The sequence below is a fragment of the Mycetocola sp. genome (assembly GCF_046716805.1).
Classification (GTDB): Bacteria; Actinomycetota; Actinomycetes; order Actinomycetales; family Microbacteriaceae; genus Mycetocola_A.
Map to the genome: position 1 here is coordinate 57120 of NZ_JBKJWH010000149.1, position 48368 is coordinate 105487.

At 67.3% G+C, this 48368-nt stretch carries 39 protein-coding genes and 1 pseudogene (1 of these 40 only partly in view); 27 read left to right on the forward strand and 13 right to left on the reverse strand.

Translation table 11 applies throughout. The features are described 5' to 3' along the window. From ACLQ62_RS11995 to ptsP, 7 genes are all read left to right on the forward strand, one after another. A protein-coding gene (locus tag ACLQ62_RS11995) for an FHA domain-containing protein (protein ID WP_411721865.1) crosses the window boundary here: on the forward strand, positions 1-706 show its 3' portion. It extends 398 nt beyond the left edge of the window; only the last 706 of its 1104 coding nucleotides appear in the window; its start codon lies off the left edge, out of view; the stop codon is at positions 704-706. 100 nt (positions 707-806) lie between these two features. Further along, a complete protein-coding gene (locus ACLQ62_RS12000; protein WP_411721866.1) occupies positions 807-2231 on the forward strand; it encodes a serine/threonine-protein kinase in 1425 nt (474 codons plus the stop codon). Then, positions 2228-7960 (forward strand): Ig-like domain-containing protein, encoded by a 5733-nt coding sequence (locus ACLQ62_RS12005; protein WP_411721867.1) that lies wholly within the window; start codon positions 2228-2230, stop codon positions 7958-7960. The genes ACLQ62_RS12000 and ACLQ62_RS12005 overlap by 4 nt, the downstream gene beginning before the upstream one ends. A 50-nt stretch (positions 7961-8010) precedes the next feature. Then, complete coding sequence (locus ACLQ62_RS12010) at positions 8011-8979, forward strand: AAA family ATPase (RefSeq protein ID WP_411721905.1); 969 nt, start codon at positions 8011-8013, stop codon at positions 8977-8979. A 6-nt stretch (positions 8980-8985) separates the two neighbouring features. Further along, entirely contained in the window at positions 8986-10380 is a 1395-nt protein-coding gene (locus ACLQ62_RS12015) for a DUF58 domain-containing protein (RefSeq protein WP_411721868.1), read from the forward strand. After that, positions 10377-12650, forward strand: coding sequence for a transglutaminaseTgpA domain-containing protein (locus ACLQ62_RS12020; protein WP_411721869.1), 2274 nt, complete (start codon positions 10377-10379; stop codon positions 12648-12650). Before ACLQ62_RS12015 ends, ACLQ62_RS12020 begins: the two co-directional genes overlap by 4 nt. Positions 12651-12704: 54 nt before the next feature. After that, positions 12705-14339, forward strand: coding sequence for a phosphoenolpyruvate--protein phosphotransferase (gene ptsP / locus ACLQ62_RS12025; RefSeq protein WP_411721870.1), 1635 nt, complete (start codon positions 12705-12707; stop codon positions 14337-14339). 105 nt (positions 14340-14444) lie between these two features. Here the strand turns inward: ptsP and ACLQ62_RS12030 are convergent, their stop codons facing one another. Genes ACLQ62_RS12030 through sdhC form a run of 4 tightly spaced genes read right to left on the reverse strand, consistent with a single transcriptional unit; the run spans position 14445 to position 17927 of the window. Then, positions 14445-15215 (reverse strand): succinate dehydrogenase iron-sulfur subunit, encoded by a 771-nt coding sequence (locus ACLQ62_RS12030; RefSeq protein ID WP_411721871.1) that lies wholly within the window; start codon positions 15213-15215, stop codon positions 14445-14447. A 1-nt stretch (position 15216) separates the two neighbouring features. Next, positions 15217-17019 carry a succinate dehydrogenase flavoprotein subunit gene (gene sdhA / locus ACLQ62_RS12035; protein WP_411721872.1) on the reverse strand — a complete coding sequence of 601 codons (1803 nt, stop codon included), beginning with the start codon at positions 17017-17019 and terminating at the stop codon, positions 15217-15219. A 28-nt stretch (positions 17020-17047) separates the two neighbouring features. Further along, positions 17048-17494: a succinate dehydrogenase hydrophobic membrane anchor subunit gene (locus ACLQ62_RS12040; protein ID WP_411721873.1), complete on the reverse strand. Its 447-nt coding sequence runs from the start codon at positions 17492-17494 to the stop codon at positions 17048-17050. 13 nt (positions 17495-17507) lie between these two features. Further along, positions 17508-17927: a succinate dehydrogenase, cytochrome b556 subunit gene (gene sdhC, locus ACLQ62_RS12045; RefSeq protein WP_411721874.1), complete on the reverse strand. Its 420-nt coding sequence runs from the start codon at positions 17925-17927 to the stop codon at positions 17508-17510. Positions 17928-18113: 186 nt separating this feature from the next. Here sdhC and ACLQ62_RS12050 point away from each other — a divergent pair, with 186 nt between their 5' ends. Beyond that, complete coding sequence (locus tag ACLQ62_RS12050) at positions 18114-19229, forward strand: mannose-1-phosphate guanylyltransferase (RefSeq protein ID WP_411721875.1); 1116 nt, start codon at positions 18114-18116, stop codon at positions 19227-19229. Here ACLQ62_RS12050 and ACLQ62_RS12055 read toward each other — a convergent pair. Next, entirely contained in the window at positions 19226-20182 is a 957-nt protein-coding gene (locus ACLQ62_RS12055; RefSeq protein WP_411721876.1) for a 5'-3' exonuclease H3TH domain-containing protein, read from the reverse strand. The genes ACLQ62_RS12050 and ACLQ62_RS12055 overlap by 4 nt on opposite strands. A 260-nt stretch (positions 20183-20442) precedes the next feature. On the opposite strand from ACLQ62_RS12055, the gene ACLQ62_RS12060 reads away from it, so the two are divergent. From ACLQ62_RS12060 to ACLQ62_RS12085, 6 genes are all read left to right on the forward strand, one after another. Next, the gene (locus ACLQ62_RS12060) at positions 20443-21528 is read left to right on the forward strand and encodes a BMP family lipoprotein (RefSeq protein WP_411721877.1); all 1086 of its coding nucleotides are present in this window, start codon (positions 20443-20445) and stop codon (positions 21526-21528) included. A gap of 85 nt (positions 21529-21613) precedes the next feature. Then, entirely contained in the window at positions 21614-23128 is a 1515-nt protein-coding gene (locus tag ACLQ62_RS12065; protein ID WP_411721878.1) for an ABC transporter ATP-binding protein, read from the forward strand. Continuing rightward, complete coding sequence (locus ACLQ62_RS12070; RefSeq protein WP_411721879.1) at positions 23125-24399, forward strand: ABC transporter permease; 1275 nt, start codon at positions 23125-23127, stop codon at positions 24397-24399. The genes ACLQ62_RS12065 and ACLQ62_RS12070 overlap by 4 nt, the downstream gene beginning before the upstream one ends. Then, entirely contained in the window at positions 24396-25676 is a 1281-nt protein-coding gene (locus ACLQ62_RS12075) for an ABC transporter permease subunit (RefSeq protein ID WP_411721880.1), read from the forward strand. Before ACLQ62_RS12070 ends, ACLQ62_RS12075 begins: the two co-directional genes overlap by 4 nt. 6 nt (positions 25677-25682) lie before the next feature. Further along, positions 25683-26108: a cytidine deaminase gene (locus ACLQ62_RS12080; RefSeq protein ID WP_411721881.1), complete on the forward strand. Its 426-nt coding sequence runs from the start codon at positions 25683-25685 to the stop codon at positions 26106-26108. Next, positions 26095-27402, forward strand: coding sequence for a thymidine phosphorylase (locus ACLQ62_RS12085; RefSeq protein ID WP_411721882.1), 1308 nt, complete (start codon positions 26095-26097; stop codon positions 27400-27402). Before ACLQ62_RS12080 ends, ACLQ62_RS12085 begins: the two co-directional genes overlap by 14 nt. 104 nt (positions 27403-27506) lie before the next feature. Here ACLQ62_RS12085 and ACLQ62_RS12090 read toward each other — a convergent pair whose 3' ends face one another. Then, positions 27507-28421, reverse strand: coding sequence for a hypothetical protein (locus ACLQ62_RS12090; protein WP_411721883.1), 915 nt, complete (start codon positions 28419-28421; stop codon positions 27507-27509). Between the two features lie 240 nt (positions 28422-28661). Here ACLQ62_RS12090 and ACLQ62_RS12095 point away from each other — a divergent pair, with 240 nt between their 5' ends. From ACLQ62_RS12095 to ACLQ62_RS12105, 3 genes are all read left to right on the forward strand, one after another. Beyond that, entirely contained in the window at positions 28662-29792 is a 1131-nt protein-coding gene (locus tag ACLQ62_RS12095; protein WP_411721884.1) for an adenosine deaminase, read from the forward strand. Between the two features lie 75 nt (positions 29793-29867). Continuing rightward, positions 29868-30314, forward strand: coding sequence for a PTS sugar transporter subunit IIA (locus ACLQ62_RS12100; protein ID WP_411721885.1), 447 nt, complete (start codon positions 29868-29870; stop codon positions 30312-30314). A gap of 21 nt (positions 30315-30335) precedes the next feature. Then, positions 30336-30608, forward strand: a complete 273-nt coding sequence (locus ACLQ62_RS12105) for a PTS sugar transporter subunit IIB (protein WP_411721886.1) — start codon at positions 30336-30338, stop codon at positions 30606-30608. A gap of 3 nt (positions 30609-30611) precedes the next feature. Here ACLQ62_RS12105 and ACLQ62_RS12110 read toward each other — a convergent pair whose 3' ends face one another. Further along, the gene (locus ACLQ62_RS12110) at positions 30612-32303 is read right to left on the reverse strand and encodes a phospho-sugar mutase (protein WP_411721906.1); all 1692 of its coding nucleotides are present in this window, start codon (positions 32301-32303) and stop codon (positions 30612-30614) included. Then, entirely contained in the window at positions 32303-33136 is an 834-nt protein-coding gene (locus ACLQ62_RS12115; RefSeq protein WP_411721887.1) for a purine-nucleoside phosphorylase, read from the reverse strand. The genes ACLQ62_RS12110 and ACLQ62_RS12115 overlap by 1 nt, the downstream gene beginning before the upstream one ends. 169 nt (positions 33137-33305) lie before the next feature. Between ACLQ62_RS12115 and ACLQ62_RS12120 the strand changes: the two genes are divergently transcribed. Then, positions 33306-34742, forward strand: a complete 1437-nt coding sequence (locus tag ACLQ62_RS12120; protein ID WP_411721888.1) for an NAD(P)H-quinone dehydrogenase — start codon at positions 33306-33308, stop codon at positions 34740-34742. Positions 34743-35114: 372 nt separating this feature from the next. Here ACLQ62_RS12120 and ACLQ62_RS12125 read toward each other — a convergent pair whose 3' ends face one another. Both ACLQ62_RS12125 and ACLQ62_RS12130 read right to left on the reverse strand, forming a co-directional pair. Further along, entirely contained in the window at positions 35115-36884 is a 1770-nt protein-coding gene (locus tag ACLQ62_RS12125; protein ID WP_411721889.1) for an acetyl/propionyl/methylcrotonyl-CoA carboxylase subunit alpha, read from the reverse strand. Positions 36885-36963: 79 nt separating this feature from the next. Further along, positions 36964-37611 carry a Maf family protein gene (locus tag ACLQ62_RS12130; protein WP_411721890.1) on the reverse strand — a complete coding sequence of 216 codons (648 nt, stop codon included), beginning with the start codon at positions 37609-37611 and terminating at the stop codon, positions 36964-36966. A 57-nt stretch (positions 37612-37668) separates the two neighbouring features. On the opposite strand from ACLQ62_RS12130, the gene ACLQ62_RS12135 reads away from it, so the two are divergent. Genes ACLQ62_RS12135 through ACLQ62_RS12150 form a run of 4 tightly spaced genes read left to right on the forward strand, consistent with a single transcriptional unit; the run spans position 37669 to position 41969 of the window. After that, positions 37669-38937: a class I SAM-dependent RNA methyltransferase gene (locus ACLQ62_RS12135; protein WP_411721891.1), complete on the forward strand. Its 1269-nt coding sequence runs from the start codon at positions 37669-37671 to the stop codon at positions 38935-38937. Beyond that, positions 38934-39644: a response regulator gene (locus ACLQ62_RS12140; protein ID WP_411721892.1), complete on the forward strand. Its 711-nt coding sequence runs from the start codon at positions 38934-38936 to the stop codon at positions 39642-39644. The genes ACLQ62_RS12135 and ACLQ62_RS12140 overlap by 4 nt, the downstream gene beginning before the upstream one ends. Further along, on the forward strand, positions 39634-40959 hold the full coding sequence (locus ACLQ62_RS12145; protein ID WP_411721893.1) for a sensor histidine kinase: 1326 nt from the start codon (positions 39634-39636) through the stop codon (positions 40957-40959). The genes ACLQ62_RS12140 and ACLQ62_RS12145 overlap by 11 nt, the downstream gene beginning before the upstream one ends. Then, positions 40956-41969 carry a hypothetical protein gene (locus tag ACLQ62_RS12150; protein ID WP_411721894.1) on the forward strand — a complete coding sequence of 338 codons (1014 nt, stop codon included), beginning with the start codon at positions 40956-40958 and terminating at the stop codon, positions 41967-41969. The genes ACLQ62_RS12145 and ACLQ62_RS12150 overlap by 4 nt, the downstream gene beginning before the upstream one ends. 231 nt (positions 41970-42200) lie before the next feature. On the opposite strand, the gene ACLQ62_RS12155 is transcribed toward ACLQ62_RS12150, so the two are convergent. Beyond that, positions 42201-42497, reverse strand: coding sequence for an acyl-CoA carboxylase subunit epsilon (locus tag ACLQ62_RS12155; RefSeq protein WP_411721895.1), 297 nt, complete (start codon positions 42495-42497; stop codon positions 42201-42203). Next, positions 42494-44110: an acyl-CoA carboxylase subunit beta gene (locus tag ACLQ62_RS12160; protein ID WP_411721896.1), complete on the reverse strand. Its 1617-nt coding sequence runs from the start codon at positions 44108-44110 to the stop codon at positions 42494-42496. The genes ACLQ62_RS12155 and ACLQ62_RS12160 overlap by 4 nt, the downstream gene beginning before the upstream one ends. A 99-nt stretch (positions 44111-44209) precedes the next feature. Between ACLQ62_RS12160 and ACLQ62_RS12165 the strand changes: the two genes are divergently transcribed. Both ACLQ62_RS12165 and ACLQ62_RS12170 read left to right on the forward strand, forming a co-directional pair. Further along, entirely contained in the window at positions 44210-45007 is a 798-nt protein-coding gene (locus ACLQ62_RS12165; RefSeq protein ID WP_411721897.1) for a biotin--[acetyl-CoA-carboxylase] ligase, read from the forward strand. Between the two features lie 160 nt (positions 45008-45167). Beyond that, positions 45168-45725 (forward strand): PH domain-containing protein, encoded by a 558-nt coding sequence (locus ACLQ62_RS12170; RefSeq protein WP_411721898.1) that lies wholly within the window; start codon positions 45168-45170, stop codon positions 45723-45725. Here ACLQ62_RS12170 and ACLQ62_RS12175 read toward each other — a convergent pair. After that, complete coding sequence (locus tag ACLQ62_RS12175; RefSeq protein ID WP_411721899.1) at positions 45686-46213, reverse strand: GtrA family protein; 528 nt, start codon at positions 46211-46213, stop codon at positions 45686-45688. The genes ACLQ62_RS12170 and ACLQ62_RS12175 overlap by 40 nt on opposite strands. 151 nt (positions 46214-46364) lie before the next feature. Between ACLQ62_RS12175 and ACLQ62_RS12180 the strand changes: the two genes are divergently transcribed. From ACLQ62_RS12180 to ACLQ62_RS12190, 3 genes and pseudogenes are all read left to right on the forward strand, one after another. Beyond that, on the forward strand, positions 46365-47498 hold the full coding sequence (locus ACLQ62_RS12180) for a 5-(carboxyamino)imidazole ribonucleotide synthase (RefSeq protein ID WP_411721900.1): 1134 nt from the start codon (positions 46365-46367) through the stop codon (positions 47496-47498). Positions 47499-47515: 17 nt separating this feature from the next. Continuing rightward, a complete protein-coding gene (gene purE, locus ACLQ62_RS12185) occupies positions 47516-48025 on the forward strand; it encodes a 5-(carboxyamino)imidazole ribonucleotide mutase (RefSeq protein ID WP_411721901.1) in 510 nt (169 codons plus the stop codon). Further along, a pseudogene (locus tag ACLQ62_RS12190) lies at positions 48022-48368 on the forward strand (transcriptional regulator); the annotation flags it as partial. The gene purE and the pseudogene ACLQ62_RS12190, both read left to right, overlap by 4 nt.

Below are 48368 nucleotides of genomic sequence, written 5' to 3' on the forward strand. Positions count from 1 at the left end.
CGGCGAACCCGGCGACCCCGTCTCCGGGGTGTCCTTTCCCCTCGGCTCAGGAGTGATCGTCGCCAACCGCATCGACTGGGTCGCCGACGCAGGAACAGGCACGGTGCCTTCCGGCAGAACGGATGCCGCCGACCCCGCCCCAGCGTCGCCGGTCCCGCCAGCGCTGTCCCATTTCCGTCCTGCGCCTGCAGACACTCACACGATCATCCGCCCCCCGGCGCAACGGGTTCGCCCGGAGGACGACCCGGCGATGCGCCACGACGGCGAAACGGTGCTGCGTCGGGACATCGCCCCGCCCATCCACGACGAGACGGTCCTCCGGGAGGCACCGCTTGTCCCCAACGACCCGAAGACGCTGCTCTACGGGTTCCGCATCAACGGCGGCCAGGCCTATCCGTTGGATGCCGTCCACTACTTCGGCAGAAACCCCCGCCAACCGCGCATCCCACTCCCGGACCCTTCCCGCCTCGTCCCGGTGGTCTCCGGGTCGAAGTCGGTCTCCGCCACTCACCTGGAGATCAAGCAGATCGGCGACTCCATCGTCGCCACCGACCTCAAGTCGACGAATGGAACGTCGGTCATCCCGCCGAACGGACACTGGCGCCGCCTGCGTCAGGGCGAGTCGGTCGTCGTCGCTCCCGGCACCTTCATCGACATCGGTGACGGCAACGTCATCGAGATCTTGCCCCCCTGGCCGGGGGTATAGCCCCACCGGGGCTTTACTTACACTGGGAAGGTAGGGGATCGGCAGATCGTACCTGCCTCGAGCCTTCCCCTCCACAACCACCGAAGGAAGGGAGAGGACCGTGTCACGCCGCCTGCCATCGCCGCCGCCGCAGTTGCCCGGCTTCTCCTTCGTGCGCATTCTGGGCTCCGGTGGGTTCGCCGACGTCTTCCTCTACGAGCAGGACAACCCCAGGCGCCAGGTCGCCGTCAAGGTGATGCTCAGCGAATACGTCAACGCCGACGTGCGCCGGATGTTTCAGGCCGAGGCCGACCTGATGGCCCAGCTCAGCGCACACCCGGCCATCCTTACGGTGTACCAGTCCGGCGTCGCCGCCGACGGCAGGCCGTACCTCGTCATGGAGCTCTGCTCCTCCTCGATCGGGCAGCGTTACCGCGACGAACCCCTCTCCGTGTCCGAGACGCTCCGAATCGGGATCAAAATCGCGAGCGCGACGGAGACCGCCCACCGGGCCGGGGTGCTGCACCGTGACATCAAACCGTCCAACATCCTGATGACCGCCTACGGCAACCCGGTGCTCAGCGACTTCGGCATCGCGGGAACGGTCGGCGAGTCCAACCCGGATGAGACCGTCGGGATGTCGATTCCCTGGTCGGCCCCAGAGGTTCTGCACAGCGAGACCAACGGCACAGTGGCGAGCGAGGTCTGGTCGCTTGCCGCCACCATCTACTCCGTTCTCGCCGGGCGTGCGCCGTTCGAGACGCCCGGGCAGGACAACACGTCCGCCGACCTCATCGCCCGGGCCGGCAAAGGAAAGCCCCATCCGATCGGACGCGATGATGTGCCGAACCAGCTGGAGCTCGTGCTCACTCGCGCGATGTCGCGCCGTCCGGAGGCGCGCCAGCAGTCGGCCATGGAACTCATCCGCGAATTGCAGGCTGTCGAGGCCGACCTCGGGCTCCCGCCGACCCAGCCGGACGTCGCTGTCGATGACTGGATCTTCAGTCCCGTCCACGACAACGACGACCGCACCCGCGTCAACCCCATCCGCACGGTCGAACCCGGACGCAGGCGGCGTCGGAGCCCCGCGGAGGCCGCGCGGCAGCCGGGAGCGACCCGGCTCGCCACCGCCGAGGCAACACCTCTCAGCGACCGGCGCCCGCTGGGACGTGCCGCGCCGCTGAGCCGGCCGTTCGCCCTGGCCATCGTCGCCTGCTCGGCACTCGTTGTGCTGCTTGCCGTGACGACGGTTTTCGTCGTCGTCCGGCTCGCGCCGGGGAGCGGCATCCCGACGGTCGCCAACATCGCTGCCGAGGTGCAGAACTCGAGTGTCGAGTTCACCTGGGCCGACCCGGGGCTCAACTCATCCGACTCGTACGAGATCCGTCCGGACGGGGGAACCGCGAGCATCCAGCGTGCCGCCGAATTCACCGTCGACGGCGAACCGGGCGAGCGGGTGTGCGTCACCGTACTGGTGAACCGGGAAGGCAAGCTAGGTCCGCCGAGTGCCGAGAAATGCGTTGACATCCCCGAGGGCAGCGGATGATGTTCCGGCAGTGGTTTCGATCCCGGCGTTCCCTGATCGCAACGCTCACGAGCAGCTCAGTGATCGTCGCCCTCATAGCCACCATCGCCATCGTCTCGACCGGATACCGGGCGCAGCAGTTCGATCTCGGTGACGGTGCCGTTTGGGTGGTCAACGAGGAGCAGCAGGCTGTCGGCAGGGCCAACACTCAGATCTTTGAACTCAATGCAGGCATCAAAGCGGATTCCGAACAGCTCGACGTCCTGCAGGAGGGCGAAACGGTCCTGCTCCTCGACGCCGGCCGGAGTTCGATCGACATCATCGACCCAGCCACGGCGAGCATCGTCGAAAGCGTGCCGCTGCCGCCGGGGACGACGGATGTTCGGCTGGCCGACGACCGCGTGACCGTTCTCGCCGACGGCGACGTCTGGCTGGTCCCGGTCGACGACCTGGCGACCTTCGACGCGGAGGCCGACCCCACACTCTCGTTCGGTCCAGGCGCGATCGGATCCGTCGCTCCCACCGGTGACCTCTTCGTCTTCTCGTCCGACGAGGCCGAACTGTACCGGGTCTCAGCGGGGGAGGACACGGTGGGCGCAACCACCCGGGTCGATCTCGTCGACGAGCCCGACCAGTTCCAGCTGACGTCGGTAGGTTCCGACCCGGTACTGCTCGACGTCACCAATAATCGGCTGATCGTGCGCGGCGCCACGGTCGACCTCGGCGACGCCGTCGGAGCGGTGCTTCCGGAGCCTTCGGCGACCGGCTCCGCGGTGCTCGTGGGGGTCGACGGCGGACTGCTCTCGGTTCCGCTGTCCGGCGGGCAGCCCTCCCCGGTGATCAGCGGCACCGCGGCGGCGTCGAGCCTGCAATTCCGTGCCAACGGCGCCCACCTCGTGCTCAACGACGCGGCGTCCGGCGCGTCCTGGGCGGTGCAGTCCGAGAACCAGCTCATCGACAACTGGGACGAACTGATCCAGGTCGACGAGAGCGAGCAGGAGATCGACGACAACCAGGAGGACACACCGCCCGAGTACGAGCAGACCCAGCTCCCGCCGACCGCCGTGCCTGACACGCTCGGCGCGCGGCCAGGCAGGACCTCTCCTCTTCCGGTTCTCCTGAACGACATCGACCCCAACGGTGACGTGCTGATGATCAGCAAATTCACCCCGCTCGATGAGTCCGCGGGCCGGCTCGACCTGGTGAACAACGCCCAGCAACTGCAGGTGACGCTGACCCCGGATGCCGTCGGCGAGTTGCAGTTCGACTACACGATCACCGATGGCCGGGGCGGTTCGTCCACGGCGACGGTCACCCTCACGGTGAAGGCCCCAGAGGAGAACAGCCCGCCGGCGCAGGTCCGCACGTCGAAGGCATCTGTCGCCGCTGGCGGCCGGTTCACCGCACAGACGCTCGGCGACTGGATCGACCCGGACGGTGACCCGTTCTACCTGACCCAGGCGAGCATCCCCAGCCCTGACCAAATCCAGTTCACACCCGACGGCACCCTGATCTACACCGACGCGGGCGTGGGCGGAACGCTCAAGGAGATCGCCCTCGTGGTCTCGGATGGCACCGCTGACGGTTCAGGGAGCTTCGCGGTCACCGTCTCTCCTCCCGGCGAGGTGCCGATCATCGCCGAGCCGTTCCCCGTTCTCGCGTATGCGGGGCAGGAGGTCGTGGTGTCCCCGCTCCCGCACGTACGCGGCGGATCCGGGCCGCTGCGTCTGGTGAACGTGCCGGCGAAGGCGGGCGCGACGATCACCCCCGACTACGACGGCGGCACCTTCCGGTTCGTGAGTTCCGAGCCGCGCACCCACACCCTCGAATACGCGGTCACCGACGGCAACCGCACCCAGACCGGCATCGTTCGAGTCGAGGTCATCGCCCCGCCGGACGCCGGCGCCCCGCCGGTCACCGTGCTTCACACGGCGTACATTCGCGAACAGAGCACCGAACGCGTCGACGTGCTCGCCGGTGACTTCGACCCCGCCGGCGGCGTTCTGGTCGTCACCGGCGTGCTCAACGTCCCCGCGGGGTCTGGGCTGCGGGTCGAGATCCTCGAGCAGAGGATCCTCCGCGTCACCCTGACCACCCCGCTCGACGAGCCTGTGTCATTCAACTACCGGGTCTCCAACGGCACCACCGAGGCCGTCGGCACCGTCACGGTGATCCAGGTGCCCACCCCGGCTGTGCGTCAGCCGCCTGTCGCCTACCCGGACACGGTGTCCGTGCGGGTGGGTGACGCCATCGACATCCCCGTTCTCGAAAACGACACGCACCCGGATGGTGAGACGCTCGACCTCGACCCGAGGTTGAGCACGAACCTGCCGGACGACGCGGGCCTGCTGTTCGCGTCAGGGCGGATGCTGCGCTACCTCGCTCCCGACAAACCCGGCAACTTCACCGCCTCCTACCGTGCCGTCGCGCCCGACGGCCAGTGGGCTGACGCACAGGTGACCCTGAACGTGCGCGAGGTCGATGCGGCGAACAACGGAGCCCCGGTGCCGAGGACCGTGATCGCCCGGGTACTGAGCGGGGAGCGGGTGCGAATCTCGATCCCACTCTCAGGCATCGACCCGGACGGCGACTCGGTTCAGCTCGTCGGGCAGGCGTCGAACCCCGACAAGGGATCGGTCGTCGGTGCGGGCGAGGATTGGTTCGACTATGAAGCCGGTGCGTACTCGACAGGCACCGACAGCTTCAGCTACACGGTGATCGACGCGCTGGGCAGCCAGGCAACCGGCACCATCCGCATCGGCGTCAGCGGCAAACTCGACGGTTCGCGGGTCCCGATCGCGGTGGCCGACGAGTTGATCACCCGGCCCGACCGCACCGTGGCCGTGCAGGTGCTCGCCAACGACTCGGATCCGGACGGCGGAACCCTCACCGTGACATCCGTCGAGCCGACCGGGGACGGAGCGACAGCCGAAATCGCCGGAGACCTGGTGCGGGTGACGGTTCCGAAGACCGAGGGGCGGTTCGGTTTCGTCTACGAGATCGAGAACCGCTGGGGCAACACCTCGACGAACTTCCTCACCGTGGTGACGAGGGACGACGCGCCGCTCGCGCGTCCGGTTCCCGCCGACATCGTCCTCACCCTCGACGACATCATCGAGACGTCGACGATCGACGTCGGTGTCCTGTCGCGGGTGTTCTTCGCAGACGGCCCGGTGTCGCGTTTGCGCGTCTCGCTTCCGTTGACCAGCGGCAGCGCCGAGGTCCTGGCGGACAAGCGCGTGCGGGTCAGCGTGAGGGACGAGTCACAGATCATCCCCTTCCGGGTGAGCCGTCCAGACGATGAGAGCGTCAGCGCCATCGCCTTCATCTGGGTGCCCGGCCTCAATGACGCGCTGCCGCAGCTTCGGGCTGGCATCGACCCGATCACCGTGGTGAGCGGTGAACCGGTGGTCGTCGACATCAACGACTACGTGCTCGCCGTCGGGCGCAAGGATGTGCGGTTGACGGATGCCGCCAAGGTGCGGGCAACACACGCGGACGGCAGTGAGCTGGCCACCGACGCCGACACGATCACCTACACGAGCGCCGAGCGGTATTTCGGCCCGGCATCCGTTTCGTTCGAGGTGACCGACGGGTCCAGTGCGACCGACCCGAACGGGCGCATCGCCACGATCGTGCTGCCGATCACCGTGACGCCGCGGGACAACCAGCCGCCGGTCTTCGCCGGTGGGCGGATCGACTTCGAGCCAGGGCAGCAGAAGGTCATCGAACTGCCCAGACTCACCACCTACCCATACGCCGACGACGTCGACGAACTGGTCTACTCGATCCTCGACCCTCAACCCGCCGATTTCACCGCAACCATCTCCGGGCAGAACCTGACGCTCACGGCTGCGGAGGCTCTGCCGATCGGGGCGGAACGAGGGATTCTGATCGGCGTTCGGGATGCCGTGAACGACGGCGCAGCAGGGCGGATCGTCCTCAACGTCACACCGTCGACCCGGCCGATCGCCGTGCCGGCGACCGACACGGTGACCGTGCAGCGGGGCACGACGGAGGCGGTCGACGTGCTGCAGAACGACGCGGCCACCAACCCGTTCCCCGCCACACCGCTTCGGGTGGTCGCCGTCCGCGGGCTCGGCGGGGGACTGCCGACCGGCGTCTCCGTCGCCCCGAGCAGCGACAACGGCCGGTTGAGTGTCACGGTCGGCAGGGCGGCGGCGGCGGCCGACACGACGCTGCAGTACCAGGTCGCGGATGCCACGGGTGATCCGTCGAGATTCGCGTGGGGCACCGTGCAGATCGCGGTGCAGGACCGTCCGGACCCGGTGACGAATGTGCGGGTGACCGGTTTCGGCGACGCCACCGTGTCGCTCGCCTGGGAGCCAGGGGCGGCGAACAACTCGCCGATCACCGGCTTCAGCGTCGAATTGTTCCGCGCCGGATCCGGCGCGTCGCTCGGCGTGACGAGCTGTGCGTCGACGACGTGTGATGTCCCCACCCCCGGGAACGGGCGCGACCACGCGGTTCGGGCCGAGGTGTCCGCCGTCAACGGGATCGGAGCATCAGACGCGCGGGGACTGCCCGAACCTGTCTGGTCTGACGTGATCCCGCCGGCGCCGGCGGGACTCGCGGCGGCCCCGCTCGACGGCGGACTGCGACTCAGCTGGACTCCGGTGACTCCCGAGCGCGGAAGCTCGGTCAAAACCTACGTCGTCACGGTCGGCGGAGGCGTGCCCGTGAACGTCAGCGCCAGCAGGTGCACTGTGACATTGTGCTCGATCGAGGTCGGCGGGTTGGCGAACGGCTCGGAGGTTCCGTTCTCCGTTTCGGCCCGAAACGACGCCTACCCTGCCCTGTCCACCTGGAACTCCGCGTCAGCGGCGGGGACGCCGTACGGCGCCCCCCGTGCCGGCGGCATCTCGGTCAACGGCGACGCGGCGAACGCTTCGGCGACCGTCAACTGGGATGCGTTCGCCGGCAACGGGGATGCGATCGCAGGCTATTACGTGCAGCTGCTGAGCTCGGCAGAGGTGCCGTCAGGGGCGGCCGCCTGCACGGTGTCGGCACCAGCGCCCGGGTCGCCGAGCACTCCGGGCGGCGCGAACGCGCTGGAGACGAGACGCATCGACGCGGGTGTGAACAGCACGACGTTCACCGGGCTCGATGCTGCAGACACCCCCTACTACTTCGTCGTCTGGGGGTACAACCGGGCCGGCTGTGCCGCGACCGAGGTTCGAAGCGCCACGCTGCGCACGACTCCTCCTGCGGTGACGGCGATTTCCGGCGACATGGTGTGGACCGACGCCAGCGAGAGTGTGCGCGACTACTACATCTCCTCGGTCGCCCCAGCCGGCTACAGCTACGAGATCCGGACTCCGGGCGGAACCTGGCAGCCGTTCGACGGGTCCGGCTACCCGCGCCAGTTGCTTGGCGGCCCGTACGGTGAGGCCGTCTCCTTCGAGGTGAGGACGGTCAGCCAGTACGGCAACCTCCGTCTCTACGGCGGGGCGTTGCGCGGAGATGCGCCATCCCCGTCGATCACGCTCGTCCCCGCCGGGTTGAGTTACGCCGCGGAAGTTGCCACCTGGACCTGGACCGGGGACCCGCCGAACGGCCCGTTTGCGGCCGCGTACGCTTGCGGTGCCGTCAACGATCCGGCGATCACAGGCACCGCGGGTCCGAACTCCTGCACGTTGAGCGCACTGCCCGCGAACGGGCAGGCCTGGCTGGACGTCAGCGTCGAGGTCGCCGGGGCGACTCTCGTCAAGCGATATTTAGCGCCATGATGGTCTCTGCACCCGCTCGCTCCACAACCAACCCGGAAGAGGCCACACAGATGACGATGACGCCCGAACAGGCGACCTGGTTCGCCGGGGTCTGCGACCAGCTCGTCGAGAACGTCGAGCGGGTCCTCCTCGGCAAGAACCACGTCATCCGGTTGTCGTTCACGGCGCTGCTGAGCCGGGGTCATCTGCTGCTCGAGGACGTCCCGGGCACCGGTAAGACGTCACTGGCCCGTGCCATGGCCGAAAGCATCGCCGGCACCTCGAACCGCGTACAGTTCACCCCGGATCTGCTCCCAGGCGACATCACCGGCGTGAGCATCTACGACCAGCGCAGCGGGGAGTTCGCCTTCCACCGCGGCCCGATCTTTTCCAACATCGTGCTCGCGGACGAGATCAACCGCGCGAGCCCGAAGACGCAGTCCGCCCTGCTCGAAGTCATGGAGGAGCAGCACGTCACCGTCGACGGCGTCACCCATGCGGTCGCCTCACCGTTCATGGTCATCGCCACGCAGAACCCGATCGAGCAGGCCGGCACCTACCGCCTACCCGAAGCACAGCTCGACCGCTTCATCATGAAGACCTCCATCGGTTACCCGGATCACCAGTCGACGATCCGCATCCTCGAGGGGTCGGATGCCGCCGGTGACGGGATTCTCAGCCCCGTGGCAACCGCGGCGACGATCACCGAAATGACCCGTCTGGCCACGACCGTGCACGTCGACGCGTCGATCAACGACTACGTCGCTCGAATCATCGAGGGCACTCGGACGGCTACGGAAATCCGCCTCGGCGCGAGCGTCCGTGGTGCGCTGGCCCTCATCCGGACCTCCAAGACGCTCGCCGCGGTCTCCGGCCGTTCGTTCGTGATCCCCGACGATGTGAAGGCGCTCGCCGACACGGTTCTCGCCCACCGCCTGATCCTGGACCCCGAGGCGGAATTCGACGGGGTCAACCCATCGAACGTCATCGCCCAGGTGCTCATCGACACCCCGCCGCCCAGTGACCGCCGGGTGGCTTAGGCCGCGATGGTTCAGGGCAGACACGCGGGCGGGACGACTCAGAGGAACGGTCTCACCCGGGCGGACTCGCCGACGGTGCTGGGGGAGACCCGCCTCGTCAATGCGAGGACCCGCCTCGTCGGAGAGCGTGAGGGTGCGCTCGCCGACCTGATCGTTTCTGTGGTCAGGTCCTGGCGACGGATGCGACGCGTGGCGAGGACAGGATGGAGAGCGCTCGCTGCCGTCGTCACGAAACTCGGCTGGGGCATCGCCATCACCGTGCTCGTCGCGTTCCTGCTCGGTTACGGACTCGGTTGGCTCGAACTCGTCGCCGTCGGCTGGACGGGGCTGCTCGTCATTCTCGCGGCGGCCCTGTTTCTCATCGGCCGCACCTCCCATGAGGCGACGCTGTCCGTCCCGGTGAACCGGGTGATCGCCGGGGAGAGCGCCGTCGGCCAGCTCACCGTGTCGAACCCCACGCGGCGGCTGCTGCCCGGCACCCGGATCGAAGTTGAGGTCGGTGAGGGGATCGCCGACTTCCAGGTTCCGACGCTTGCCCCCTCAGGTCGGTACGAGGACCTCTTCACCGTGCCCGCGCTGCACCGCGGCGTCATCCCCGTCGGCCCGGTCCGTGCCATCCGTGCCGACCCGATCGGCCTGGTTCGGCGCGAGCGGGTATGGGACGAGCAGATCGACCTTTTCGTTCATCCGCGCACGATCTCGGTGCCCAGCATGAGCACCGGATTCGTGCGCGACCTCGAGGGCAACCCGACTCGCGACCTCACGTCGAGCGATGTGTCCTTCCACGCGCTGCGTGAGTACATGCCCGGCGACGAGCTCCGCAGCATCCACTGGAAGAGCACGGCGAAGACCGGGCAGTACATGGTGCGGCAGTTCGAGGAGACCCGCCGCAGCCACCTCATGATCGCGCTGAGCCTCGCCGATGAGGATTACGCCGGCGATGAGGACTTCGAGATGGCGGTCAGCGTGGTGGGGTCGCTCGGCGTCCGAGCCATCCGTGACGCCCGGACGCTGTCGGTCGTCGCCAGTGAATCGACTCCGGAGTTCGCCCGAAAGCGCCTGCTCGCGGTGAAGAACCTCGCCGCGGTGACCGGCACGCGGCTCCTCGACGATCTCAGCAGGATCGACCGGTCCGAGACCGCGCTGCCGCTGACCGAGCTGGCGCGGGTCGCCGCTGATTCGATAGCGGGTATCTCGCTGGCCTTCCTCGTCTGCGGCGCGACGGTTCCGGTGACCGCGCTCCGCCATGCCGCCAGGCAGTTCCCGGTCGGCGTCGAGGTCATCGCGGTGATCTGCGACCCCCACATCATTCCGAGCTTCAAACGGGCAGGCGAATTGACCGTGCTGACCATCGGGTATCTCGAAGACCTGCAACAGTCGATGGCCCGGGTGAGCGCGTGACGAAACCGGCCATCACGATTCCCGTAACGGTGCTCTTCGCCGTCGCGGGGATCGCGGTGGCCTCCAGCGTCTGGTGGCCGGTCTACCAGTCACCACAGTTCGTCGTCGTCTGCGCCGGCGGAATCCTTCTCGGCACGCTGATCGCCCTGGCTGGGTGGCTGTTCCGGCTGCACGGCGTGCTCGTGCTCGCTCTCACGCTTCTCGGCTACCTCGCCGCCGGTGTGCCGCTGACCATGCCGGACCGGGTCTTCGCCGGCGTCGTGCCGCAGCCGGAAGCGCTGCTCGAGTTGGTGACCGGAACGGCGACCGCGTGGAAAGAACTCCTGACCATCCTCGTGCCGGTCGGGACCTACCAGGGCCTGCTGATCCCCGCCTTCGCCGCGGTGCTCGGCACGACGGTAATCACCCTGTCGCTCGCTCTTCGATCCACGCGCGGCGAAATCGCCGTACTGTGGCCGATCCTGCTCCTCATTGTCGGGATCGCCTTCGGTCGTGAGGAGTCGTGGTTCCCTCTCGCTATCGGACTTGGCCTCGCCGTGATCAGCCTGGTCTGGCTGATCTGGCTCCGGGGGTTACGGCACCGGGCGCAGCTGCGCCGGCACGCTGCTGTCGTCGCGAGCGTCTCGCCGTCCCGGCGCGAACGCCGCCGCGCCGCGATCGTCGGAGCCGTGAGCGCGGCACTCATCCTGGCGGTCGCGACCAGCGGCGGTGCGGTTCTGGCAACCGTTCGTCCGCCCGACAACCCCCGCAACGTGATCCGCAGCCACATCGAACAGGCGTTCAACCCGCGCGACTACCCGAGTCCCCTGTCCGCCTTCCGCCGCTACCTGCTTCCTGACATCGTCTCAGAGCCCCTGCTGACGGTGACCGGGATGCCGCAAGACGGGCGGCTCCGCCTGGCAACCCTCGACAGCTACGACGGTGTCGTGTACAGCGTGGGTGGACCGGAGAGCCCGAGCGCGTCCGGAACCTTCGTCCGTGTGCCCTACCGCGTGGAACAGGCGGCACGGGGCGAACGCGTCTCGATGACTGTCGCGGTCGACGGGTATTCGGGAATCTGGCTGCCGGGCGCCGGGCACCTCGCCGAGATCTGGTTCAGCGGGAACAACCGTGACGGACTCGCCGACTCGTTCTTCTACAACGATGTCACCGGGTCGAGCGCTGTCGTGCGTGGCCTTGCCACGGGCGACGGCTACCGGATGACGTCGGTCGTCACCCCGACACCCTCGATGGTCGAACTCGGGGAAATCACCCCTGGCACGGCGGAACTGCGGCCATTCGACGACGTCCCTGCCGCCCTCACCGACCGGCTCGACGCCTGGACCGAGGGAATCGCGACGCCCGGCGCACGACTCGCCGCGATGCTCGACGGTCTGAAGACCGACGGTTACATCAGCCATGGCATCGGCCCCGACGAACCGAACAGCAGATCAGGTCACGGCATCGACCGCATCGAAGAGCTCCTCACCGATACGCCGATGGTCGGGGACGCCGAGCAGTACGCGGTTGCTGCCGCACTGATGGCCAGAGAACTGGGGTTCCCCGCCCGTGTCGTCGTCGGCTTCCTCTCGCCGGAGACCGGCGGAGCGGTGACGCTCACCGGGGGAGACGTGAGCGCCTGGATCGAAGTGCAGGACTCGACAGGCCGGTGGCTCACAGCCGATCCGGTCCCAGCCGTCCGTGAGATCCCCGAGGAACAACCCGAGGACCCGCGAAAGGTTTCACGACCGCCCGCGATCGTTCAGCCGCCGCTCGCGGAGGACGACGAAGAGCTCGACCGGGTTCCCCCGGCCGACAGTGAGCAGAACGAGGATCTCGCCGTCAACCCGTTCCTCGCCGCGTTGCTCGTCGTGGCGCAGGTTGCCGGGAGCCTCCTCCTTGTGCTCGTTGTTCTCGCCGCACCCTTCCTTGCCGTCATCGGCGCCAAGCTCCGCCGCAGGACGCTGAGACGCAGGAGGAACCACCCGGCCGACCGGATCCGTGGTGGCTGGGAGGAATTCGCGGACGCGGCACTCGACTACGGGCTGGAACCGCCACCATCCGCGACGCGCCGGGAAGTCGCGCGCGCCGTGGGCGGCAAGCGTGCGTTCGCGCTGGCATCCGTCGCCGACCGCGCGACATTCTCGCTCGAACGACCCAGCCACGAAGACGCCGACCGGGTCTGGGCCGCCGTCGACGATCTGCGACACTCGCTTGCCACCGGGCGAACCCGGCGACAGCGGTTGCGTGCCGCGAGCTCGCTCCGGTCGCTGCGGACCCGTCGGCGCTGAGCGACGGAAGGCTCTCTCCGCGATAGGGTCGAACTCAAGCCGGAAGGAGCCCTCATGCGGTTACAGGGAGTCGGCGTCGGGCGTGGCATTGCCCACGGACCCGTCGTCCGTATGCCGGACCCCATCCCGGAGCCCGGCACTGGACATCGGGATGCCGATGCTGACACCGAGTTCGCCCGCGCGACGGAGGCGCTCAAGGCGGTTGCCGCCGACCTCTCCGAACGCGCCGAACGGGCAGGCGGGGAAGCGAAGGGTGTCATCGACGCCCAGTCGATGATGGCGCAGGACCCGGCACTGCTCGACGACATCCGCTCTCGGATCTCGGCCGGCCGCACCGCGGAGCGAGCTGTCTTCGAGGCGTTCCACGGCTTCCAGCAGATGCTCATCTCCATGGGCGGATACATGGCCGAGCGGGCCGCGGACCTCGGCGACGTCTCGCAGCGGGCCATCGCCCAACTGCACGGCGTCCTCGCTCCCGGGGTGCCCGAGGTGGACCATCCGTTCGTCCTCGTCGCCCGCGATCTCGCCCCGGCGGACACCGCCGCCCTGGACATCACCAAAGTGCTCGGGCTGGTCACCATCGGGGGCGGGCCGACCTCGCACACGGCCATCCTCGCCCGGTCCAAGGCCATCGTCGCCGTCGTCGGTGTGTCGGATGCCGCGTCGCTCGTCGACGGGGCGACGGTCCTCGTCGACGCCTCAGACGGCAGTGTGATCCTCGACCCCGGTCCGGACGACATTGCTGCGGCCGAGCGACGGCTCGCGGCACGCCGGGTCGAGGCGCCGATCGGGCCCGGGAAGCTGGCGGACGGAACCGCCATCCCGTTGCTGGCGAACATCGGCCGCCCAGGGGACATCGCCGACGCGCTGCTCCGCGGCGCTGAGGGCGTCGGCCTGTTCCGGACCGAATTCATGTTCCTCGGCACAGAATCCGCACCAACCGTGGTTGAGCAGCAGGAGCAGTACCGCACGGTGTTCGCCGCGTTCGGCGGCAAGAAGGTGATCATCCGCACGCTCGACGCCGGCTCCGACAAGCCGCTCGCGTTCCTTCCGACCGGGCACGAGGACAACCCGGCCCTCGGGCTCCGCGGCCTCCGGGCGACGCGAACGCACGAGGAAATCCTCCGGGATCAGCTCACCGCGATCGCCGCGGCGGCCGCCGAGACCGACGCCGACGTCGGGGTGATGGCCCCAATGGTCGCGGATGCTGTCGAGACCGAATACTTCGTCACCCTGGCCAGGTCCCACGGCATTCCTGTTGCGGGTGTGATGGCCGAAGTGCCGTCCTGTGCGCTCATGGCCGGGCAGGTCCTCGGGATCGCCGACTTCGTGTCGATCGGAACGAACGACCTCACCCAGTACACCCTCGCCGCCGATCGTCTGCTCGGTTCGGTTGCGTCGTACCAGGACCCGTGGCATCCGGCTGTTCTCCGCCTGGTCAAGCTTCTCGGAGATGCCGGTATCCAGTCCGGCCGGCCGGTCGGAGTGTGCGGTGAGGCGGCGGCGGACCCGATGCTCGCGGTGGTCCTCGTCGGACTCGGGGTCACGAGCCTGTCGATGGCCCCTGCGGCTCTCGCCGACGTGCGCACGGAGCTGCGGCAGCACACTCTCGAGCATGCGAGGGCGCTCGCTGTCCGCGCCCTCGACGCGTCCAGTCCGGCCGAGGCGCGGGCGGCGGTCCGCAGCTGAGGTTCGTGCGCCGTTCGGCGTGGGTCATGGCCAGTGAAGGGTCCCCAAACGCTGCTCACAGCTGCGCCGAGCGACAACAACGGACCCCTCAGCGTCGGCGCGAAGCTACGGCTTCCCTCGCATGATCGCCTGCTTGACCTCCGCGATCGCCTGCGTCACCTGGATGCCGCGCGGGCAGGCATCCGTGCAGTTGAAGGTGGTGCGGCAGCGCCAGACGCCCTCTTGATCGTTGAGGATGTCGAGGCGCACCTTGGCTGCATCGTCGCGCGAGTCGAAGATGAAGCGGTGCGCGTTGACGATCGCTGCCGGGCCGAAGTACTGGCCGTCGGTCCAGAACACCGGGCACGACGAGGTGCATGCGGCGCAGAGGATGCACTTGGTCGTGTCATCGAATCGGGCCCGGTCGGCGACGGACTGGATCCGCTCCTTGCCGGCACCGGGCTTCGACGACGGGATCAGGAACGGCTGCACTTCGCGGAAGGACTCGAAGAACGGGTCCATGTCGACGATGAGGTCCTTCTCGAGCGGCAGGCCCTTGATCGCTTCGACGTAGATCGGCTTCGAAATGTCAAGATCCTTGATCAGCGTCTTGCAGGCCAGGCGGTTGCGGCCGTTGATGCGCATCGCATCCGAGCCGCAGATGCCGTGCGCGCAGGAGCGGCGGAACGTCAGCGAACCGTCCTGCTCCCATTTGATCTTGTGCAGGGCGTCGAGGATGCGGTCGGTGGCGAACATCTCGACGTCGTAGTCGACCCACTTCGGCTGCTCGTCGACTTCGGGGTTGTACCGGCGCACGATGAGGGTGACGGTGAAAGACTCAATGACCTCAGGCGTCGGCGCCGGAGCAGCTTTTTCTTCGAGAACGGCTGTGGACATCTCAGTACTTCCTCTCCATCGGCTGGTAGCGCGTCATCACGACAGGCTTCCAGTCCAGGCGGATGTGATCGGCGGCATTCGAAGAGTGCGGGTCGCCGGTCAGGTACGCCATCGTGTGCTTCATGTAGTTCTCGTCGTCGCGGTCCGGGTAGTCGTCACGCATGTGGCCGCCGCGGCTCTCCTTGCGGTTCCGCGCGGAGAAGACGACGACCTCGGCGAGGTCGAGCAGGAAGCCCAGTTCGACGGCTTCGAGCAGGTCGGTGTTGTACCGGCGGCCCTTGTCCTGCACGCCGATGTTGCGGTACTTCTCGCGCAGCTGGTGGATGGTCTCGGTGACCTCGGCGAGGGACTCGTCGGTGCGGAACACCTGAGCCTTCTTGTCCATCTGCTCCTGCAGCTCGCGACGCAGAACGGCGATGCGCTCGGTGCCCGGGTTGTTTCGGATGCCTTCGATCGCGTCCCGCACGGTCTTGGCCGGGTCCTCGGGAAGCGGCAGGAACTCCGCGGTCTTCACATAGGCGACGGCGTTGTTGCCGGCGCGCTTTCCGAAGACGTTGATGTCGAGCAGCGAGTTGGTGCCCAGGCGGTTGGAACCGTGGACCGAGACGCAGGCGCATTCGCCGGCGGCGTAGAGGCCGGGAACGATCGTCGTGTTGTCGCGCAGCACCTCGGCGTTGTTGTTGGTCGGGATGCCGCCCATCGCGTAGTGCGCGGTCGGCATGACCGGTACCGGCTCGGTCACCGGGTCGACACCGAGGTAGGTGCGGGCGAATTCCGTGATGTCCGGCAGCTTCGTCTCGAGGACTTCAGCGCCGAGGTGGGTGCAGTCGAGGTAGACGTAGTCCTTGTTCGGGCCGGCGCCGCGGCCCTCCGCCACCTCCTTGACCATGCAGCGAGCGACGATGTCGCGCGGTGCGAGGTCCTTGATGGTGGGGGCGTAACGTTCCATGAACCGCTCACCGCTCGCGTTGCGCAGGATCGCACCTTCACCGCGGGCGCCCTCGGTGAGGAGGATGCCGAGACCGGCGAGACCGGTCGGGTGGAACTGGAAGAACTCCATGTCCTCGAGCGGCAGCTTCTTGCGCCAGATGATCCCGACGCCGTCGCCGGTGAGGGTGTGTGCGTTGGAGGTCGTCTTGAAGATCTTGCCGAATCCACCGGTGGCGAAGATGATCGCCTTCGAGTGGAAGACGTGCAGGTCACCTGTGGAGAGCTCGTAGGCCACGACGCCAGCCGGCTGCTCGACGCCGTCGACGTCGCTCATGATCACGTCGAGCACGTAGAACTCGTTGAAGAAGTTGATGCCCAGGCGGACGCAGTTCTGGAACAGCGTCTGGAGGATCATGTGCCCGGTACGGTCCGCGGCGTAACACGCCCGCCGCACAGGCGATTTGCCGTGGTCGGAGGTGTGCCCGCCGAATCGGCGCTGGTCGATCTTGCCCTCAGGAGTCCGGTTGAACGGCAGACCCATGTTCTCGAGGTCGATGACTGCGTCGATCGCTTCCTTCGCGAGGATCTCAGCGGCATCCTGGTCGACGAGGTAGTCGCCGCCCTTGACGGTGTCGAAGGTGTGCCATTCCCAGCTGTCCTCCTCGACGTTCGCGAGCGCTGCCGCCATGCCACCCTGTGCCGCTCCGGTGTGGGAGCGCGTGGGGTAGAGCTTGGAGATCACCGCCGTCCGAGCGCCGGGGCCGGCCTCGATCGCCGCGCGCATGCCGGCGCCGCCGGCTCCTACGATCACGATGTCGAACTGGTGGTAGTGCACTCCGTCGATGATGACGTCGTCGCTGGGGTCCTGAGTCACAGATGCATCCAAAATGTTTAGTTCGTCGTTACGCAGTACAGAACGAGGGGAGGAGGTCGGCGGGCTGTCCCACCGGGCACGGCTCGAACGTGAAGACCACGAGAGTGCCGAGGAGGATGAGGATCGCAACGGCGGCGAGGATCGACAGCTTGAGAGCGGCACGGATCCTCGGGCCGCGGGCGTAGTCGTTGACCAGGGTGCGCATGCCGTTGCCGCCGTGGATCAGCGCGAGCCACAGCATGACGACGTCCCACCACTGCCAGAACGGGTCAGCCCATTTGCCGCCGACGAACGCGAAGTCGATGGCGCTGACGCCGTCGCCGACGATCAGGTTCATGAACAGGTGGCCGAAGATCAGCACGACGAGCACGACACCGGAGACGCGCATGTAGATCCAGCCCCACTTCTCCCAGTTCACGCCCTTTTTTCGGGCGGGACGGAGCGGGGTGCGGGGAGCGTCGAGAGTTGCAGACATTGTGCTTCCCCTCCTAGTGGCTGAAGACGTTGATGAGGTGGCGGGGCGTGAAGGCCAGCATCGTGAGAACCCAGAGGGCGATCACCACGTAGAACATCACCTTCTGGTATCTGGTCCCCTTCGACCAGAAGTCGATGAGGATGATCCGGAGGCCGTTGAACGCGTGGAACACGATCGCTCCGACAAGGGCAACCTCGCCCAGACCCATGATGGGTGTCTGGTACGTGCCGATGACCGCGTTGTACGCCTCGGGCGACACGCGGACGAGCGCGGTGTCGAGAATGTGCACCAGAAGGAAGAAGAAGATGGCAACACCGGTGATCCGGTGCAATACCCATGACCACATGCCCTCGCGCCCACGGTACAGCGTCCCTGCCGGGCGTGGAGAGGTGGTGGAATCCAATGGTGGTGTCCTTGCAGTCTTCACTGACAACGAACGGCCCTCCCTGTTTGAAAGCGTTCCTGGCCGCTGATGAGGCGGCCGTGCGTCACAACGGCGCCTTGATAGTCTACGGTCCCGGGGCATCCGTCCGCCGGTAAGGCGAGCCTAAGCGTCTTGACGTCGAGATATCTCCGGCTCCGGCGACCGCGAAAGAACGGTGCCGGTACTCTGGGCATTATGACCAGTCCCCTCGAACGCTTCTACAGTGTGATCCCCGCCGGCGGCATCGGATCGAGGCTGTGGCCACTGTCGCGGGCGGATGCCCCGAAGTTCCTCCACGACCTCACCGGGTCGGGCAGCACTCTTCTCCGCGCCACCTGGGATCGGCTCGTTCCCCTCTCCGGCGAACAGCGCATCATGGTTGTGACCGGGCGCTCGCACCGTGCGGCTGTCGAGGCCCAGTTGCCCGACCTGGCCGACCACAACGTCGTGCTGGAAAGCGACCCCCGGGACTCTTCCGCCGCCATCGGTCTGGCCGCTGCGATCCTCGTTCACCGTGAACCGGATGTCATCATCGGGTCGTTCGCCGCCGACCACGTGATCCGCGGTGACCGCCTCTTCCGTTTCGCCGTGACCCAGGCCGTCGCGACTGCCGACGCCGGCTACATCACGGCGATCGGCATCCAGCCCACCGAACCCGCGATCGGTTTCGGCTACATCCGGTGCGGTGCGGCGCTCGACGTGCCCGGGGCGGACTCAGCGCTTCTCGTCGACTCGTTCGTGGAGAAGCCGAACCTCGCCACCGCCAAGAAGTACGTGGCCGGGGGTGCCCACCTCTGGAACGCCGGAATGTTCATCAGCCGCGCGGACGTGCTGTTGGAGGAACTTGCACGCAACCAGCCGGAGCTTCACGCCGGACTGGTGGAATTGGCATCCGTCTGGGACGACCCGGCGACCCGCGGACCTGCCGTCGACCGGATCTGGCCCACCCTGACCAAGATCGCCATCGACTACTCCGTCGCCGAGCCGGCGGCCGCCGCCGGCCGGCTCGCCGTCATTCCAGGCCACTTCGACTGGGACGACGTCGGGGACTTCGCCTCCCTGGCCAAACTCAACTCCAGTGGGCGAAAGACGGACCTGGCGATTCTGGGCGAGAACGCCCGCGTGCTGTCTGATGCGTCGAGCGGCATCGTCGTCAGCCAGACCAGCCGGGTGATCAGCCTCATCGGGGTGAAGGACATCGTCGTCGTCGACACCCCTGACGCACTCCTGGTCACCACGAGCGCCAACGCCCAGCGGGTCAAGAGCGTCGTCGACGCCCTGAAGCTGTCCGGCCGGGACGACGTCCTCTAGGACTGGTCAGGTCCGGCGGATGCGTCCAGGTCGTTCCCGAGTGCCCGAAGCGCCCGGTCGGCAGCGCCGCCCAGGCCGAGGTCGGCGGCCAGCCGGCGCGCGGCACTGAGTCCTTCAGCGGACAGCGGGCGGATCCGGGAATCCGGTTCGGTGAGGCCGAGCGTGCGGACGACCTCGACCACCGTCGGCGCGACGCGCAGGTAATCCGAGGCGGCAAGAATCTTCGCCCGCACCGATTCCGACATCCCGGCACCCCGCTCGGCGGCGGCCGCGACGATCGCATCGAGGTCGCCGAACGTATCGAGCAGCCCGGCCGCCGTCTTCTCGCCGACTCCGGCGACCCCGGGCAGACCGTCGGACGTGTCGCCGCGGAGGGCGGCGAAGTCGGCGTACTGGGATGCGGACACGCCGTATTTCAAGCGGATGACGTCCTCGGTGAGAACCTCGAGCTTGCTCATGCCCCGAGCCGTGTAGATCACGCGGACGTCGCGGGCGTCGTCGACGAGCTGGAACAGGTCGCGGTCCCCGGTGACGACATCGACGGGGCCGGTCGCCCGGGCCACCAGACTGCCGATGACATCGTCTGCTTCGTGGTGGGGCGCCCCGACGATGGCGATCCCGAAGACGTCGAGGGCCTGCCGGATGAGGGGGATCTGAGCGACCAGCAAATCGGGAACCTGTTCGACATCCGGTTCCCCTGACCTCGGGGTCGCGACCCGGTGCTCCTTGTAGCTGGGGATGAGGTCGACCCGCCACTGCGGTCTCCAGTCGTCGTCCCAGCAGGCCACGAGCTCTGCCGGCTGGTAGTCGGTGACCAGCTTTGCGATGAAGTCGAGCAGGCCGCGCACCGCGTTCACCGGGGTGCCGTCCGGGGAGCGCAGCGTGTCCGGGAGCCCGTGGAAGGCCCGGAAGTACAGCGACGCGGTGTCCAGAAGCATCAATCGCCCGTTCATGGCTCGATTCTGACACGCGGCGATTCTTCCCGTTTCGCTCTCCCGCAGGCATTTCTGCTCATCCGAGCAGAGCGGCCGAGGAGTGATGCTCATGAGAGCGGCCGGGCCCCTCCTTCGCGGGATCCCCATATGCTCGCGGGAACGGCTATGTAACGCTTCTGTTTCGAGAGTTCCGCGCAGCGCAGCGTCCTTCGCAACATTCGGTAACGTACCCATACCCGCCCTCGCGAGTCCCGCAGGGCAGCATCCTGGAGGTCACATTGACAATCAATACCCGTAAGGTCGCTTTCGCCGGCCTTGCCAGTGCGGGCGTTCTCGCCCTGCTCGCCGGCTGTGGACAGGCACCAGCCAGCAATGGAGACGCGACGGAGGCGGCATCCGACTTCCTGCCCTGCATCGTTTCCGACGCGGGCGGCTTCGACGACAAGTCGTTCAACCAGTCCAGCTACGAAGGTATGAAAGAGGCCGCTGAGGAGCTCGGCGTCGAGATGAAAGAGGTCGAGTCGGACACCGAAGACGACTACGCCCCCAACATCACGAGCCTCATCGACCAGGGCTGCAACCTCATCGCCACGATCGGCTTCGCACTCGCCGACGCCACCTCCGCAGCCGCGGAGGAAAACCCCGAAGTGAACTTCATCATGCTGGATGACGCGTCGATCGAAGCTGACAACGTGAAGCCGATCATCTACGACACCGCACAGGCCGCATTCCTCGCCGGATACGCCGCAGCCGACTACTCGAAGACCGGCGTCGTCGGCACCTTCGGTGGCATGCAGTTCCCGACCGTCACCATCTTCATGGATGGCTTCGCCGAGGGCGTTGCGTACTACAACGAGGCCAAGGGCAAGGACGTCAAGGTTGTCGGCTGGGATGTCGCCGGCCAGACCGGTTCGTTCACCGGCGGCTTCGAAGCCAACGACACGGCCAAGCAGCTCGCCACGACCCTCATCGGACAGGACGCCGACGTGCTGCTGCCGGTCGGTGGACCGATCTTCCTCAGCGCCATCGAAGCGATCGCGGACTCCGGCAAAGAGGTCGCCATGCTCGGTGTCGACGCCGACCTGTACGAAACCGCTGACTCCGGCCAGGAGCTCTTCCTGACCTCCATCCTCAAGCAGATGAAGTCCGGCGTCTATGACGTCGTTCTCGCGGCAGGCGAAGACAACTTCGACGCCTCCCCGTATGTCGGCACCCTGGAGAACGACGGCGTCGGCATCGCGCCGTTCCACGACTTCGAGGACAAGGTCAGCGACACCCTGCAGGGCGAGCTCGACGAAATCAAGGCAGGCATCATCGACGGATCCATCGAGGTCGTCTCGCCGTCGTCACCGGCAGCCGAATAGCAGTACTCGCTATTCACACCCGCAAACGGTAGGGGAGACCAGCTCCGGCTGGTCTCCCCAAACTGTTGGAACGTAGGATTTCCCCATGAAGCTCGAACTTCGCGGCATCACCAAACGATTCGGATCCCTGGTCGCCAACGACCACATCAACCTCACCATTCAGCCCGGGGAGATCCATTGCCTCCTCGGTGAGAACGGCGCAGGCAAGTCCACCCTGATGAACGTCCTCTACGGCCTCTACCAGGCCGAAGAAGGAGACGTGCTGCTCGACGACGTCGTCCAGCACTTCGCCGGCCCCGGTGACGCCATGCGCGCCGGCATCGGGATGGTGCACCAGCACTTCATGCTCATCCCCGTCTTCAGCGTGGCGGAGAATGTCATGCTCGGTCACGAGCGAACCGGTTTCGGAGGGCGCCTCGACCTCGACGCTGCTCGCGCGAAGGTGCGCGAGATCTCGGCCCGGTTCGGTTTCCACGTCGACCCGGACGCCCTCGTCGGCGACCTCCCTGTCGGCGTGCAGCAGCGGGTCGAGATCATCAAAGCGCTGTCCCGCGACGCCCAGGTCCTCGTCTTCGACGAACCGACCGCCGTGCTCACCCCGCAGGAGACCGACGAGCTGATGGCGATCATGCGCCAGCTCCAGTCGGAGGGCACCTCGATCGTCTTCATCACCCACAAACTCCGTGAGGTGCGGGAAGTCGCTGACCGCATCACCGTGATCCGCCTCGGGAAGGTGGTCGGCGAAGCATCCCCGACCGCATCCAACTCTGAACTGGCGGCTCTCATGGTCGGCCGCGCCGTCGAACTCACCGTGCACAAGGACCCGGCACAGCCCGGCCCCGCCGGCCTCGTCGTCAAGAACCTGGACGTGATCGACCACCTCGGACTCAAGGTCGTCAACAACGTCAGCTTCGACGTGCACGCCGGGGAGATCCTCGCGATTGCCGGAGTGCAGGGAAACGGCCAGACCGAACTCACCGAAGCGATTCTGGGCCTCCAGCCCCGTGTCAGCGGAGAGATCAGCCTCAACGGCACGTCGCTCACCGGTCTCAGCGTCCGCAAGATCCTCAACGCCGGAGTCGGGTTCATCCCCGAGGACCGCACCGAGGACGGCCTCGTCGGCGAATTCACCATCGCCGAGAACCTCATGCTCGACAGGTCCGACCGTCCCCCGTTCGTCAAGCAGGGCAACCTCCAGCTGGGTTTCCTCGCCGAGTTCGCGCAGGAGAAGAAGGACGAGTTCGACATCCGGGCCGAATCGATCAGCACCCGGGCAGGCAGACTCTCCGGCGGTAACCAGCAGAAGGTCGTCCTCGCACGGGAGCTGAGCCGAGACCTCAAACTCTTCGTAGCCTCCCAGCCCACCCGAGGCATCGACGTCGGATCGATCGAATTCGTGCACAAGAGAATGGTGGAGACCCGGGATGCCGGCATCCCCGTCGTCGTCGTATCGACGGAACTCGACGAAGTCGTCGCCCTCGCAGACAGGATTGCAGTGATGTACAGAGGATCCATAGTCGGGATCGTTCCGGGGAACACCCCGAGGGACGTCCTCGGCCTCATGATGGCCGGCGAGATCCCGAGCGGGGTTGCCGCGTGAGCGAGACCACGGCGACGACGGCTCCGTCCGCGAACGAGCCGAAGCTTGCCCCGGAGGGCGATGAGCGCTCACGCGGCAACCAGGTGCTCTCAGAGATCCTCAACGGCAACTTCGTCATCTCGATCCTCGCGGTGCTGTTCGCGCTGGTGATCGGCGCCATTCTCATCGCGGTGACGAATGAAGACGTCCAGGCGGCATCCGGATACTTCTTCGCCGCCCCCGGCGACACGTTCGCCGCCATCTGGAATGCCGTGTCCGGCGCATACGGGGCGTTGTTCCAGGGCTCGATCTACAACTTCCGCCGCGACGGGTTCCTGGATGGGATCAAGCCGCTGACCGAGACGCTCACCTTTGCGACGCCGCTCATCGCCGCAGCCCTCGGAATCGGGATCGCCTTCCGGGTCGGCCTGTTCAACATCGGTGGCCGCGGCCAGATGCTCATCGCCGCCGCGTGCGCCGGCTGGGTGGGTTTCTCCTTCGAACTGCCCTGGGGCGTGCACCTCGCCGTCGCGCTCGTCGCCGGAATCGCCGGAGGAGCTCTCTGGGGAGGACTGGTCGGCCTGCTGAAAGCCCGCACCGGCGCCCACGAGGTCATCCTCACGATCATGCTGAACTACGTGGCGTTCTATCTCATCTCGTGGATGCTCCGCACACCGGGCCTGCTGCAGGCACCGGGCTCGGTGAACCCGAAGTCGCCGGCCATGCTCGAAACGGCGACGATGCCGGAGATCCTCGGCCCGCGGTACAACCTCCACCTCGGCTTCCTCCTCGTCATCGCCGCCACCTTCTTCGCCTGGTGGCTGCTCAACCGGTCGAGCCTCGGATTCCAGTTCCGTGCGGTCGGCGAGAACCCGAACGCGGCGCGAGTCGCGGGCATCAACGTGAAGAACACGTATGTGTACGCGATGCTGATCTCCGGCGGCCTTGTCGGCCTCGCCGGTGTGATGCAGGTGCTCGGGACGGTGACCACCGGGTTCTCCGCCGGCATCGACGCCGGAATCGGCTTCGACGCGATCACCGTCGCCCTGCTGGGCAGGAGCAAGCCGTGGGGGATCTTCGCCGCCGGCATCCTGTTCGGAGCGTTCAAGGCCGGAGGCTTCGCCATGCAGGCTGCTGAAGGGATCCCGATCGACATCGTGACCGTTGTGCAGTCGATGATCGTCCTGTTCATCGCCGCGCCGCCGCTCATCCGGGCGGTGTTCTTCCTGCCGAAGCAGGGCGCACGCCGCAGACTGCTGCCCAACGTCTCGAAGGAGGTGGCTGCGAAATGACCACGACGACCGCGCCTGAGTCCATCTCCGCCAGTCTCGAGTCGGCGACGATCAAAAGCTGGAAAGCACCGATCGCGTACGCGATCTTCTCGCTCATCGCCATTCTCCTGTTCGTCGTCAACGGACGCGACGGTGTGAGCAGGTTCCGCCTCTCCAACGAAGCGGATGTCATCCAGTTGGCGCCGATCGACAACCCGACCCGGCTCACCTGTATCCTGCTCGTCGTTCTCCTCGTCGCCATCACCGCATACGCGACCTGGCTGTCCAGCCGCGCGAAGCGGGTGCCGCTGTGGCTGACGATCCTCTTCGCGGTCGCGTTCATGTGGGCGTTCCTCACCTGGGCGGCAGCGGGCGAAACCATCCCGATCACCGGACTGCTTCTCGGTACCGTCGCGCTGAGCGCACCGCTCATCTTCGGGTCGCTCGGCGGCGTCATCTCCGAACGCGTCGGGGTCGTCAACGTGGCGATCGAGGGCCAGTTGCTCGCCGGTGCTTTCCTGTCGGCGTTCGTCGCATCCGTCACCGGCAACCCGTGGGTCGGTCTGGTCGCCGCGATGGTCGCTGGGGTGCTCGTCAGCTTCCTGCTCGCCGCGTTCAGCATCAAGTACATCGTCGACCAGGTGATCGTCGGTGTCGTGCTGAACGTGCTCGTGGCCGGGCTCACCAGCTTCCTCTACTCCACGGTGCTGACCAGCAACACGCCGCTGTTCAACTCGCCGCCGCGGTTCCCGCGCATCAGCATCCCGTTCCTCAGTGAGATCCCGATCCTCGGACCGGTCCTGTTCCGGCAGACGATCATCATCTACTTCATGTACATCGCCGTGTTCGTCGTCTGGTGGGCGCTGTTCCACACCAAGTGGGGGCTCCGCCTCCGCGCGGTCGGCGAGCACCCGCAGGCGGCTGACACCGTCGGCATCAAGGTCAACGCGACCCGGTTCTGGAACGTCGCGCTCGCCGGCGCCATCGCCGGCTTCGGCGGAGCCTACTTCACCCTCGGCTCGGTCGGCGGGTTCACCAAGGAGATGACGGCCGGGGCGGGCTTCATCGCCCTCGCCGCGGTGATCTTCGGGCGGTGGGATCCGATCCGGGCGACGCTCGCGGCGCTGCTGTTCGGCTTCGCCACGAACCTGCAGAACGTGCTCGGCGCGATCGGTTCGGGTGTGCCGAGCGAATTCCTCCTGATGCTTCCGTACGTCGTGACGATCTTCGCCGTCGCCGGCCTGGTCGGTTACGTCCGCGGCCCGGCGGCATCCGGCAAACCCTACATAAAGGCGTGATCAACCATGAGTGATTCCATCGACTGGGGTGCCCTCCGCGAAGCGGCGACGGACGCCATGACCAAGGCATACGTGCCGTACTCGAAGTTCCCGGTCGGCGCCGCCGCCATCGTCACCGATGGTCGGATCATCGCCGGCTGCAACGTCGAGAACGCCAGCTACGGCCTGACCCTGTGCGCCGAATGTGCCCTCGTGTCGACGCTGCACCTGAGCGGCGGCGGACAGCTCGTCGCGTTCACCTGTGTCGACGGCGACGGCAACACGCTCATGCCGTGCGGTCGCTGCCGGCAGCTGCTGTTCGAACACGCCGTTCCGGGGATGCTCCTCGAGACCGTGTCCGGGATCCGCACCATCGACGAAGTACTGCCGGACGCGTTCGGCCCGCGCACGCTCAACGACTATGCAGGAGCACCCACCGATGACCGTATCTGACTCCGTGCAGGAGGCGTTCGACGCCGTCGACCTCATCCGCACCAAGCGTGACCGGGGCGAACTCTCGACGGATGAGATCAACTGGCTCATCGACGCTTACACCCGCGAATATGTGGGCAATGAGCAGATGGCTGCGCTGGCGATGGCGATCCTGCTCAACGGGATGACCCGCCGGGAGATCCGCGACATGACGCTCGCCATGATCGCCTCTGGCGAGACCATGGACTTCTCCACCCTCGGCAAGACCACCGTCGACAAGCACTCGACCGGTGGTGTCGGCGACAAGATCACACTGCCGCTGATGCCGCTCGTGGCATCCTTCGGTGTCGCGGTCCCGCAGCTCTCCGGTCGCGGCCTCGGTCACACCGGCGGGACGCTCGACAAGCTCGAGTCGATCCCCGGCTGGCGGGCCGACCTCTCCAACGACGAGATGTTCTCGATCCTCCGCGACGTGGGAGGCGTGATCTGCGCGGCCGGTGCCGGCCTCGCGCCCGCCGACAAGCGGCTCTATGCGCTGCGCGATATCACGGGCACGGTGGAAGCCATCCCTCTGATCGCCTCGTCGATCATGTCCAAGAAGATCGCCGAGGGAACCAGCGCGCTGGTGCTCGACGTGAAGTTCGGCTCAGGCGCGTTCATGCAGGACTACGCGAAGGCCGAGGAACTGGCGCGCACGATGGTGTCGCTCGGGCAGGACGCCGGGGTGCGCACGTCGGCGCTGCTCACGAACATGAGTGTGCCGCTCGGCCTGGCCATCGGCAACGCGAACGAAGTGCGGGAGTCGGTGGAGGTGCTCGCCGGTGGTGGCCCAGCCGACATCGTCGAACTCACTCTGGCGCTCGCCCGTGAGATGCTCACCCTCGCCGGCCAGCCGGACGCCGATGTCGAAGCGGCGCTTGCCGACGGTCGCGCCATGGACACCTGGCGCCGGTCGATCTCGGCCCAGGGTGGAGACCCGGATGCCGCGCTGCCGGTCGCGCGGGAAACCCACACGGTGACCGCTCCCTCCGACGGCGTACTCGTGCGCCAGGACGCCTTACCGTTCGGGATCGCCGCCTGGCGCCTCGGAGCAGGGCGGGCGCGTGCGCAGGACCCGGTGCTGCACGCATCCGGGGTGGATCTGCATGCGAAACCCGGCGATGTGGTGCATGCGGGGCAACCGCTGTTCACCCTGTCGGCGGATGACGCCGGTCGTTTCCCGAGGGCGCTCGACGCGGTCGAGGGGGCGTGGGAGCTCGCCGCTCCCGGTACGGCGTTCGAGCCTGAGCCCCTGGTGCGCGCCCGCATCCAGTAGCGCACGCGTTTCTGTCGCGCGAGGGGTCCTGAATTGCTGTTTCACGTGTCGATCGGGGACAACAAGGGACCCTTCAACTCAGCCGCGGAACAACAACGGACCCCTCACACGATTCCTGGTGCTCCGGGCCAGCCCCGTGAGCGCAACCGACGCTCGACCCGTGCCACCAGGGCAGGCATGTCCGGCAGGTCGTCGCCGGTGAAGTAGAGCATGCTCCATCCCTCGTCGACGGCGTCGTTTCCGCGCCCGACGTCGCTTCGCCATTGCGATCGATCGCTGCGGTGATGGTCGCCCTGGTATTCCAGTCCCACCCGGTACGCGGGATAGGCAAGGTCGAGACGGATGTTTCGTCGCGCAGCCGTCAGGTACACCGGGAAGTTCGGGATGGGATCCGGCAGCGGGCTCATGACGAGTGCCACACGCATGTGGGACTCCGGCCGGGATTCGGAGTAGGCAGACAACAGGTCGAGTGCCGCCAGACGCGTCGGTCGTCCCCGTCGCGACGGGTGGCGATCGCTGGCCTCCACAAGGAGTTCGCGGGTCGTTGCCGGGGCCGTCCAGCGCAAGAGGTAATCGCCCGCGGCGACCAGGTCCGGCAGAGCCACCATCGGTGCGAGATCGCACCACGTCCGCTCGACCGTCGTGACCGGGATCGCATCGACCGTCGTGACGTCCTCGTCACGAAGCAGGGACCGGTGGCCGAGGGTGCCAGCCGCTTTACTGCCTCGGGCCGGGCTCGGCGCGGTCACATGCAGAGGACCGGTCTCGAGTTCGAACGGCAGCGGAATTCCGTGCAGCAGCGCAGCCGTCGTATGACTGAGAGCGTGACCGGACGGCATCCGTGCAGCCAGGGCCGCACATCTACGCAGGTGATCGACGACGACACCGGGCGCGTTGCGCACCCCGCGGAACGGGCGGGTGAATGCGGCATTCCGCAACTGGCCCATCGTCATCCCGTGGTCCCGTGCTTCGCGCACGGTGAAGAGAGGTGGAGTACGGATGGGCGGACGAGGCGTCATTCGGCCATGGTCGCTCATCTCGCCGGCGCAGACACCCGGGACAGCCTGGGGTGGAGTGTCGTGAGGTCGGGTCCACCGGTGGAGGAGAGGGCGGGGTCCCTTGTGTCGGCGATTGCCGGTGAGGGGTCCTCTGTTGTCGTTCGGAGGTAGCTGAAGCAGCAGCTACGGACCCCTCAGCCCTGGCATTCCTCCCGACCCAGGAACCGTGCGACGGAAGGGCCCGGGCGGTAGTCTGAGCGGGTGACTTCTGAGAACCAGTTCCAGCTTCCCAACGGCGTCGATATCGCCGCCCTGCCGAAGATCTCCCTGCACGATCATCTCGACGGCGCGCTGCGGCCGCAGACGATCCTGGAACTGGCGGATGCCGTCGGCGTCGACGTTCCCGAGACGGACGCCGAGCGACTGGGGCAGTGGTTCCTGACGCAGTGCGACGCCGGCAACCTGGTCGACTACCTCAAAACCTTCGACCTCACCACCGCCGTGATGCAGACGAAGGAGGGCCTGACCCGGGTCGCCCGCGAGTTCGTACAGGACCTGGCCGCTGACGGCGTTCTCTACGGGGAGGTGCGCTGGGCACCCGAGCAGCACCTGACCCGCGGGCTCAGCCTCGACCAGACGGTCGAAGCAGTCCAGGACGGCATCGAACAGGGCATCGACGACGCGGAGCGGGCCGGACGGAGCATCCAGATCGGCCAGCTGATCACCGCCATGCGCCACGCCGATCGCGCTCTCGAGATCGCCGAACTCGCCGTCCGGCACCGCGGCAACGGCGTCGTCGGCTTCGACATCGCCGGCGCCGAAGCCGGGTTCCCGGCCAGCCGGCACCGTGTCGCCTTCGACTTCCTCGCCCAGGAGCACATCCCCGTCACGGTGCACGCCGGCGAAGCCGACGGACTGGACTCGATCAAGAGCGCGCTCTTCGACGGTCGCGCGCTCCGCCTCGGCCACGGCGTGCGGATCGCCGAAGACATCACCGTCGAACGCAGCGACGACGAGGGCACCTACGTCTCTCTCGGCCCCATCGCCCAGTGGGTGAAGGACCGTGAGATCGCCCTCGAGCTCAGCCCGTCGTCGAATCTGCAGACCGGCGCGATCGCCGCATGGGGCACCGACCTCGCCGACCACCCGTTCGACCTGCTCTACCAGCTCGGTTTCAAAACCACGGTGAACGTCGACAACCGCACGATGAGCGGCACGTCGCTGACCCGTGAACTGAGCCTGCTGGCGGATGCCTTCGCGTACGACCTCGACGACCTCGAAGTGTTCCAGCAGAACGCGGCAAGCGCGGCGTTCCTGCCGTTGGAGGACCGCGAAGAACTGGCCGAGGCGATCTCGGCGGGCTTCGAAGATGCCGAGAGATACCGCGGCTGAGGCCCGGCTCACCCCGGGGCGACGCGATGAGCCGATACTCTGAAATCGCCCCCAACCCCTGAATCGAGTTTGCCGATGTCGCTGCCGCACCTCCCGAATTCCGCCATCGACCTCGGCGCCAGCGCCGGGGACTGGCGCGACGCGGTGCGGCTGGCTGGGGCGGCGCTCGTGCGCAGCGGGGCGACGGAGGAGTCGTACACCGAGCGGATGATCGAGGTCATCGATGAGTTCGGTGCCTACATCGTCATCGCGCCCGGACTCGCGCTCGCGCACGCCCGTCCCGGTCCCGACGTCACCCACGAAGGCCTCTCGGTGGTCACCCTCGCCGAACCTGTGGCCTTCGGACACCCCCACAACGACCCGGTCAGCGTCGTGCTCGGGCTCGCCGTCGCCAACCCGGAGAACCACGTCACCTCGGTCGCCGAACTCGCGAACGTGTTCAACAACGCCACCGCGATCCCTGCGATCGCGTCAGCCACGACGCCGGACGACGTCCGCCGGGTGCTTTTCGCGGAGCACTGAATCTCAGCCAGGGAGGCTGCCATGAAGATCGTCGCAATCTGCGGTGCCGGTGTCGGAACATCCGGCATCCTCAAGGTGAACGCCGAACGGGTACTCAAGACCCTGGACATCGAAGCCGAGGTGACCGCGTCAGACGTCGCCGGGCTCGCTGTCGCCGCCGCGGACGCCCAGGTGATCCTCACATCCCCTGAGCTCGTCGACAAGATCGGCAAGACCTTTGCCGACATCGTCGTCATCGACAACTACTTCGACCTCGAAGAGCTCACCCGCAAGATCGAGAAAGCCCTGGGCTGAGCACTACACGGTCGCCGCAGCTGCGATCGCGGCCAGGTCTTCCTTCACCGCGGCCAGAATGCCGGATGCCTCAGCGCGGCGTTCGTGGGGACGGTGGACGTCGAGGTAGAACTTGATCTTCGGTTCAGTGCCGCTCGGGCGTGCCATGACGCGTGAGCCGTCTGCCAGCCGGAACCGGAGGGCATCCGTCGGCGGCAGCTGGTCCGAGCCGTCGCGAAGGTCGTCGATTCCAGCGATCGTGACGCCGCCGAGCTGGCTGGGCGGGTCAGCACGGAGGTACGCCATGATGTCGGCGATATCCGAGAGGTTCGTGACCCGCAGCGACAGCTGATCGCTCGCGAAATACCCGAATCTTTCGGCGAACGCCTCGAGCACCCGCTCGATCGTCAGGTTCTGCGCCTTGAAGAAGCTCGTCATGGCGAGGAAGTCGATCGCAGCCGAGATCCCGTCCTTGTCACGCACCGTGCCAGGGTTGACGAGGTAACCGAGGGCCTCTTCGTAGCCGAAGATCAGGCCGGGAACGCGCGACACCCACTTGAACCCGGTGAGGGTTTCGACGAAGTCGAGGGAGTATTCGCGGGCGACGGCGGCCAGCGCGGGGGAGGACACGATCGAGCAGGCGAGCACACCGCCCGGTGTCTCCTGTTCGGCGTTGAGCACAGCGGCGCGCCAGCCGAGAAGAGAACCGACCTCGTTCCCGCTGAGCTGCCGGTATCCCTCCGGGCGGTTCGCGTCGGGGATGGCGATCGAGAGCCGGTCGGCGTCGGGGTCGTTGGCGACGATCAGCTCGGCACCCTGTTCGCGGGCGAGGGCGTAAGCGAGGTCGAGCGCGCCGGGCTCCTCAGGGTTGGGGAACGCGACGGTGGGGAACGTCGCGTCCGGCTCCTGCTGCTCCGCGACGGAGTGCGGCAGCGAGAGCCCGGCTTTCCGGACGACCCGGGAGAAGGTCTCCCAGCCCACGCCGTGCATCGCCGTGTAGACGACGCTGAGCTCGACCGGCTCGCTCGTCATCACCGCGGCTGTCGCGTCGACGTAAGCGTCGACGACGTCCTCGGTCGCGATTTCGTAGTCGGCGCTCCTCGGCAGCTCGAGCACGCTCGCCGAAGCGGCGACCCGGAGGATGTGCGCCTCGATCTCCGCGTCGGACGGCGACACGATCTGTGACCCGAGGTCGTCCCCGCCGAGGTACACCTTGTAACCGTTGTCTGCGGGCGGGTTGTGGCTCGCGGTGACCATGATGCCGGCCGACACGTCGAGGTGCCGCACGGCGAAGGCGAGCACCGGCGTCGGCAGCAACCGGGGAAGAAGGATGACACGGAGGCCTGCCCCAGCCATCAGCTCGGCGGTGTCGGTCGCGAAGACGCGGGAGTTCCGTCGGCCGTCGTAGCCGATCACGACGCTCGGCGTCTCGTCCGGCTGGCGCTCGAGCAGGTAGGAGGCGATCCCCGCAGCGGCCTGGCCGACGAGTACCCGGTTCATGCGGGCCGACCCCGCCTCGATGCGGCCGCGCAGTCCGGCGGTGCCGAATTCGAGCCGCGTGTCGAACCGGCTGTGCAGTTCGTCGAGCGCGGGTTCGCTGCCGCCCTCGGCGTCGCGGAGCAGGGTCTCCAGTTCGAGCCGCGTCTCGGGGTCGGGGTCCTGGGCGAGCCACGCCCACGCCTGAGTGAGAACATGACCGGTGCCGGCGTCGGTCATCACAGTGCGGCCACGATCCGGGCGAGCAGGGCGCTGATGACCGGTTCGGCATCGCGCCCGGCCTCGAGCACCTCCAGGTGGCTGAGGGGAGTCGACTGGATGCCTGCGGCAAGGTTGGTGATCAGGGAGAGCCCGAGGACCTCCATGCCGGCCTGGCGGGCGGCAATCGCTTCGAGTGCGGTCGACATGCCGACGATGTGGCCGCCGATGCTCTTCGCCATCTGGACCTCAGCGGGGGTCTCGTAGTGCGGACCGCGGAACTGGCAGTACACGCCCTCGTCGAGGTCCGGCTCGATGCTGTGGGCGATCGCCCGGAGCCGCGCGGAGTACAGGTCGGTGAGGTCGACGAAGGTCGCGCCTTCGAGCGGCGAATCTCCGGTGAGGTTGATGTGGTCGCTGATCAGCACGGGGGTGCCTGGCGTCCAGGATTCCCGGATGCCGCCGGCGCCGTTGGTGAGGATCATGGTCGCAGCCCCCGCGGCCGCAGCGGTACGCACACTGTGCACCACCCGGCGGACGCCGTGACCCTCGTAGTAATGCGTGCGCGCTCCGATGACGAGAGCCCGTTTGCCGTTCGGCAGGAGGATCGACCTCAGCGTGCCGACGTGCCCTTCGAGGGCCGGCCGGGAAAATCCCTCGATCTCGTGGGCAGGGATCGTTGCGATGGTCTCGCCGATGAGCTCCGCTGCCTTGCCCCAGCCCGAGCCGAGGGTCAGCGCGATCTCGTGCCGTTCGACGCCGGTCCTCTCGGCGATCTGGGCCGCTGCGGTGAGCGCGATGTCGAAGGGATCCGCGGTGGGATCGTCAAGCGGGTTGGAAGGTGCGTCAGACATTCCGTCATTCTATTCAGCCGGTCGGCCTTCCCGCCTTCGATTTGACAGATGCCGCGTTCCGCCACAACTGAGCACTGCGGCGCCCGATGCGCCGGAATCCGCGCGAAGCCGCGGTTCTCGGCCGCCGTCACGTTTTGGTGCCGGTGTAGCAGGCTGCGACAATGGAGCAATGACCTACGAGTTCGAGCGCAAACACCGGATCGCTGTACTCGGAGGTGGCCCAGGCGGCTATGAGGCCGCACTCGCCGGCGCTCAGCTCGGCGCCGACGTCACGCTGGTCGAGCGCACCGGCGTCGGCGGTGCCGCCGTCATCACCGATGTGGTGCCGTCGAAGAGCCTCATCTCCACCGCCGAAGCGACGAACGCGGTGCGCGGTGCGAGCGAACTCGGTGTGCAGTTCTACAGCCGCACCGACACGGGCAAGCCGGTCAAGCCGGAGGTCACCGTCAACCTCGCCGCCGTGAACAAGCGGCTGCTCGGCCTGGCACGCCACCAGTCGGAGGACATGCGCGCGACCCTGGAGCAGGCCGGCGTGAAGATCGTGCACGGGGACGGCCGCCTCGACGGCCGCGACGCGGTCATCGTGTCGACCGAATCCGGCGGCCGCGGAACCGACTTCGACCGGGTCGAAGCCGACACGATCGTCGTCTCGGTCGGCGGCAGCCCCCGCCGGCTGCCGTCCGCGATGCCCGACGGCGAACGCATCCTGGACTGGACCCAGCTTTACAGCCTCACGGCCGTGCCGGAGCACCTCATCGTCGTCGGTTCAGGTGTGACCGGCGCCGAATTCGCCTCCGCCTACCGCGCCCTCGGCTCCGACGTCACCCTCATCTCCAGCCGCGACCAGGTGCTCCCCGGTGAAGACGCCGACGCCGCCGCCGTGATCGAAGGGGTGTTCAAGCGCAGCGGGATGACCGTGCTGAACAAATCCCGCGCAGCCAGCGTCACCAGGACCGACAATGGCGTGATCGCGACCCTGTCGGACGGCCGGACCGTCGAAGGGAGCCACTGTCTGATGGCGGTCGGCGCTGTGCCGAACACCGCAGGCATCGGTCTCGAAGAAGCCGGCGTGCAGATGACCGACGGTGGCCTCATCCGGGTCAACCGGGTGGCGCGCACGTCGATCCCGAACATCTACGCGGCCGGTGACTGCACGACCTTCATGCCGCTGGCATCCGTCGCGTCGATGCAGGGCCGATCGGCGATCTTCCACGCCATGGGCGATGCGGTGAACCCGACCGAGTTGCGTAACGTCGCCGCGAACATCTTCACCCAGCCGGAGATCGCCACCGTCGGCTGGACCCAGAAGCAGATCGAAGAGGGCCTCGCGCAGGGCGAGATCTACAAGCTGCCGCTCAAGTCGAACCCGCGCGCGAAGATGCAGGGGATCAAGGACGGCTTCGTGAAGCTGTTCGCGCGCACCGGGTCCGGCACGGTCATCGGCGGCGTCATCGTCGCACCCAAGGCGAGCGAGCTGATCTTCCCGCTCGCCATCGCCGTCGAACACCGGCTCACCGTCGACGAGATCGCCCGGGCGTTCGCGGTGTACCCGTCGCTCACCGGCAGCATCACGGATGCCGCGAAGGCCATGCACATCGTCAACTGACCCTCCTGACGCAGAGGCGGTGCAGGATGTCTGCACCCACGGCGCTCGATGTGCGCAAAAGCACCTGAGCGCCGGCGTTGAGAGCCATTTGCGCGGACCGAACCGGGCTTGGATCGTGCGCCCGGTCGGCGGCATCGGTTCATCTGGCGCAGATGTCGTGTTTTCGGCGCGAGAACCGGCATCCGGGTCAGATGAAAGGGGTGGCCGGTCGGCGGCGTCTGTTCATCTGGCGCAGATGTCGGGTTTTCGGCGCGGAAACCGGCATCCGGGTCAGATGAAAGGGATGGCCGGTCGGCGGCGTCGGTTCATCTGGCGCAGATGTCGAGTTTCTGGCGCGGAAGTCGGCATCCGGGTCAGACGAAACCGGTTACGTCAGGCGCTCGTGATCGTGAGCAGCTGGTGCCCGCTCGAGACCGTCGCGCCGACTTCGACATTGATGTCCCCGATCGTGCCGTCCTTGTGGGCGGTGATCGGCTGCTCCATCTTCATGGCTTCGAGCACGACGACGAGGTCACCCTTGACGACGTGCTGGCCGTTTTCGACGGCGAGCTTCACGATCGTCGCCTGCATGGGGGAGGCGACGGAGTTGCCTGTGGCGGAGCTCACCGTGCCGGTGCCGCCGCGGCGCTTCGGCGCAGGCGCGAGCGCCCTGCCGGTGCCGCCGGTGCCGGGTGTGAGGCTCGTCGGCAGGCTCACTTCGATGCGCTTGCCCTCGACTTCGACGACCACGTTGTGGCGCGTCTTCGAGGCGCGGGGGCCGTCGAGTTCACCGTCCCACGGTTCGATGTCGTTGACGAACTCGGTTTCGATCCAACGGGTGTACACCCCGAAGGTGCCGTTCTCGGCGGTGAACGCCGGGTCGCGCACAATTTTGCGGTGGAACGGGATGACGGTCGGCAGGCCGGAGACCTCGAATTCGTCCAGGGCGCGCCGTGAACGTTCGAGGGCCTGCTCGCGGGTGGCGCCGGTGACGATGATTTTGCCGAGCAGCGAGTCGAAGGCGCCCGAGATCTCGTCCCCGGCGGTGACGCCGGAGTCGAGACGGATGCCGGGGCCGCCGAACGTCTTGAACACGTGGATCGGGCCGGGCTGGGGCAGGAAGCCCCGACCGGGGTCCTCGCCGTTGATGCGGAACTCGATCGAGTGGCCCTGCGGGATCGGGTCGTCGTAGTCGAGGACGCCGCCCTCGGCGAGCCGGAACTGCTCACGGACGAGGTCGATTCCGGTGATCTCCTCGGAGACCGGGTGCTCGACCTGCAGGCGGGTGTTGACCTCGAGGAAGGAGACCGTTCCGTCCTTGCCGATGAGGAACTCGCACGTGCCGGCTCCGACGTAGCCGACCTCTTTGAGGATCGCCTTCGATGCGCTGTAGAGCAGGTCGTTCTGCTCGTCGGTGAGGAACGGCGCCGGGGCTTCCTCGACGAGCTTCTGGTGGCGGCGCTGGAGTGAGCAGTCGCGGGTGGATACGACGACGACGTTGCCTGAGGCATCCGCCAGGCATTGCGTTTCGACGTGGCGTGGCTGGTCCAGGTACTTCTCGACGAAGCACTCGCCGCGGCCGAACGCCGCGATCGCCTCGCGGGTGGCGGAGTCGAACGCTTCGGCGACCTCGTCGCGTTCCCGGGCGATCTTCAGCCCGCGGCCGCCGCCGCCGAAAGCAGCTTTGATGGCAACGGGGAGGCCGTGCTCGTCCACGAAGGCGAGCACCTCGTCGGCGCCCGAAACGGGGTTGAGCGTGCCTGGGGCGAGGGGTGCGCCGACCTTCTGGGCGACGTGCCTGGCGGACACCTTGTCGCCGAGCTTCTCGATGGCCTCGGGTGACGGCCCGATCCAGACCAGCCCGGCGCCGATCACGGCGCGGGCGAAGTCAGCGTTCTCGGCGAGGAAGCCGTAGCCGGGGTGAATCGCGTCGGCGCCGGAGCGGCGGGCGATGGAAAGAATCTTGTCGATGACCAGGTAGGTGTCGGCGCTCGTCGAGCCGTCCAGGGCGTACGCCTCGTCGGCGAGTCTGGCGTGGAGGGCGTCACGATCCTGGTCCGCGTACACAGCGACCGACCCGATCCCGCTGTCGCGCGCTGCGCGAATCACTCGGACGGCGATTTCGCCCCGATTGGCTATGAGGACCTTGGATATACGCGACACAGTCCCTTAGCCTATTGCCCCCGGGCACCGGCTTTTTGGTCGGTGCCCACAGAAATCACCGAAGAAGCACTGCGGATGCCTACAAAGCGCCGCCCCGGTTCCACAGCGAGGTCCAGTCGTAACCGAGTTGCCGCACCAGCGAACGGAGGGTCGGCAGCGAGAGCCCGACGACGGTGGACGGGTCGCCGGAGATCCGTTCGATGAACGGCGCGCCGAGGCTGTCGATGGTGAACGCGCCGGCGACCTGGAGCGGTTCGCCTGTGGCGATGTACGCGTCGATCTCGGCGTCGGTGATGTCGTTCGCGAAGCTGACGTCGGCGAACGCCACGGCGCCGACCGCGCCACCGGTGCTGCCGTCGGAGCGGTGGTCGATCAGCCAATGGCCCGAATACAGGCGACCGGTCCGCCCGCGTTGCCGGTGCCACCGTTCGAGGGCGGCCTCCGGCGTGTGCGGCTTGCCGTAGATGACCCCGTCGACGACGAAGACGGAGTCCCCGCCGAGGATCAGACCATCCGTCCCGTCCAGGTCCCGCCACACCGATTCGGCTTTCGCCCGGGCGAGGAGGGCGACGGTGTCCTCCGGTCCCAGCGCTGTGCCGGACGCCGACTCAGCGGCCGCCACGGCGGCATCCTCGTCGACGTGCGACGGGACGAGAACCGGTTCGATACCGCTCTGTCGCAGCAGCATGAGGCGTGCGGGGGAGGTGGACGCGAGGTAGAGCTGCATGAGGTCCCTTCGGCTGCTGCGCGAGCAGGCATCCGTCATTCGTGGGACGATTTCACTGTGAATGCGCAATCGAACAACCCAGCAGATGTCGAGCTCGAGATAACCAACGTAGCCCACGGCGGTGTCTTCGTCTCGCGGCTCGATGGCCGCGTGATCTTCGTCGCCGACGCGATTCCCGGGGAGCGGGTTCGCGCCCGGATCACCGAATCGTCGAAGAAAAGTTTCTGGCGTGCCGAGACCGTCGAGGTGCTGGATGCCTCGCCACATCGCCAGTCACATGTCTGGGCTTCATCGTCCGTCGACGTCGACCCGGCCGACCGGGCGGGCGGGGCCGAGTTCGGTCACATCGAGCTGTCGCACCAGCGGGAACTCAAACGGCAGGTCCTCACCGATTCCCTGCAACGGTTCGCGGGGGTCGGGAGTGACGTCCAGGTTGAGGCCGTGCCGGGCGACGACGAGCGCGACGGGCTCGCCTGGCGCACCCGGGTGAGCCTGCACGTCGACGAGGAAGGCTTCGTCGGGCCGTACGCCGCCCGCAGCCACCGGGTGATCCGAGTCGGCGACCTTCCCCTCGCGACCGATGAGGTGGCATCCGCTGCCCCCCTCGACCAGCAGTTCCGCGGTGCCGAGTCGGTTGACGTCATCGCGCCGAGCAGCACCCAGAGCGCACGGATCGTCGTGCGTGAACCGGTGAAGAAGGGCACGAGCCCAGCGAACCGCCGGGAGCAGACCATCATCGAACGCGTCGGCGACCGCGACTTCTTCCTCGACGAGGGCGGGTTCTGGCAGGTCCACCGCTCGGCGGCCGAACTGCTCACCAGCGTCGTGCAGTCGACGATCGACGAGGCCCTGTTCGACCCGCGCGCCGCGAACCTCGACCTCTACGGCGGGGTCGGCCTGCTCGCCGCAGCGGTCGGCGACAAGTTCGGCAGCACCACGCGCATCACCAGTGTTGAATCGTCCGCCCGCGCCACCGACCATGCCGCCGAGAACCTCTCCGACTGGGTCGGCGCGCAGAGCATCACCGCTCGGGTCGACGCCTATTTGCGCGGTCTCGTCGCGCAATCAAGCGCAGCGGAACGTGCCCGCCTCGCCGCAGGCACCGTCGTTCTCGACCCGCCCCGCTCAGGCGCCGGCAAGGAAGTCGTCGCAAGCCTCGCGGAACTGCGGCCGGCCCAGCTGGTCTACGTGGCCTGCGACCCGGTCGCGCTCTCCCGCGATATCGGACTGTTCGCGGCTGAGGGCTACCAGCTGACCGCGTTGCGGGCGTTCGACCTGTTCCCGCACACGCATCACATCGAATCCATCGCCCTTCTGACCCGATGAGCGCGCCTGTCCGCACGAAAGCGGTCGCCGGCACCCCTACGATGGGCTCTGTGGTGCGAATAGCGGTTATCGATGATCATGAGTCCGTCCGGATGGGCCTGACGGCCGTCTGCGTGTCTGCCGGGCACACCGTCGTGCACAGCGTGTCCACGGTCCGGGAATTCGTCACCGAGGCCGGCGGTGTCCCGTGCGATGTCGTCGTGCTCGACCTCAACCTCGGCGACGGCAGCAACATCACCGACAACGTCCGCGCCGTTCACAGCTCGGGATCCGCTGTGCTCATCCACTCCATCGCCGACCGCGTCGCTTCGGTGCGTGAGGCGCTCGCCGCCGGTGCAGCGGGCGTGATTCCCAAATCGGCGCCGACGGATGCCGTCGTGGCCGCGATCGAGACCGTCGCAAGCGGTGAGGCGCTCAACAACCTCGAATGGGCGAGCGCCATCGACGCCGACGGCGACTTCAGCCGCGCCCAGCTCGGCCGTCGAGAACGCGACGTGCTGCACCTGTACGCCTCTGGTCTGCCGATGAAGGATGTCGCGGTGCAGCTCGGTATCGCGCCGTCGACGGTGAAGGAATACCTCGACCGGATCCGGGGCAAGTACGTCGAAATCGGCCGGCCGGCGCCGACCAAAGTGGACCTTCTCCGCCGCGCCGTTGAGGACGGCATCCTGCCCGAACTCAACCCGGGCTCCGGTGATGACCACTGACCAGCAGCGGTCAGGGGCGATCTTCTCGCCCATTCCGCGCGGTCCTGTCCTCGAGAACCTCGACCGGGTGGCCAGGGACGCAGCCGACACGCAGCCCCGCTTCAGCGTGGCGCGGATCGAACGGCTGATTGCCCGCTCCGTCAGCCTCATGGCGCTTGTTTTCGGGGCGCAGACCCTCAGCATCGCCCTCGGTGCTGGAGTCGTCGTTCCGGGGCCGCTGGGGATGCTGTACCTGCTCGTGTTGCACGGACTCCTTCTGATGGTGATCATCGCGGGCATCGACGCGCGGGTTCAGCGGGTGACCAACATCGTCTTCGCTGCCAGCTACCTGCTCGCTGTCGCCGCCTGGCCTCTCGCGACGGGGGGCCTGGGTGCCGAGTCGAGGGTGGAACCCTGGACGTGGTACCTGTGCGCGATTGCCTGCGGCTGCATCGCGCAGGCGGTCCGGCCGTGGCTGGCGACCGTCTACATCGTTCTGACCCCGGCGGTCTACGGGTTCGCGCGCGTTCTCGACGGCAACGGAAGGATCGTGCACCTCGACATCGCCGTGCAGGATGCGCTCTACGGCACCATGATCGGGCTCGTGATCATGGTGCTCATCATCATGTTCCGACGGGCGGCAAGAGCGGTCGATGACGCGCGTTCAGCTGCTTTCACCCGGTATGACGAGGCGGTGAGACAGCACGCACTCGAAGCTGAACGGATCGAAGTCGATGCCCTTGTCCACGACACCGTGCTGGCCTCGCTTCAGGCCGCCGATCGCGCCTCGACTCCCGAGCAGGCCCGCGCCGCCGTCGCGATGGCCAGTGATGCGATCAGCCGGCTGGCAGCCCTCGACGCGCCGACGGCTGATTCGGTGCAGACCATCACCGTCGGCTGGCTCGTGGATCTGCTCCGGCAGCACGCTGTGCACCTGGAAACGTCATTCGAGGTCACCGTCCGCGGCTCCGTGAGCCACAGCATCCCCTTCCGGGTCGCCGAGAGCCTGTACCTCGCGACCGCGCAGGCGATGACGAACAGCATCCAGCACGCCGGCGACACCGGATCCCGCAGCGTCGCCGTCGAGGTCGGCGACGACGGGATCGTGCACGTGTGCGTGCGTGACGAAGGGGCGGGGTTCGACCCCGCGGCGGTGCACACCGACCGGCTCGGCTTGCGCGTATCGATCATCGAACGCGTCGTCGCCGTCGGCGGCACCGTCGACCTTCGTTCCCGTCCGGGCGCGGGCACGAGCGTCAGCATCCGCTGGTCGGATGAGGACAAGGCGGAAGGCGACGACGTGCTCGAGGCGCCAGAGGGGGCGACCGCACCGTGATCTCACTCAACCGGTACACGATGATCGCCCTCGCCGCGGCGTTCTCGTTCTACCACGTCGTTCGCGGCATGCTCACCCTCCCGCAGGCGGACTCGCCGTGGCCCAGCATCGCCGCGATGGTGCTCTACCTGGTGGCAACCGTTCTCGCGCTGTGGCCGTCGAGTCCGACGGCCATGCCGTTGTGGCTTGCCGCCTTCTCGCTGGCAGCGGCAGTCTCGGTTCCCCTCCTCGTCACCAGCCAGCTCGACCCGACGGCCAACAACGGATATGCGACCTGGCATGTGTCTGCCATCGGCACGCTCATGACCATCACCGTCGTGCGGCGTCGTGAGCTGTTCGGCTGGATCGGAGTGGGTTTCCTGACCGTCCAGTCGATCGTCTGGTGCGGTGTCGGCACCTCGATGGAGATCGGGGTCACCGGAAGCCTGATGTGGGTGTTCGTCGCCGGTGTCCTCACCCGCTCCCTTGCGAAGATCGGACATGACGCCCAGGGACTCACCGTGGCCGAACAGGAAGCCGCGAAATGGCAGGCGGCCCAGGACGCCCACGAGCAGGAACGGCGTGCCCGGCTCGAACAGACGGGCAAGCGAGCTCTGCCGATCCTCCGCGACATCATCCTCTCCAGCGGTGAGCTCAACGAGTCGCAGAGAATCGAATCACGGGTGCTCGAAGCGGGGCTCCGCGACGAGATCCGGGGCAGGCGACTCCTGAACGACCGGGTGCGGGAAAGCGTTCTGGCCGCCCGCCGGCGCGGCACGACGGTGAGCATGCTCGACGAGGGAACGCTGGACCACCTCCGGGACAGCGAACTCGATGCGGTGCTCAGCGCCGTGGCCGACGCGATTTATCGGACTGAGGCGGATCGCCTGATCGTTCGGACGGCGCCGGTCGATTCGGACGTGGCGGTCACCCTGGTCGGGCTCAGCGCGTCGACGGATCCGGACGAACCCGGCGACACCGTCCGGCTGTGGCTGGAGATCCCGCGTTCGATGTCCGTGGACGTCGACTGACGGCATCCGCGTCGCGAGGTGAAAGGGAAGAAGGGCCGGCTTTCTCAAGCCGGCCCTTCTGAATCCCCGGGTCAGGGCACTAACCCGAATAGTGCTCTGACCCGCCCCCAGACGCCGCTGCTACCCTAATCGAGCGAATCGTCTGGTGGTGTAACTCTCACAGAGAGACACCGTGCGCTCTTATTCTGGAGGGGAAGTGGCGAAGCCGCTAGTCGGCTCTTTGGGGGACCGTCACGCGGAGAAGTTCCGCCACCTGCCCGGGCCGGCGGTAAGGGGAGTGCGGAGGATGCGGGTACTTCGCTGCCACGCGGACGGACCGTGCGAGATCACAGCGTCAGCTCCTGCGGATTCTTCGACGACAGCGGCGGTCAGGACGGCGGTGATCGCCGCGACTTCGTCGGGCGTCGGAGAGCCGCGAAGGACACGGACGTCGACCCCGTGTTCGGATTCCTCCGTGACGAACACGCCGGGGCGCCCAGGCAGTCCTCCGTGTCGCCGCGGTCGCTGAGCCGGTTCCTGCCCGGTCACAGCGGAATGTTCCCGTGCTTCTTGGGCGGCAGGCTCGCCCGCTTGCCCTTGAGCGAACGCAGCGCCTTGATGACGGCCACGCGGGTCGCCGCTGGTTCGATGACGCCGTCGAGCTCGCCGCGTTCGGCCGCGAGGAACGGGCTTGCCACGTTGTAGGTGTACTCGTTGGCGAGCTTCGTCCGCACAGCGGCGACGTCTTCGCCGGCGGCCTCCGCGCGCTTGATCTCGCCGCGGTAGAGGATGTTGACGGCGCCCTGACCGCCCATGACGGCGATCTCCGCTGTCGGCCAGGCCAGGTTGATGTCAGCCCCGAGCTGCTTCGAACCCATCACGATGTAGGCGCCGCCGTAGGCCTTCCGGAGGATGACCGTGACGAGCGGAACCGTGGCCTCGGCATACGCGTAGAGCAGTTTCGCGCCGCGGCGGATGACGCCGGTCCACTCCTGGTCGGTGCCTGGCAGGTAACCGGGAACGTCGACAAGGGTGAGGATCGGGATGCTGAACGCGTCGCAGAAGCGGACGAACCGTGACGCCTTCTCACCGGCCTCGATGTTCAGGGTGCCGGCCATGGCGTTCGGCTGGTTCGCGATGATGCCTACCGTGCGTCCCTCGACCCGGGCGAAACCGATGACGATGTTCGGAGCGAACAACGGCTGCACCTCGAGGAAGTCGCCGGAGTCGACGACGTGCTCGATCACCGTGGTGACGTCGTACGGCTGGTTCGGCGAGTCCGGGATGATCGTGTTCAGCTTGCGGTCGGCATCCGTCGTCTCCAGCTCGACGTCGCTTTCGTACACCGGGAGTTCGGCGAGGTTGTTGTCCGGCAGGAAGCCGACGAGCGTGCGCGCGTAGTCGAGAGCGTCGGACTCGTCGCTGGCCAGGTAGTGCGCCACACCGGAGCGGGTGTTGTGGGTGAGGGCTCCGCCCAGCTCTTCCATGCCGACGTCCTCACCGGTGACGGTCTTGATCACGTCGGGGCCGGTGACGAACATCTGGCTGGTCTTGTCGACCATGATGACGAAGTCGGTGAGGGCGGGGGAGTATACGGCGCCGCCGGCTGCCGGGCCCATGATGATCGAGATCTGCGGGATGACCCCGGATGCTGCCGTGTTGCGGCGGAAGATCTCACCGTACTTGCCGAGGGCGACGACACCCTCCTGGATTCGGGCACCGCCGGAGTCCAGCATCCCGAGAATCGGAACGCCGGTCTTGAGGGCGTGGTCCATGATCTTGATGATCTTCTCGCCGGCGACTTCCCCGAGCGATCCGCCGAAGATGGTGAAGTCCTGCGAGTACACGGCGACCTGGCGGCCGTGGATCGTGCCGGTGCCGGTGACGACAGCGTCACCGTACGGACGCGATTTCTCCATGCCGAAGGCGTGGGTGCGATGGCGGACGAACTCGTCGAGTTCGACGAAGCTGCCCGGGTCGAGGAGTTCGGCGATTCGCTCGCGGGCGGTCATTTTGCCCTTGGCGTGCTGCTTGGCGATCGCGGTCTCACCGGACGCCGTGACGGCTTCGTGGTACCGCTGCTTCAGGTCGGCGAGTTTGCCAGCCGTCGTGTACAGGTCGGGAGCGTCGGATGCGTCGGGCGTTACTGCGTTCTCGGTCACTTATTCACTCTAGTGTGCAGGGATAGGGCCATACCGTTGGCGAATGCCTACAACGAGCCCTTCGGTGTCTTGGAGAATAGCGGCGCGTATCGTGGTGCCATGACATCCGAATTCCCCCGTTCAGCGCCCCTTGTCAGCCGCCTTCAAGTGCTCGAGGAGACGCCGTCGACCAACGACGTGCTCGTCTCGGCAGCGGCCGACACCGAGAACTGGCCGGACTTCTCGGTCGTTGTCACCGAAACCCAGACGGCGGGGCGCGGTCGTCTCGGCCGGGTCTGGGTCAGCCCGCCCCGGACGACGCTTGCGGTGTCCGTCCTCGTGCGCGCCGACGCGTCGCTTCGCATCGACGCGCTCGGCTGGCTGCCCCTCGCCGCCGGCCTCGCGATGACGCGCGCCGTCCGCGAGGCGCTGCCGGCCAGGGACGACGTGGCGCTGAAATGGCCCAACGACGTCCTCGTCGGTGGCCGGAAGATCAGCGGTGTGCTCTCCGAGCTCGTCGTGGGGGAGGCGCCGAGCGTGGTCGTCGGCGCCGGAGTGAACCTCTCCATGACCGAGGAGCAGTTGCCGGTTCCCACCGCGACCTCTCTCGTCCTGGCCGGAGCGGAGCATCCGGATGCCGACGGCGTGCTCTCGACGTACCTCCGCGAGTTCCGCGGCCTCGTGGATTCCTTCCTGGCCGCCGGAGGAGACGCACGAGCGAGCGGTCTGCAGGCTGCGGTGACTGAGGCCTGCGGCACGGTCGGTTCCCGGGTGAGCGTTGAGCTCCCCGGTGGGAACATCCTCGCCGGGATCGCCCGCGGCATCGATGTCTCCGGCCGCATTCTCGTTCAGGCGGACGGGTCGGCGGACCTCACGCCGATCTCCGCCGGCGATGTCACCCACCTGCGCGCCCGCTGACGCCCGCGCGGGTGATGTGGCCGCGCGCGGGGGGCCGTCTCGCCCGCGCCCGACCGGAACGCCCGCTCGCCGATGTCGCTACCGCCCAGGATGCCGTGAAACCGCCCGGGCGACGGCGGTGCAGTCCGGGCAGCGCCCTCGCCGGTGATAAGAATGGAGCATGGCAGAGTATCCGAGCGCCGCAGCGAGCCTGCCCCCAGACGCCTCACGGCCCGTCGTGCCGACCGAGCGCGTCATCGCCCGGCTGCGCCCCAACGCGCGTGTGCTGTTCTGGCCGGCCCTCCTGCTGATCGCCCTGCCGGGCGCGACGGTTCTCGCCATCGGCATGTTCCGCGAGACCTGGCAGCACGTCCTGTTCGTGGTTGCCGCCGCTGTGCTGTTCGCGTTGCTCGTCCTGTTCCCGTACATCGCCTGGCTCAATCACCGCTGCACCATCACGACACGACGGGTGATCGCCCGCCGCGGATTCTTCGTCCGTGAGCGCAGGGAGATCTTCCACAGCCGCGGTTACCATGTCACGCTCAAGCAGAGCTGGCTGCAAAGCGCCTTCCGCTCGGGCGACATCCACATCAGCTCGGGCGTCGAGAAGCCGCTCGTGCTCCGCGATGTTCCCGGTGCCGCCCAGGTGCTGGAGACGCTGCACGAGCTGATCGAGCGCAATCAGATCGTGCTGACGAATCAAGCCGGTTCGCCCGGAACCGCGACGACGGCTTTCTGACCCGCTGGAGCGGCAGCCGGCCGCAGAGCGGATGTTCCGCGGTTCGGCGAGAACACCCAGTAGCGGTAGAGGGTGAAACGGAACACGGCGCCGAGCGCCAGCCCGACGACGTTCGCCGAGATGTTGTCCGCGAGCACCGAGGTGAACCCGAGCACGTAGTGCGACACCCAGAGGCAGCCGAGGCCGATCCCCATGCCGGCAAGTGACACGGCGAAGAACTCGAGGCCCTCGCGGACCGTGTTCGAGCGGCGGTCGTCCGCGAAGGTCCAGTAGCGGTTCCCGAGCCAATTGGTGACGATCGCGAGCAGGGTGGAGACGACTTTGGCGATCAGCGGGCCGGTATGGATGTTCTCCGGTGCCAGCAGGGTGAGTCGGAGGGCGTTGAACACGGTCAGGTCGACGAGCAGCCCCGCCCCACCGACGAGCCCGAACTGGAGCAGTTGCACCAGAAGAAGGCGCACAGGCCCGGGCGACGCTGCTGCGGTCATGTCCTGCTCCGATTCGAAAAGGGGCTGGTTGGATGCCTCGTGCGCCATGCGCGAAGATAGTGTGGCGTACGCAGTTTAGGCGAACTCCCATCGGGGACCGCTGGGAGTTCCTGCGAGCACAAGCAAAATCGACCGCTGGGAGGCGACGGCTGTGGTTCGTGTTGGTGTTATTGGCGGCGGGCAACTCGCCCGGATGATGATCCCCGCAGCGGTGAACCTCGGCATCGACCTGCGCGTCCTCGCTGAGGCCGACGGAATGGCCGCCAGGCTCGCCGCGACGGCGGTCGGCGATTATCACGATGTGGACACCGTCCTGGCTTTCGCCAAGGAGGTCGACGTGATCACCTTCGACCACGAACATGTTCCCCAGGACGTGCTCCACGCCCTCGTGAACGCGGGTGTTTCGGTGCACCCAGGGCCAGATGCCCTTCTCTACGCCCAGGACAAGTTGCTCATGAGGCAGAAGCTCAGTGACCTCGGACTGCCCGTGCCGGTGTGGGCACGGGTCGAAACCGAAGCGGAACTGCAGGCATTCCTCGACGCGAATGACGGGCACGCGGTCGTGAAGACGCCTCGCGGCGGCTACGACGGCAAGGGCGTACGGGTGGTCACAGCCGCCCACGAGGCCAGTGACTGGTTCACGGTCCTGGCCGAGCACGGTGCGGGCGACGCGCTCCTCGTCGAGGAACTCGTCGATTTCCGCCGTGAACTCGCCCAGCTGTCCGCCCGCCGGCCGTCGGGCGAACTCGTGCTGTGGCCGGTCGTCGAATCGATCCAGCGTGACGGCGTCTGCGCCGAGGTGATCGCGCCGGCCCCCGGGTTCGCGGTGCGCATCGCCGACGTCGCCGCCCAGATCGCGACGGACGTGGCAACCGGACTCGGCGTCACCGGCGTCTTCGCCGTCGAGCTCTTCGAAACCGTCGACGACCGGCTGCTGGTGAACGAGCTCGCCATGCGCCCGCACAACTCAGGACACTGGACGCAGGACGGGTCGACGACGAGTCAGTTCGAGCAGCACCTCCGCGCCGTCCTCGACCTGCCGCTCGGCGCGACCGGGTGCACCGAGCCGCACACCGTCATGGTCAATGTCCTCGGAGGTCCCACCGAAGGGTCGCTGTCCGACCGGTACGCCGGAGCCATGGCGGCGCACCCGACCGCGAAGATCCACAACTACGGCAAGGACCCACGCCCGGGCCGCAAGGTCGGTCACGTCAACGCCAGCGGTCCTGAACTGGACCTTGTCGCCTATGAAGCGCGTGCCGCAGCGGCGTTTCTTCAGGACTGACATTTACCATGGGCTTCATGCCATTCCACGATTCAGTGCGTCCACGCGTCGGCGTTGTCATGGGCAGCGATTCTGACTGGACGGTGATGGCTGCAGCCAGCGAGATCCTCTCCGAGTTCGGAGTCGACCATGAGGTCGAGGTCGTCAGCGCCCATCGCACGCCCGAGAAGATGATCGACTACGGGCGGGATGCTTCCTCCCGCGGACTGAAGGTCATCATCGCGGGCGCGGGCGGAGCGGCGCACCTGCCCGGCATGCTGGCATCCGTCACCTCGCTCCCGGTGATCGGCGTCCCGGTTCCCCTCGCGAGGCTCGACGGTCTCGACTCTCTGCTGTCGATCGTCCAGATGCCGGCGGGGATCCCCGTCGCCACCGTCTCGATCGGTGGCGCGAAGAACGCCGGACTGCTCGCCGTGCGGATCCTGGCGACCACCGATGAGGGTCTCTCCGGAAAGCTCGCTGCCTACCAGACCGACCTCGCCGAGCAGGTCGAGGTGAAGAACCGGGCGCTCAAGCTGCAACTATGAGCGCTCAGACTGCAAGCCCGATCCGCTATCCGGACCTGGGCGCCCCCCAACTGATGACCCGTCGAGGCTGGTGGCTGGTCGCCCTGAACTTCCTCATTCCGGGTTCGACCCAGGTGCTCGCCGGCAACCGCAGACTCGGGCGGATCGGACTTGCCGGGACACTCACCATGTGGCTCCTCGCCGCGTTCGTGATCGTCGCCTACCTGCTCTGGCGCACCGCCACCCTCTCCATCGTCACCAACTCGTTCGCCCTCACCGCTCTGCAGATCCTGCTCGCGGGGTACGCCGTGCTGTGGCTCGTGCTGACCGTCGACACGCTGCGGCTCGTACGACTGGTGCGCGC

Coding starts and splice junctions, on each gene's coding strand:
- ACLQ62_RS12050 (WP_411721875.1), top strand. CDS start 18,114: ATGACCAGTCCCCTCGAACGCTTCTACAGTGTGATCCCCGCCGGCGGC.
- ACLQ62_RS12010 (WP_411721905.1), top strand. CDS start 8,011: ATGACGATGACGCCCGAACAGGCGACCTGGTTCGCCGGGGTCTGCGAC.
- ACLQ62_RS12080 (WP_411721881.1), top strand. CDS start 25,683: ATGAGTGATTCCATCGACTGGGGTGCCCTCCGCGAAGCGGCGACGGAC.
- ACLQ62_RS12175 (WP_411721899.1), bottom strand. CDS start 46,213: ATGACCGCAGCAGCGTCGCCCGGGCCTGTGCGCCTTCTTCTGGTGCAA.
- ACLQ62_RS12085 (WP_411721882.1), top strand. CDS start 26,095: ATGACCGTATCTGACTCCGTGCAGGAGGCGTTCGACGCCGTCGACCTC.
- ptsP (WP_411721870.1), top strand. CDS start 12,705: ATGCGGTTACAGGGAGTCGGCGTCGGGCGTGGCATTGCCCACGGACCC.
- ACLQ62_RS12130 (WP_411721890.1), bottom strand. CDS start 37,611: ATGCAGCTCTACCTCGCGTCCACCTCCCCCGCACGCCTCATGCTGCTG.
- ACLQ62_RS12090 (WP_411721883.1), bottom strand. CDS start 28,421: ATGACGCCTCGTCCGCCCATCCGTACTCCACCTCTCTTCACCGTGCGC.
- ACLQ62_RS12040 (WP_411721873.1), bottom strand. CDS start 17,494: ATGTCTGCAACTCTCGACGCTCCCCGCACCCCGCTCCGTCCCGCCCGA.
- ACLQ62_RS12065 (WP_411721878.1), top strand. CDS start 21,614: ATGAAGCTCGAACTTCGCGGCATCACCAAACGATTCGGATCCCTGGTC.
- purE (WP_411721901.1), top strand. CDS start 47,516: ATGCCATTCCACGATTCAGTGCGTCCACGCGTCGGCGTTGTCATGGGC.
- ACLQ62_RS12015 (WP_411721868.1), top strand. CDS start 8,986: ATGGTTCAGGGCAGACACGCGGGCGGGACGACTCAGAGGAACGGTCTC.
- ACLQ62_RS12165 (WP_411721897.1), top strand. CDS start 44,210: ATGACATCCGAATTCCCCCGTTCAGCGCCCCTTGTCAGCCGCCTTCAA.
- ACLQ62_RS12055 (WP_411721876.1), bottom strand. CDS start 20,182: ATGAACGGGCGATTGATGCTTCTGGACACCGCGTCGCTGTACTTCCGG.
- ACLQ62_RS12140 (WP_411721892.1), top strand. CDS start 38,934: ATGAGCGCGCCTGTCCGCACGAAAGCGGTCGCCGGCACCCCTACGATG.
- ACLQ62_RS12005 (WP_411721867.1), top strand. CDS start 2,228: ATGATGTTCCGGCAGTGGTTTCGATCCCGGCGTTCCCTGATCGCAACG.
- ACLQ62_RS12120 (WP_411721888.1), top strand. CDS start 33,306: ATGACCTACGAGTTCGAGCGCAAACACCGGATCGCTGTACTCGGAGGT.
- ACLQ62_RS12100 (WP_411721885.1), top strand. CDS start 29,868: ATGTCGCTGCCGCACCTCCCGAATTCCGCCATCGACCTCGGCGCCAGC.
- ACLQ62_RS12170 (WP_411721898.1), top strand. CDS start 45,168: ATGGCAGAGTATCCGAGCGCCGCAGCGAGCCTGCCCCCAGACGCCTCA.
- ACLQ62_RS12115 (WP_411721887.1), bottom strand. CDS start 33,136: ATGTCTGACGCACCTTCCAACCCGCTTGACGATCCCACCGCGGATCCC.
- ACLQ62_RS12105 (WP_411721886.1), top strand. CDS start 30,336: ATGAAGATCGTCGCAATCTGCGGTGCCGGTGTCGGAACATCCGGCATC.
- ACLQ62_RS12030 (WP_411721871.1), bottom strand. CDS start 15,215: ATGTCCACAGCCGTTCTCGAAGAAAAAGCTGCTCCGGCGCCGACGCCT.
- ACLQ62_RS12110 (WP_411721906.1), bottom strand. CDS start 32,303: ATGACCGACGCCGGCACCGGTCATGTTCTCACTCAGGCGTGGGCGTGG.
- ACLQ62_RS12145 (WP_411721893.1), top strand. CDS start 39,634: ATGACCACTGACCAGCAGCGGTCAGGGGCGATCTTCTCGCCCATTCCG.
- ACLQ62_RS12075 (WP_411721880.1), top strand. CDS start 24,396: ATGACCACGACGACCGCGCCTGAGTCCATCTCCGCCAGTCTCGAGTCG.